Here is a 40384-nt window from a genome sequence, read left to right as displayed (position 1 = left end):
TTTTTATTAAAAAGTCTCATACAGTTTTGTATGAGACTTTTTTGTTATATACCTATACCAGATATCCAAACCATACCAATATAAATGATCAATGATAAGTTATGAATCACCAATTATCAAGAATAATAGATCAGTAATTAGTAATTGGTAATGAGTAATGAATAATGAGTAATGCGGGAGCAGAACCTTGTAACTACTACTACTACTACTACTACTACTACCCAGCATCACAGATCACTTATCAATCATCATTGATCACTTATCTTTAAATTTGCCATAAGCCATAAGCCATAAGCCATAAGCCATAAGCTGATAAGCTCCGTAGGTGCGCCCTGTTAATAGGATAGATATGAAAATTATGATATTATGTTTTTAGATTTATCAGCCCTGTAAGGGCGGCCTGTAGCTATATTTAATATTCATTATTCATATCTAATTAATCAAAATATAAGAATACAAAAATCCTGTACAATACGTAAAGGATTTTTTTTGTTTTAAACTTTTAGATACATTTAATTGATAGCCAATATATTCAATAGGAGCGGGCTTTAGCCCGCTTACAAAAGAATCAGAATAGGAAAGGCTTCAGCCAAAACCTAGATTCCAATATTTTCCTATATCATTTTCAAGCCATCATAAAAAGAATTTGCTCAATCCGCCAGATCAGCGAGAGGTATTAAAACATAAAGCTCGGTGTCATCCGAGGAATCTGTGGGAAAATCATTCTTCCACCTAGTAACGCTGCCTTACCATAAATTGATTATTAATAGAAATTAGTTCACTTATTTCTATTAATTGATCAGCTTCCAAATATTCAGAAAGATGGAACTTCTACCTTCGTATTTCCTTGCTAAAGTTTACGCCTTTGTTTATCTTAACTTCCCATCCTGGAAATATTCTTTGTCCGCCTTTGCGGTTATACTATCTGTCAATAAATATCCAGTGGCAATTCCTAAAGATGATTTTGCTTGTTTTCCTTATTCACCAGGAGCGGGCTTTAGCCCGCTTAGAACAGAATCAGAACAGGAGGCTTTAGCCAAAAACCTAGACTACATATTTTTCCCATATCATTTTCAAGCCATCATAAAAAAAATTTGCTCAATCCGCCAGATCAGCGAGATGTATTAAAACATAAAGCTCGGTGTCATCCGAGGAATCTGTGGGAAAATCATTCTTCCACCTAGTAACGCTGCTTCATCATAAGTTGATTATTAATAGAAATTAGTTCACTTATTCTATTAATTGATCAGCTTCCAAATATCCTGAAAGACACAACTGCTACCTCGTATTTCCTTGCTAAAGTTTACACCTTTGTTTACCTTAACTTCCCATCCTGGAAATATTCTTTGTCTGCCTTTGCGTTTATACTATCCATCAATAAATATCCAGTGGCAATTCCTAAAGATGATTTTGCCTGTTTTCCTTATTCACCAGGATCGGGCTTTAGCCCGCTTACAACAGAATCAGAATAGAAAAGGCTTTAGCCGAAACCTAGCAATATTTTTCCTATATCATTTTCAAGTATCATAAAAAGAATTTGCTCAATCCGCCAGATCAGCGAGAGATATTAAGACATAAAGTTCGGTGCTATCTACGAGATCTGTGGGAAAATCATTCTTCTCTTTAATAATGTTGTCTATATCCTGTTTAATTTATTATTGCTAGAAATAATAGCACATTATAATTCGCCAACTATTTCTTATCCCACCAAATACGTCCCAGGATATCACTTTCACTCGTTCCGAAATCAGGATCCTGTTTCATCTGATCGAGGGCTGCTTTTTGGTTTTGATAGTTCAGATTATCAGCTGAAGGAGTAGGAAGAACAATTCTTCTGGGCATTGTCAATGGAATCCCTCCATCGCGTGAAGGTGCTTCCAGTTTAAGACCTGTTGATGTATTAGGCATACCCGTTCTTTTGATGAGTGCCCAGACTTCATTTGGCTGTTTAAAATAATTCAGATATTCCTGTATAATAATTTGTTCAAGGGCTTTTGAAGCATCAAACTTTACCGGTGTGGAATTAAGATAATCTGTAATCTGGGTTGCTGGTGTAGGAACATATCCAATCACCATAGCTTCTTTGGCAAAATAATTATAAGTTTCGATCGAAGCTCTTACTCCTTCTTTATATAATGTTTCAACATTACCTGAAATGATACCTCTTGCTGCAAGCTCAGCTTTTAAGAGAGAATAATCGGCATAGGTAAGTATCGGGAAAACAGCGTTTCCTGTTCCTGTACCGTATTCAGGCTGCCATATCCTGTACTGGATTTTGGATATCGTGTCGTAATTTACACCATTCAATAATCTTCTTGCTGATGTATAATAACGGCTTTTATTCACACTGACCATATCCGGGCTTGTCGGCCCTCCCACATACCGCTGACTTTCAGATGCGGAACTCATCATACCTGCAGCAACAAGTTTATTAATATTATCCTGTGAGTAATCATTTTTTTGATAGAAAATCGGTAGTCTCGGATCATTGCTGGCATTCATAAAGTCGATCATGGGCTTTGAGGCAGACATCCCTTCCGGATTAAAGTTCCCATGTTCAGTGAATCTTTTTGAGAGCAGAGAAAAATCCTCAGCTGTTTTACTGATCTCTTGTCTTGACAGTACCTCAGTAGCAATCGCTGTAAGCTTGGCCGGATTTCTCTTCATTAATCTTGAAGCCATTTTTAATCTTAATGAATTGGCTGTCCTTTTCCATTTGTCAATATCTCCGTTAAAAAATAAATCTTTGTTGCCCGGCTTTACCTGTATGGACTGATCAGCAGCTTCAATAGCTGTATAAACCTGATCCAATTGCTGGTCGAAAATATCATAAAGCTGTTCCTGAGTTTCGTACTTGGGAGTCAGTGTACCGCCATATCGTGCCTGAAACGCTTCTGTATAGGCAATACTTCCATTAACATCCGTTACATACCATGCATAATACACTTTGAGAATGGTCGCAATAGATTTTATATTCACATATTTTGCCTGCTGGTCCGCGGGCATTTGATTGATCTTATAAATAATATCAGACAAGAGAGAACCATGATCCCCATAGAACACTTCTTTTCTTTGATTCATATTGACACCGTTATCCATAAAATCCGAAGTGTTACCGGTACTGGGAACCAAAGTCTGCGTCCAGGGCATAATTCTTCGGTAAAAATCATAATAATATTCGTAGCTGGCATCATAACCTTTTTTGATGGCCTGTGGGAGAAGTTCTTCAGGGGTTGCCGTTATTTTATCCAGCGGATTGGTATTGATTTCAGCAAAATCATCAGTACAGGAACTGAAGACAGAAAGTGCTATAATAAGTGTAAGTATGTTTTTTTTCATTGTAATCATTTTTAAATTAATAAGCTTAAAAAGAAAAATCCAGATTGAATCCTAAATATCTCGACATAGGTGAACCTCCATATTCTGCAAAGCTTCCCGCTCTGTTTGTATACTTGCCTTCGGGATTAATACCATCCGGTAATTTATTGTAGATATAGAATAAATTTCGCCCTATTACAGACATATTAAGAGAATTTAATCCGAGCGGCTTGATCATATCAGGCTTAAAAGCATAAGTTAATCTCAGTTCACGTAAAGCGACCCAGGTATTTTCAAAAATAGCATGCTCTCTGATACCCGTACCCCATGATCCCAGATTTCTATAGTAAAGATCTGTTCTCACAGGATCTATCCAGCCTTTTTCATAGACTTCCTGATAAGTCATTCCACCTACATCCCTTGTCATTCCCTGCTTATCATTAATTTTTGTGTTTTGGGCAAATATCCCTTCCGGAATTACTCCATACTGAATCATACCATTTGCATCCGTATATTTAATTCCTCCTCTGGCTTCATCCCTGTATTGTAAAGTGGAAGGAAGATTACCAAACTGTACACCATAATTATAAGTAGCGGAAAGAATATCCCCGCCAACCCTGGCATCAATCAATACGCTTAAAGAGAGATTTTTATATCTGAAACTGTTTCTGAAGCTGGTCAGGAAATCAGGCGTTAACTTTCCGACTGTCCTGTATCCCTGGTTCTGATAAGAATCTGAGCGCATATAGAAGCCGTTGGGTTTTAAGACTCTCATTCCGTTTCTGGGATCATCAATCTTATTTCCGTTCGCATCTAGTGCCTGATATCTGGCGTAAGCATAATTGGTTTGAATCAGGCCGTACTGCTGTCCCGGTATGGCCACACTTTTCACATCGCTTCCCATCGCCCAATCCAGAACATATTCGTTCACACCGGGAGCCAGCTCAATCAGTTTATCCTGGTTTTTAGCGAATGTAAGGGTAGTATCCCATCTGAAATTACTTGATTTAACAGGAACCGCATTGACTATTACTTCAATCCCTTTGTTTTGTAAATTTCCGGCATTAATCTGCTGCGAACTGACACCGGATTCCTGAGGCAGGGAAAGCGTTAATAATTGGTTCGTCGTATTCGTTTTATAAACAGACACATCAAAATCCAACCTGTTATGAAAGAAAGCCATATTCAATCCAAATTCTATGGATTTGCTTAATTCATTCTTGAGGTTATTATTGGAAAGCGCATTGCTGTTGAACCCGGTTAACGGAATACGTGTTCCGCCGGGCGAATTATAGGCTGACGGATCCGGTCTGTAATAGAATCCTGAGCTTGTATTATATGGGAAAGTATCCCGTCCTACCCAGGCTAGGCTTCCTCTTAAGCTTCCGAAACTGATCCATTCCGGAAGTTTAAATGAATTGGAGAACGTCCAGTTTCCAACGAATGAAGGATAAAAGTAGCTTATATTTCCATGACCATCAGGATAAATTAGAGTCGAAGACCAGTCATTACGGGCTGTAACATCTATAAACAATTGATCCTTCCATGCGAAGTTGGCAAATGCATAAAGCGACTGTATTCTTTTCGGTGACTGTTCAGCATCTGTGTAGGAGAGTTCATTTCCGGCAGGGTCTACAGAATTTTGGATTTGGAACAAGCCCGGCGTGTTCAATCCTCCGTTGGTCCATTGTTTGGTAGATTTATATCTCGAGCGGAAATCTTCTCCCCCCAAAGAAGCATTTAACGTTAAATTTTCCATTAATTTAAAATTAGCATTCAATAGAAATTTAACATTATACTGTTCTTTCGTACCTTCTAAAATGGTGTAGCTTCCACCGGTAAATCCAGGATTATCGCCCAGTATTTTGGATTCATTGATGAAATTATAATTATTGAAATTACCGCTAACCGTTAGATTTAGCCAATCAGCCAGCTGGGATTTCAGTTCCAGACGGCCGATATAATTATTCTCTTTCTGCGTTCTTGTATTCTGAAACAGATTAAAATATTTGGACGCCATATCATAAGGATCAGCGCCATCCCTTTTTCTTCCTCCGTTTACAGGATCCAGATAATTATTACGCCAGTAAGCCGCATCAAAACTTCGGGGAACTCCATAAATATAGCTGAATAGCGGACTTTCATTCCCCCCTTGCGGTACAGGATTCTGTCCGAAAGATCTGTTGTAGTTGAAACTGGCATCTATTTGCAGATACTTATTGAATTCATGAGTAGCACGAAGATAATAAGCATTCCGGGTAAATTTATTTCTGGGCAGAATTCCATCGGCTTCCTGATTGGTAAAGCTTAGTAAAAATGTAGATTTTTCACTACCTCCGGATAGCTCAATTGAATTTTTCCGGTCAAATCCCACCTGATAAATCTCCTTGTAATTATCTGGCTGCGGGTTCCACATCACGGTTCTGCCATCAGCATCCCGGACAGGCAACCCGTCAAACTTCGGCCCGAAACTGAAGTAAAAAAGGTTAGGATCCACGAAGCGCTGTCCGTTGCTGTCCGTTGGAAAAGCTGAACCAACCCCTGCTCCGAATTCGTTTTGAAATTTTGGTCCGGCATAAACATGCTGTGTCGTAAGTGAGGAATTAATTTTGACTCCTACACCGTTTTTGCTTTTCCCTTTTTTGGTGGTAATCACAATCACTCCGTTGGCAGCACGGGAACCATAAAGAGCAGAGGCTGCAGCACCCCTGAGCACAGATACCGATTCAAAAACATCAGAGTTTAGATTTTTCATTTCATTACCGAAATCATATCCTGATCCCCACTGATCTGCGCCGGTAACGCTGTTGTCTATGATCACGCCGTCTACAACAACAAGCGGTTGGTTATTTTTTCCTAATGACGTATTACCACGGATCTGAATTCTTGCGCTGGACTGAGGACCGCCTGAACCGGCAATAATTTCCACACCGGGAAGTTTTCCCTGAAGTGCTTCCATTGGATTCACAACTCCCGCCTGTGTAATGTCTTTACTATCGACCTTTGTGATGGCATAACCGAGTTTTCTCTGATCTCTTTTGATTCCCAGTGCGGTGACAACGACCTCCTGAATTTCCTTACTTTTTGCCGTGTCCTTTTTTACTTTTTGGGCATAGACCTGATTGGCGGTGCCTAATAAAAAGCAAAAAACTCCTACAGCAAAGGGATAGCCAGTGCTTAATTGTTTCATTATTATATTTTGATGATTTGGGTTAACTGTGCAATAATAAAAAAAAATAGGTCAGAATCTTATGACTCAAGTTTTCCCGGTGAAATTCTGGATTTTTTCTTTATGAATATTTTAAACCAATTTTATTATTTTTAGTTCTATTAAAAGTTAAATATTAAAAACAAACGAAATATTTTCTTTTTAATATTTTTTTTAAGAATATAAATTTTTTTTGATTTTTTTTAATAAAAGGTGAGCTCCATTTCTATTGATGGTTTTTAATAATAAAAAAATTAATAAATCAATATCATTAGTTTTGTGAATATTGTAAACTAAAAAATCATCCTGTAAAGATGATTTTTCATGTGTTTATGATCCTGATGCGCTTATTTTACAAAATCCTGTTCCTGTCCTGTCTGGATTTTAGCCGGAATATAAACTTTATAAGTACACTTTTTGCTAATAACGGGGCTGAAATATATTTCAGTTCCGTGATCAGAGTACGATCCTGAGATTGATGTTTTAGTTAAAGTAAAGGATACATTTTGGCTTCCGTCCACACTTACACCTTTGAATGTATTGATGTTTTGAACAGGCTGTTCGGAAATGCTGCTTTCTGCCACATTAAAAATCAGTTCTTTTCCATTAGGGGCGAATATCTTTAGCTGTAGAGGCTGTTTCTTATTTTTGATAAATTCTTTTCTGAACTTTTTAGCATCAAATTTAAACTGGTATTCTGTGCTTTGAGAATATAAACCAGTAAAAATAAATAAGAGAATCAGGAGTATTGTTTTCTTCATGACGGATGGCTTTTTAAATTAAACACATTTTCTAAATAAAAAGAGATGGCTGTTACACCATCTCCATTCTATTTTTCAGTTCATATTATTTTTTGATAACGGTTTCCTGATGGATCAGGCCTTGTTTATCAAATAACCTTAACAGGTAGGAACCTGTAGCATATTCACGGAAACTGATGCTTCCTGAATATTTCTGTCTGCCGGTAAGATTTCTTCCTGACATGTCATAGATTTCGTATTGGCTGATTTCTTTATCAGTCATTACAGAAAGCACATCTTTTACAGGGTTAGGAACAATTTTTATACCAGTGCGGGTCTGGGAATTATCTGTTACATTCAGACTTGCGGTTAAGGTAAGAGTTCTTGAGTTCTTACTTTCACTTAAACAGATATTCAAAGCTATAAGCTCACTGATGCTTTTGCCCACAAAGTTTGAAACATTCGCTGTGCTGATATAAGAGATACCTTCTACAGTATAAGTACCGGCCGGAAGAGAAGTAAAGTTGGCGGTAGGACTTACAGCCTGAATTTTACCCGTCGCCGTATTGATCGCTGCAAATGTGTAGCTGTAGCCAGCCGGAGCCGCAGACGTTTCATACAAGCTTCCAGGACCGGCAGCTGTTATCGTATAGCTGTTGGCATTGGCCGGACTCGAAAAGTTAGAAAGCACAAAGTAATAATCAACGCCTTCGTTTAATACGACTGCTTTTGTGGATCCGGTAGATGTATAGTTGGAGCCGTTGTAATAGGCATTTGAAGTTAAAAAGTTGGCCATTGAAGCAGGACTTCCTGAATGTATGGAAGTAATCAGGAATCCGGAGGATTTGGAGAAAACGTATGAACCGCTTTCCGTCACCCTGAACTTGAATGTATTGGTCACTGAGCTGCTGCTTACAGAATAAGGAGCCGTCATTGCAGAGTTACTATATACAATAATGCCATTGTTACTGGTTCCCACATTATATACGATCGTTTTGGATGTGTATGAAGGACCTGCGGCATCGGGAGCCGTCATATTTAGATTGCTTGACGGGCTTCCGGCAATCGCTGTAACAGCAGTTTTTGGTGTAATGTATGATGTATAAGCATTACAGTCAGATGTTATCGTGAAATTATTGTCAGACACATCAAAGAATTCTGCGTATGGATTAATGACTCCCACTACTTTAATTCTCGCCTTATCTGTAGCAGGAATGTAAGGGACGGTAATATTGGAGCTGCCGTTATTTAAAACATTGGAAGCTAAAGTATAAGGGAATGTTATACCACCATCAATAGATAATAGGATATCAACATTGCTTTTAACGGTATTTGTATTATTCACAGCCCATGTAACGGTAATATTGGCATTTGATGCCACTGAAACACCGGTTGCATTTGGATAAGTCACAGCCAGTGGTCCTGTGTTATTAACCGTTACAATAATTTCATCTGAATCCAGACCACCGTTGGTAATATGATTATCTCTTACCGTAAAGCGGAATTTCATGGATCTTGCCACTAAAGGAAGAGCTTCAGCATCATTGGTAGGAGGGTTGTTTTGATTGTTAAGGACAAACTGCATTTTTGGAAAATACCTTTCCGTAGTCGAAGCACTTTGTTCAGACCGGAATAAGGGTGCCGTGGTACTGTTCACCGCAGTATAGCCGCCTGCTCCGTTAATGGTGGAACCAAAGGCTCCTTTATCGTTAGCCGTTGCTATATCAGCCTGCTCCCAGGTATAAGAAATATTGGTATCATTAGGGTCAGAGCCGATTCCTTTTAACTTGAACGGTGTGTTTTTCGGAATGGTAACATCCACTCCGGCATTGGCAGAAGGAGCAAGGTTGGTACTGGCCACCAAAGTATAACAGTTAGCAGGGGACTGCAGGTAATTCAGGATTTGATCCAAACTTCTTGCATTAAAGTAATTCAGATTATTATTTCCGGAATTTGTCTGATTATCTGGTGTTGTACAGTTGTTGGTATAACTCATAATTGTCGATCCGGCTCCGGGTTCAATAGCTGCTCCCGAACTCCACCCGCTTGTACAGAAGGTAGGGCTGCTTGCACTGCCTCCAACAGCATTATAGGTATGCCCGGCAGAAAACTGATGACCCATTTCGTGGGCAATTAAGCCTGCAACCGTTCCCTTAGGCATAGTTAAAGCCCACTGGCTCCATGCTCTTGCTTTCGAAGTATTGTTACAAGGCTGCGGCCCGGCCTGACCCTGTGCCCCGCCACTGCTCATGATATTGAAAGTATGCCCGATATCATATTTATTGTAGATCAGGGTGGCATTGGTATTAAGTGTATTAAAACCCGTCTGTGAATTCGCTGCACTGGCAAAAGAAGGATTTACTGTGAACGGATCTGTAGCTGGATCTGTGAAAATCAATGATTTGTTAGTAGTTTCTGCAATAAGACTGAATGTTATGGAAACCTCAGATTCATAAATTTTATTGATCAGATTCACCATATTGACAAGTTCTGCCAGAGCATCATCTGTATTTCCGCTAAAAGCCTGGGCAAATTCACCCGTCGTAGCAACTGCCAGCCTGAATTTCCGGATCTGGTTTCCAAAAGGAAAATTAATTACGGATTTAGAAGCTAAAGACTGTTTAACCTCTGCCAGTTCTTTAATGACATCATTCTCTTCCACACCGCAGACAAACCTTTCCTCAAAGTTTGAAAATGCGCTGTAGATTCTGTATTCCCCGGGAGCTGTTTTGTAAGGTTCTACAAAAAAGTACCCTGTATTGTTTTTAATAATAGCATTAAAGTGATCTTTGAAAACAGATAGTTTTAAAGAAGATGTTTTATCATCACTCACCCCGTCAAAGGTAAGGATGCTTCCAAGTCTTTGGTCTGTAAGGCTGTTTTCATTTAAAGTAAACCTTGTACTTCTTCCGTTTTCCGTAGGAAGCGTAATAGACATTTTTGTAATTTTTTCTTTTTTTAAACGATTTTCTTTGAATTGATTTTCAAATCTCTGAAAGTCAAAGCGGAAAACGCTGCCCGGCAGTGATTCATCTTTTGTAAGATTCTGCCCCCAGAAACAGTTAAAAACCATTAATAGGACTAAAGTCAATTTGTGATTCATATGTAAGTGATTTTGTCTTATAAATTTAGTAAAAATAAACAACGGCAATATGAATAATTTATCATATTGCCGTTGTTTTAATATTTTATTTAAAAAATAAACTAATAATTCTAGAATGTTTTTCAGACCTGAATAACTCCCAGGTTGAATTTTTCCGTAATAGGAGCGTGGTTAGCTGCTTCTATCCCCATAGAAATCCATTTTCTGGTATCTGTAGGATTAATAATAGCATCCGTCCATAATCTTGCAGCGGCATAAGTGGCCTCTGTCTGTTTTTGATATCTTTTGGTGATGGTATTCAAAATTTCGTTGTGCTCTTCTTCTGAGATTTCTTTCCCTTGCTTTTTCAGCGTTGATTCCTGGATCTGTACCAATACTTTTGCTGCCTGTGCACCGCCCATTACCGCAAGATCTGCCCATGGCCACGCCACAATTAATCTCGGATCATACGCTTTTCCACACATGGCATAGTTTCCAGCTCCGTAAGAATTTCCTGTAATAATAGTGAATTTCGGAACTACAGAATTGGAAACGGCATTAACCATTTTGGCACCATCTTTAATGATACCTCCGTGCTCTGATTTTGAACCCACCATAAATCCTGTAACATCCTGAAGGAAAACCAATGGAATCTTTCTCTGGTTACAGTTAGCTATAAATCTTGTCGATTTATCCGCAGAATCAGAATAAATTACACCGCCGAACTGCATTTCTCCTTTCCCGCTTTTTACCAGTTTTCTTTGGTTAGCGACAATTCCTACAGACCAGCCGTCAATTCTTGCCGTTGCACAGATGATGCTTTTTCCGTAGTCAGGTTTATATTCTTCAAATTCTGAATGATCCACCAGGCATTTAATGATGTCATAAGTATCATACTGTTCCGCTCTGGAAACCGGAACAATTCCGAAGATATTATCAGGGTTTTCCTTTGGCGGAAAGCTTTCGATTCTGTCAAAGCCTGCCTTTTCAGTGCTGCCAATAGATTTCATGATGGTTCTGATTCTGTTCAAAGCATCTTTGTCATCTTTAGCCTTATAATCTGTAACTCCTGAAATAGAGCAGTGTGTAGTAGCTCCTCCCAAAGTTTCATTATCAATAGTTTCTCCAATCGCAGCTTTTACCAGGTAACTTCCGGCAAGGAAGATAGAGCCTGTTTTGTCAACGATCATCGCTTCATCGCTCATAATAGGAAGATAAGCACCTCCGGCAACGCAGCTGCCCATAACTGCCGAGATCTGGATAATTCCCATAGAGCTCATTTTAGCATTATTTCTGAAAATTCTTCCGAAATGCTCTTTATCAGGGAAAATCTCATCCTGCATCGGAAGATAAACCCCCGCAGAATCTACCAGATAGATGATCGGAAGCCTGTTTTCCATGGCAATTTCCTGTGCTCTCAGGTTCTTTTTTCCGGTAATCGGGAACCAGGCACCGGCCTTCACAGAAGCATCATTGGCCACCACAAGACATTGTCTGCCGGAAACATAGCCCATTACGACTACAACTCCTCCGCTGGGACATCCGCCATGCTCTTCATACATCTCATAGCCAGCAAATGCACCGATCTCTATGGAATCTGAACCTTTATCGAGAAGATATTCAATTCTTTCTCTTGCCGTCATTTTTCCTTCATCACGAAGCTTTTGAAGCCTTTTTTCTCCGCCACCTTTTTTTATTTCAGCGAGCAATTGATTGAGATCAGATAATTTTAATCTGTTTTGATCTTCCCTTTTGTTGAATTCAAGGTCCATAAATTTTCAATTTTTTCCGGCTAAAGATACTATTTTTATAATGAATAGCAACTGAAGTAAAACACGTGTTTAATATATTGGTTCTCAGAAAATTGTGAAATTTTTAACAAAAAAATATTTTTAAATTACTGATATTTTTTCTAACTTTACTTCAGAGTAAAAGGGATCATATTCCCTGCTAAATACTCTAAGTTCCTAGTTTATTTTTTTAATAGTTTATTATTTGAAGGCCCTGAACGTTGAACAAATTTTCAGGGTTTTTTGTGTCTTATGATCGCAAAATGAACAGGATTTTACATTTTCTGATTTTTCTCAGACTAAATCTATCTTTTTATCAATATTTCTAAATGCTATTTGTAAATTTGCCTGTTAAAGATTTATAGAAGTTAGGATATGCAAAAATTAGCGCTTTTCAGGCTGCATCTGATCGTTTTTTTATGGGGTTTTACGGCAATTTTAGGAAAACTGATTCATGCCAATGCGCAGATTCTTGTTTTTTACAGAATGCTTTTTGCGGCGGTATTCCTGTTTTTATTCATCAGAGTTTACAAGAAGGAAAGCATTAAAGTATCGAAGAAGATATTTTTTCAGCTGGCCGGGATCGGCTGTGCCATGGCCCTTCACTGGTACTGCTTTTTCTATTCCATTAAAGTATCCAATGTTTCCATAGCGTTAAGCTGCCTTTCGCTTTCCACTTTATTTGCCTCCATATTGGAACCCATTATCTTTAAACGGAAGATTGATATTTCAGAAGTGGTAATGGGAGTGGTGATTGTTGCCTGTATACTGCTGATCTTTAAAACAGAGTTTCATTTTAAGGAAGGTATTATTTATGGGATTCTCTGCGCCATATTCGGGACTATTTTCTCTGTTTTTAACGGTAAAATGTTCGGAAAAACCAGTTCCGGAAACATTATATTCTATGAAATATTCTGCGGATGGTTTGTTCTGGCCGTATTTTATACACTCACAGGGCAGATTTTTCAGATGGATGAAATAAACTACAGAGATCTGGCGTTAATATGCTTGTTGGCAAGTGTTTTCACAGCTTTCCCAATGCTGGAATCGGTGAAGCTCATGAAATATATTTCGCCTTTTACTCTAATTTTAACAGTTAATTTAGAACCTGTCTACGGAATTATACTAGCTTTTTTTATCTTTGGAGAATCTGAAGAAATGAGTCCTGTATTTTATGCAGCTTCAGGCGTTATGATATTGGCTATCATAGTAAATGGATTAATGAAGGCTCGGAAAACTAAAAAACAAATAAACCTTAACTAAGCATCAAATTTATATGATGAAGAAATATTTTTTACTTGCATTTTCACTGCTGTTTGGGCTGTCTCAATCTCAGATCATAAGAAAGTACTCCAATGAATTTTTGAATATTGGAGCCGGAGCAAGAGGTCTTGCCATGGGAGGAGCTGTAATTTCCAATCAGGACGATGTATATTCTCCTATGTGGAACCCGGCCGGGCTCATGGCCATTGAAAGAGACTGGCAGGGCGCAGCAATGCACGCAGAATATTTTGAATCTATTGCGAAATACGACTATCTGGCGTACGCTAAAGTACTTGAAGAAGGCGTATTCGGAGTTTCAGTGGTAAGATTGGGGGTAGATAATATCCTGAATACTACCCAAATGATTGATGCAGAGGGGAATATCGATTACGATAAAATCACCAAATTTTCCCAGTCCGATTATGCAGCCATTCTTTCCTATGCTTTTAATCCCGGAGGAAATCCTAAGCTGGACGTAGGGGTGAATGCTAAAATTGTTTACAGAAATGTAGGGAAATTTGCCAATGGATATGGTTTCGGTTTTGATATCGGAGCGATTTATAAAGCAGATAACGGATGGAAATTCGGAGGTATGCTTCGTGATGCTACCACAACGGTGAATTTCTGGAGCATTAATCAAAAGGAACTTTCAACGGTCGTGAATGGAGAGGAATTTAACCCTGCTCCTAAAGATAAAATGGAACTTACGATGCCTAAACTGAATGTTGGGGCCAGTAAAATATTCAATATCAACAGCAGTCTGTATGTTTTGCCGGAAGCCGGAATCAATGTAGATTTTGCAAAAACAGCCGCTTTGGTATCTACAGATTTTGCCAGTCTTACGCCGTATGCGGGAGCTGAGCTTGGGTATCAGAAAATGATCTTTGTGCGACTTGGGGTGAACAGATTCCAATCGATCACCGATATTGAAGACCTAAAAAGAAAAGTTTCTTTCCAGCCGAGTGCTGGTATCGGAATCAGATACAGAGGCCTTACACTGGATTATGCGATTACGAATTCCGGAATCGGAGGCTCTAATTTCTATTCCAATTTCTTTTCTCTTAAACTGGATATGGGAGCATTCAGAAATGATTAACTTTATAGTATAATTAAATGTAATGAAAAAGATCATATTACTTTTTCTAATTTTTTTTAAAACGAGTTTTTTTTGCCAAACAGGCTTTGTAAGTAATATTAATACTAAACTGAAGCGTATTCATGCTGAAGTTGGAGATAATGTAGAAGTAAAATTTACGGAAGTGTTAAAATATGATGCTTCGGATTTTATAAAAAAGCTCACTGCACAAACTATCACTTTAAATGATTTTGATTTTAAGATTTTAGAAAATAATGGCTTTTCATCAGATAAGAAACAAAAAGAATATTTAAAGAATTTTTGCGAAAAAAATAACATTGAAAAGATAATTATCCTTTATAGAAACCCCTTTTTTTCTCAATACTCACCATATAAAAATTTCTATAGATTAAAATTTGATTTTGGAATTCTTACTCAAGAAAGAAAAAAGAAAACTATTTATTATACGAATAGAATGACTTTAGCTTATTATACTGTTAAAGAAGATAAATTACTACCTGTCTTCTTATCAGGAGAAGATTCATTAAATAAAGAATATTACAAAAGAAATGTAGAGAGAAACGCTGTAGATGGAGAATCAAAGAAACTTCTAGATAGTAATGATGTTGAAAATGATTTTATAATAAAATTTGAAAGCAGGCTTAAAAAGAATTTTGATGATGCTATGAAAAAATAATGGTTCCATAATAATATAGACATTAATAAAAATGAAAAAAATATCGGTATTTACATTGATGCTTGCTGGAGCAGCTATTTTTGGGCAGAAAGTTTCAGATTATAAATATATTTCCGTTCCGGAAAAATTCAAAGCCTTTGATAAAGATTCATATGGTCTTGAAACTGCATTGGTAAAGGGGCTGACCGATAAAAAATATACCGTTGTTCAGGTCATAAAAGATTGGCCTGCTGAAGCTAAAGATAATCCTTGCAGTGTAGGCTATGCTAATGTTTTGGATAACAGTAATTTTTTAAGGAACAGGGTAATTATTGAGATTAAGGATTGTAAAGACAAAGTCGTTTTTACGTCCAAAGGATTTTCCACGATCAAAGATTTTAGACAAGGATTTCAGGATGCATTGAAACAAGCTATCATTGCCGTTCCGGTTTCATATCCTGCTGAAATTGCACCAGCTGTAAAACCGGAAGAATCTGTACCTGCACAATCTGAGAATAAAAATGAGGCAGTTTCCTCTTCACCTGCTTCGGAAAATAAATCTGAAAAGTATACCAATGGGAAGCTCAGTCTTCAAAAAATACAGGTTGATAACAATCAGTTTATCCTGGCAGAAAATGGCAGTTCTGTACCATTTGCTGTATTTAAAGCTTCATCAAAGAAAGATGTATTCAGAGTAAAACTTACAGACGGAAATTATACGATCGGTTATTTTGAAAATGGAAATATCATCATCGATATGCCGCAATCTAACGGTGAATATTCTAAAGAAGTATTTTTATCAAAATAATATTTCGTTAAATGAACAATATATAATCCTTAATTCAAACTGAGTTAAGGATTTTTTACGCCCTCCATCCATAAGTTTAGAACAGGCAGATGTTTATTCAGCATTAAAAAACTCCCAAATCACCTTCGCCTTACTTTTTCCAAGGATCTCTTCCAGAGTTTCCAGACTTGATTCTTTGATTCTTTTCACCGATTTCAGTTTAGAAAGCAGAAGCTCAATCGTTTTTTCTCCAACGCCCGGAATTTCTTCCAGCTCAGATTTTATGGTGGAATTTTTCCTTCTCGTTCTGTGATGCTTTACCCCGAAACGGTGCGCTTCATCCCTTACTCTCTGAAGGATTTTTAAGGTTTCTGATTTCTTGTCCAGATACAGTGGAATGGAATCTTCGGGGAAGAAAATTTCCTCAAGTCTTTTGGCGATTCCTACAATCGTTATCTTCCCGTAAAGTCCCAATAGTCTCAAACTTTTTACAGCAGAGGACAGCTGGCCCTTTCCTCCGTCGATCAGGATCAGCTGCGGAAGGCTTTCCCCTTCGTCCAGCATCCTTTTATAACGGCGGTAGATCACTTCTTCCATTGTGGCGAAGTCATTGGCTCCTTCTACAGTTTTAGGGTGAAAAATCCTGTAATCTGCTTTACTTGGCTTACCATCTTTAAAAACTACACATGCCGAAACAGGATTGGTTCCCTGAATGTTTGAGTTGTCGAAACCTTCAATATGTCTCGGTTCCACAGGCATTCTAAGAAGTTTCTGCATTTCGGCCATGATTCTGTTCGTATGCCTTTCCGGATCTACGATCTGTACCTGTTTTAATTTTTCCAGACGGTATTCTTTTGCATTCTTTTCCGAAAGTTCCACGATCCTTTTTTTGTCTCCAACTTTCGGAACGATCAGTTTTACATTCGGGATTTCTACCGAAAGATGGAACGGAAGCAGTACTTCTTTAGAATCGGAGCTGAACTTTTGCCGGATCTCGATCAGTGCTTCTTCCAGAATATCTTCATCTGTTTCCTCCAGGATCTTTTTAATTTCTGTCGTAAAACTCTGGATAATATTTCCGTTTCTGATCTTAAAGAAATTCACATAAGCCGCAGCTTCATCACTGGTCATTCCAAAAACATCCACATCATCGATATTGGGGTTCACGACTGTATTTTTAGCCTGATAATCTTCAAGGATATCCAGTCTTTCCTTAATCGTCTGTGCCTCCTCAAATTTCAGATTTTCCGCCAGTTTCATCATCTGACTGACCAGATATTCCTTCGCTTTCCGGAAATCCCCTTTGATAATTCCCCGGATGGCATCAATCTTTTCATCATAATCCTCTTTACTTTCCAGGTCTTCACAAGGTCCTTCACAGTTTTTGATGTGGTATTCCAGACAGACTTTATATTTTCCTTCGGCTATTTTGGAAGGTGAAAGATTAAGGTTGCAGGTTCTGAGCTTATAAATATGTTTGATGGTATCCAGCAAAATCTTGGCAGGACGCACTTTCGCGTAAGGTCCGTAATATTCCGAGCCGTCTTTGATGACATTTCTGGTCAGGAATATTCTGGGAAAGCTTTCGTTTTTAATGCAGATCCACGGATATGTTTTATCATCCTTCAGCAATACATTGTAAAAAGGACGGTGTTCCTTGATCAGGTTGTTTTCCAGTAAAAGAGCATCATACTCACTGTTCACGATGGTGGTTTCCAGACGGACGATCTTTCCTACCATTATTTTGATACGGTAGCCCGGAAGATTTTTGTTGAAATAGGAGAGAACCCTTTTCTTTAAATGTTTGGCCTTTCCTACGTACAGCAGCTGATCGTTCTTATCATAGTAACGATAAACGCCCGGTTCTGATGGTAAAGTTTTGAGCTGTAATTCTAAAGAAGGATTCATATAACAAAATTACGGAATTTTGCTTTGATCTATTATGACTTATTATTTTAAATCTGTTTTTAAATTTCAGAGAGTAATTTCTTGCGGTATTCAATATAAGATAAATGGTCATCAAAGCTTATTTCCACGAACAGAATTTTCTTTCCTTTATTTAAGATTTTTAAAGAGCCGTAAATTTTTTCACCCTCAGAGAATACGGAGTGATTGATGAGGTCTTTCTCACTTTCAAACAGCTGCAGCCGGTTGCGGTTTTGCCCTTTGAATACTTTCCATTCCTCCAATGATTTTTCCTGATTTTTTTCAAAAGTATACACGGTAATCATAGATTTGTCATTGATCCAGATTTTATCAATAAGCGGATGCTGCAGAGAAGTTATTTCATGAAAACCTGGCGGTATGAGAAGATCAAAACCGTTTTTTGAATAGATATAATTGTCACCTACCTTTTTATTATCATCTTTAATATTGCCGTCAAGATGATAGAATTTCTTCATTTTGGAGGCGATTTTTAAAACCTTGAATAACTTCTTATAACTCATAAAATCAATATCCCTGAGGCGGCTTTCAATAATTTTCTGATACTCAGCCACCCTTTCAGAAGGAAGATATTTGAGGTCTATCTGATCAACCTGTTCTTTTAACTTTGGATCTTTAAGTTTCAGATCATTAATAATCTTTGTATCAACGAGCTCTGCCGTTTCGATATGCCGCTGCAGCGTAAGTGGATCTTTGATCACAGACTCGGAAGTGAGATAGCGCCCCATCGTTTTATAATTGGTCTGATAGGGAATATGATCAAGGTTTTTCACATAAGTTCCGGCATGTACGGCATCATCAGCCTTTGAACAGCCTTTAAATACTCTTCCCAAAGCACCCCAGAACAGGAAGCTTACCATCAGAACGGTATTGATAGAAAATTTCATGGGGACTATTTAAATTAAGAGGTAAAAGATAAAAAAAAGCTGCGGAAAATCCTGCAGCTTTATAAATATTTTCAAATGATTATCCGTTGCTCATTGCAGTATATTCACTGATCAGGAAGCTCAGATAATCCCATTCCGCAGAATCTTTCGGGTATTTTTTTATGAATTCTGCATTGTCACCAAAGAGAAAATCATAATTGTCCTCAAAATCATCCTTGTGCAGCCACATCACCTTATCACCTTTCTTTACATAATAAGATTTAATCACGCCGCCACCAAGCTGAGGTGAACCCATCATAGAAAAACCGCCTGTTTCTTTAGCTCTCGGATCATGGTATACAGAAATAATATCACTGAATTCAGGATTGATCAGCTGCATCAGGAACTCCTTGTCATCTTTTTTATTTTTCAGGGAAACAGTCTGATTCACGAAATGGATCCTTCCTCCGTCTGTATTTTTAGTCAGTTTTTTTGTGCTGAAGTTTCGGATATTTCCCATGTATTTGGCAACTTTTGCAATTTTTTCAGCATTACTCGGATACACATACATTTCACTGATTTGATCGGCAGTAAAGATTTCACCTTTTTTCGAGATGCTGTCTTTCAGTGAAACCTCATAGATCTGTCCTTTTTTAGTTTCAATTTTGCCGCAAAACCCTTTGTGCTCCGTTCCATCCTTTAAAATAACCGTTGATGTTTTTTTAGGAGACGGGGCATTGAAGCCTTCATTAAAGAGATAGGTTTCCATTTTCTTTTTCTCCTCTTTGGAATATTTTACTTTCTGGGCGAAAGATGCGGTACCTGCCACACAAAAGGCAAGCAGTAAAGTTTTAAGTTTCATAAGTTATTGGTAATTGTTTTTTAAATTTCGGAGGTAAAAATAGCAAATTAACCTGAGTTTGGGATAAGGCATTTTCGTTTTTATAAGAGGTAAGGAAGTTTGAAGCCGGAAGAGGGAAGTTATTGAAGTCCAAAGGTAGAAATGTACAGCGGTTTTATTAATTTTTTGAATCCGCTTCAACAAATTTAAAGGCAGTTATTTAATATTATTGTCCAATAATAACTTCCAGCCTCTAGCTTCTCGCTTCCCGCCTTTTAATCTTAACTTCTTATCCCGAACTCAAGTTAAATTAATTGACGTATCGTCAGAAAAATATAGTACCATAAAATTTACCTTTTCCAATTATTGTTAAATGCGTATTTTTAAGGAAATTTTTAGAAATGATATACGGTGTAGATGTTTTCACTTTCCATGATGTTCTGGAAATCTGTAAAAAACCAGGTAAAGCTAAACTTAATAAAGCTGCCAAAGAACAGATCCTGAAATCCCAGAAAAATGTTCAGAAAATTGTAGAGTCTGACAGATGTGTTTATGGGATCAATACGGGCTTCGGACCGCTTTGTGATACTAAGATATCAGCTGATGAAACGGCACAGCTGCAGTATAACCTTATTATTTCCCACGCAGTAGGGGTTGGGAAGCCTATCAATAAAGAGTTTTCCAAGATCATGATCATTGCAAAAGTTCATGCTTTGTCTAAAGGATTTTCAGGTGTTTCCCTGGAAGTGATTGAAAGACTGATCCTGATGCTTGAAAAAGATATTATTCCGGTAGTACCTGAGCAGGGGTCTGTAGGAGCTTCCGGAGATCTTGCCCCTCTTGCTCACCTTGTGCTTCCATTGCTTGGATTGGGACAGGTTTGGGAAGGAGATCAGATCTTTGAAACCATGGAGGTTTTGGAGAAACACGGTCTGGAACCATTAGCTTTAGGCCCGAAAGAAGGTCTGGGACTGATCAACGGGACGCAGTTTATTTTAGCCCACGCCATTAAAGGGCTGGAAAAATTTGAATATTTATTAAACCTTGCGGATATGACTGCCGCAATGAGTATCGAAGCATACAGAGGTTCCGAAAGTCCGTTCAAAAAGGAACTTCATGAGATCAGACCTTTTGAAGGAAGCAAAAAAGTGGCAGCCAGAATGGTTAAATTCTTAAAAGGTTCTGAAAATATGAAAGCGCACGAAGACTGCGAAAGAGTTCAGGATCCTTATTCCATGAGATGTGTGCCGCAGGTGCATGGTGCCAGCAGAAATGCTTTCGAACACCTTAAATTGATGGCAGAAACGGAACTTAATTCAGTGACGGATAACCCGATTGTTTTAAGTGCTGAGGAATCTATTTCCGGTGGAAACTTCCACGGACAGCTGATGGCGCTTCCACTGGATTACGCTACACTGGCTGTAGCTGAATTAGGAAATATTTCAGACAGAAGAAGCTATTTATTACTGGAAGGAAAATACGGATTGCCGAGATTACTGACAGAAAGCTCAGGACTGAATTCAGGATTCATGATCCCGCAATATACTTCCGCTGCTTTGGTGACGGAAAATAAAACACTGTGCTTCCCGGCGTCGGCAGATTCTATTCCTACAAGTTTAGGACAGGAAGACCACGTTTCTATGGGAAGTATTTCCGGTAGAAAATTTAATCAGGTTTTAGGAAATCTGGTGAATATATTATCTGTTGAACTGATGTTTGCAGCGCAGGGATTAGAGTTCAGAAGACCTTCCAAATGTTCTAAAATTATTGAGGAGAACTTTGCCGTGATCCGTTCCAAGGTAAAAAAGCTTGAAGACGACAGGCTGATCGGGAAGGATATGCTGGCCATTGCAGAGTTGATTAACGAAAGAAAATTCAACGTTGACGCCTGATTAATTCAAATGAATTAAAAATAAATAAATCCTAAGCTTCCTCTCACCGGGAAGCTTTTGTATTTTTGGGTTAGTCTTTATATGCTTAAATCATATTAAATTTTAAATCAATAAACAATGATCACCAAAAGAACAGATTCCTCAGACGTAGATTTCCAGAATTTAGTAAAGCTTCTCGATGCCGATCTGGCTGTACGGGATGGGGAAGATCATGCATTTTATCATCAGTTTAATTCCATTGATATGCTCAAAAACTGTGTCGTAGCGTATTCGGGAGATCATGCGGCCGGATGTGGTGCTTTCAAGCCTTTTTCCGCGGATACGGTTGAAATCAAAAGAATGTATACGGATACTGAAAACAGAGGAAAAGGAGTCGCTTCAAAAATCTTGAATGAGCTTGAAATCTGGGCTAAAGAAGAAGGCTACAGCAAGTGTGTTCTGGAAACAGGAATCGCGCAGCCCGAGGCCATCGCTTTGTACGAAAAAAGAGGGTATTGCCGAATTCCTAATTATGGTCAATATATAGGTGTTGATAATAGCGTCTGTTATGAGAAACAAGTGTGAATTTTTTAAAGGGTGTAACCGGATATTAATATTCTTGTAATACTAAATTCATTTTTTCTGCGCTTTTAAATCCCATCAAAGTGTTATATTGTGTTTCCAAATTATACAATTAAAACTATGAAAAAAAGCGTATTTTATCTTGTGGCATTATTTTTTGCCCTGAATTCGTGTACCCGTGACGGACTTCCCACAGAAAATCCATCCACTGAAATGGTTCAGAAAGATCCTTTGACGGGAAAACAGATCAATGCTGAAATCAACAGTACGATCAAGAACACGGGATCTTTTAACTGGAAAAACAGCTCTGATCATCTGCTTTGGAGTGCTGTTTTCAGAGGAAACAGAATGGTGTCCATCGGATTCGGATCTTCGAAGGATGATTTTGACAGAAGTCTTTCCGCAGACAGCAAAACCATGGAAGCGGATATCCTGAATCTCATTAAGCAGTATGAAGGCGTTGACCAGGCCAGGTTTTTAATCACTTCTGACACGTATCTTAACCAGATTGACGTTCTTATTGAAAAGGAAGAAACTATTTCTGCCTTGAGAAAGATGAAAACCATCCGATATGTAGAACCGGGAGATTATCATTATTTTGAAGTAGAAAACGGGCTTAATGCCAATGCCAAATCCAGCGGATCATCATCAGGCTGCGGATTTGAATCTACTGCTTTAAATGCAGCAGATTATACTTCAACAACGCCTAATGCAAAAGTTCCATGGGCTTTTACACAACACAATATCCCGAACGCATGGGGCTACAGTACAGGAGCCGGAGTTACCATCGGACTTATCGATACCGGAGTTTCGCCGGAACAGACTTTACTGGGAAGCAGCTTTAACAGCGGGGCTTCATCAGGAAGAACAATCAGCAAGTTTGGATCGTATGTTAACGGTTCCACTACAGATGGTCCGGCAGACCAGTGCGGACACGGAACAAAGATGGCTTCCGTAATGGCAGCCCCGAAAAACAATGCAGGACTTCCCGTAGGAGTAGCTTATAATGCGAATTTAATTACTTACCGTGCGGCTTCCAATGTAGTTCTGGAAACTTCCAGCGAACAGAACGGTGTAAAAACAGCCTTTACAGATCTTGCCAATAATACCAGCGTAAAGATTATTTCTATGTCTATGGGACATATTTTCTCGGTTGGAAAAATTGAAGACGGTGTGAAGTATGCGTATTCAAAAGGAAAACTGATCTTCTGCGCAGGAGGAACTTCCACAAGCTTCACCACTTTTGTTGGGGTTATTTTCCCGGCAAGCATGTCTGAAACGCAGGCGGTAACGGGAGTTAAAGAAGGAACTTCCAACCAGAAGTGTGATGTGTGCCACTCCGGAAGCCAGATCGATTTTACATTCCAGATGGAAAGATCAAACGGAAATACAGTTCCGGTTTTAAGTTATTATAACAACCAGGCTGATTACGTGGGAGGATCATCAGTAGCTACGGCTGCCACAGCAGGAATTGCTGCTCTTGTCTGGGCAAAAAATCCTTCATGGACGAGAGAGCAGGTGCTGAATAAAATGAGACAGTCTGCTACCTATTATCCTTCGGTAAATTCAAGCTACGGTTATGGAAATATCAATGCTTTAAAAGCAGTACAATAGAATAAATATTGTTAAAGATGGAAGTTGGAATCGGGAAGTTATTGTACATCAAAAAACTTCTTTCGGCCAGCTTCCATCTTCTTTTTTAATAAAGGGGAATATCTTAGTCTCCCAGCTGGTAATCCAGCGGAAGCATGTTTTCAATTTTATTTTTGGAAAAATCGCCTTCGTTGATGAGCAGGTCCGGATTCGAGATATTTCCTTCTTTTGAAACCTCGAATGTTTCACCTTCAGGATGCAGAAAGGAAGATAATTGTACAGGAAACTGACTTTTTACCAGTTCCTTTCCTTTCATATCATAGAAATACTTCTGATAATTCACCTGAAGCATATCTTTAAAACTGAAAAGAACCTTTCCATCTTTTCTTTCCACGTAATCAGAATCGGGAATGAGAGTTTTCACAATGGCCAGCGAGTAGGGTGTCTGACTGTTTTTTCTCTGGGAAATATCACTGATATTCTCCGGAATTTTTGTCATTCCGGAACTTTTTACCATCTGTCTGAAATTTTCCAGGGTTTTCAGTTCCTCTTCCGTTGGATATTTGGGATTGGGAACTTTTACTACATGATTGACCACAAATTTATCTGCCGGAATCGTATTGTTATAAATACTTCTGAAAAAATGAAGCATGCTTCCGTCATACGCATTCATCCGGTTAAGTTTGATCTTCTCCGTACCTTTTGTTTCTTTAAAAAAACTGGTCCCGGTATAATTCACCATGTTCGTCTTAAAGTCAGAGGAGTAGCTGATAAGATTATACTGGATTTCGTAGCCCAGGTTTTTATTTTCTATGATTAAAGTATTCGGGGCTTTTACTTTCAGGAATCTATTTTTTTTGTCGTAAGAGAATTTCAGAGATTTTTGGTTTTTGATCCTTACATTTTCCCTGTCGCTACCGATGAAAGTATCCAGAAAATAATTGATGTAATTCGTATAGGCTTCCGGAGTGTAAGGAACCAGCCTGATTTCCTCAATGGCATTGGTTTTCGTTAAAACTACTTTCAGGTTTTTATTCATAAGCTCTGAAACTGCAGCAGAAAAAGTTTCATAATCATCTTTCTGAAACACTACATTTCCGAAGGTTCCCGAAGAAATGCTCAGGCTGAAACTTCCATCTTCCTTAGAAACCGTTGCAGTTCTGGTTCCGTCTATATAGATATTAACATTGGGGATAAGGCTTCCGGTATCGTTCACCACACGGCCTTTAATGATTTGTGCTTTTAGCAGACACAACGGAAGGATCAAAAAAAATAGTAATATCGTTCTTTTCATGGTAAAACAATATTACTAAATTTCTAGTGATAAAAAAAGGAAGAAAAGTGAGATTTATCCGATCCTTACACTCGTCATGCTTAAAGATCCGCCGATCAGCTCATCATTGAATAGAGAAAGACTTTCAGAGCGATCTTTTAAACCTAAAGTATACATCAGGGGAAGGTAATGATCCGGTGTAGGCACTGCATACTGCAAAAATGTTCCCTGTTTCCGGTAGTCTATAATATTCTGGAAATTTCCGTCCAGCAGCCAGTTATTGGTCTTCTCTCTTGCTTCTATAGCCCAATCCCATCCGGCACCTACCGTATCTATATTTTTCCAGTCGATGAGACGGAGATTGTGAACAATATTTCCACTTCCGATAATCAGAATGCCTTTTTCACGAAGCTTATTCAGTTTTGCCGCCAGATCAAAATGATACTGAGGAGGTTTTGTATAGTCTATGCTTAGCTGAATCACAGGAATATCAGCCTCGGGATACATATGTTTGATGACCGACCATGCACCGTGATCAAGCCCCCAGTTATGATCTTCCTCCACCAAAACAGGGGTAAGGAGCTCAACTGTTTCTCTGGCCAGTTCCGGGCTTCCGGGAGCAGGATACTGAACATCAAACAATGCTTTTGGAAAACCTCCGAAATCATGGATTGTTCTGGGCATATCCATAGCCGTTACGTAAGTTCCCTGTGTGTACCAGTGTGCAGAAATACACAGAATGGCATTAGGTTTTGGAATTTCCTGCGCTGCTTTTCTGAATCCCCGGACAAACTGGTTTTCTTCTATAGCATTCATAGGAGAGCCGTGCCCGAGAAATAAAACGGGCATTCTTTGGGTATTCCCAAAATTCTGACTGATGTTTTGGAGATCGTTGAGGTTCATAGATTGATCAATATTGAAAAAGGTTCAAGGTTTTTAGAAAATCCCTGAACCTTTTATGTTATACCTTTTATGGATATTTTTTTATTACACCGTTTTACGAATTGTAATTCTTCGGATATTTTTAATAGGATTGCATCCTATTCTTTGTTAAGTCGCCACTTTGTGGCTCCCTCTGTGAAAATATTCGTTTTTTATTACGCCGTTTTATGGATTGTAATTCTTCGGATATTTTTAATAGGATTGCATCCTATTTTTTGTTAAGTCGCCACTTTGTGGCTCCCTCTGTGAAAATATTCGTTTTTTATTACGCTTGTTTTACGAATTGTGATTCTTCGGATATTTTTAATAGGATTGCATCCTATTCTTTGTTAAGTCGCCACTTTGTGGCTCCCTCCGTCAAAAAATCCGATTTTTTATTACGCTTGTTTTACAAACTGTAATTCTCCGGCTATTTTTACTTCTTCGCTTACCATTACACCGCCTGCTTCAAGGGCTGCATTCCAGTTCAGTCCGAAATCTTTTCTGTTGATTTTTCCTTCAAAAGAGAAACCTGCTTTTGTGTTTCCCCATGGATCTACATTGATTCCCCCGAAATCTACATCTAAAGTAATTGGTTTTGTCACACCATTTACAGTAAGGTTTCCGGTGATCTTGTCATTAAGAGCCTGAGATTCAAATGTGATGGAAGGATAAGTCTCTGCATTGAAAAATTCAGCAGACTTTAAGTGATTATCTCGGTCTGTATTATTTGTAAATACAGAATCCGTCTGAATTGTAGCGGTTGTTTTGGCGTTGCTGAAAGAATCGTCTTCAGCTTCAATTTCAGCATTGAAAGTTCTGAAGTTTCCTTTGATATTAGAAATCATCATGTGTTTTACTTTAAAAGTAATTTCACTATGCGTTGGGTCTAGGTTCCATTTTGTTGCCATTGTATTGTATTTTTTATTTGTTATTGATACTGCAAATGTAGGGCAGGAAGCATATACAAGTCATTGATATAGGTTAAGAAATGAAATAACGCCTGTTTTTTTATGTGAATGGTCAATTTGCTTTGCAAGTGAAAGGTGAATTATGGCGGCTATAAAAAATTCACCATTGACGATTGACAATTCACCATTATTATCTGTGAATGGTCAATTTTGCTTCGCAAGTGAAAGGTGAATTATGGCGGCTATAAAAATTCACCATTGACGATTCACAATTCACTGTCATTATCTGTGAATGGTCAATTTTGCTTCGCAAGAGAATAGTGAATTATGGCTGCTAAAAAAATTCACAATTGACGATTGATAATTCACCCTGATTCTCTGTGAATGGTCAATTTTGCTTTGCAAGCGAATAGTGAATTATGGCGGGCATTAAAAATTCACAATTGACGATTCACCATTGACGATTGACAATTCACCGTCATTATCTGTGAATGGTCAATTTTGCTTCGCAAGAGAATAGTGAATTATGACGGGCATTAAAATTCACAATTGACGATTGACGATTGACAATTCACCGTCATTATCTGTGAATGGCCAATTTTGCTTCGCAAGTGAAAGGTGAATTATGGCGGCTATAAAAATTCACCATTGACGATTGACAATTCACCATCATTGTCTATTAAAGTTAAGAATTTATTTTTATCAATACATAAATCCTATTTTATGAATGTTTTATTTTAACATTAATTAACGGATGATTTTTATTTCTTACTTTTGAAGGATTCAATTTTATACAATGAAATTATATAGATTTTCTTTATTGATGCTGGTTTTGGGCAGTACTGCAATGGCGCAGACCCAAAAATTTACAATGGCGGAGGCAGTAAATGGACTGAGATCGAATCTTGCCGTGAAAAATATCTCCCAATTTTCATGGTCTGCAGACGGTAAATCATATATCCAGGCTGTAAAAGGCGGTTACCTGATCACTGATCTGAAGACGAATAAGCAGGATACTCTGGTATCTTTGACGCAGCTCAACAAATCATTTTCTGATGCAAAACTGAAGGCTGTTCCTCAAATCAAATTTATCAGCAGTTCAAATGGTTATTTCAATGCCAAAGATAAAATGGTCTGGATTGAAAAATCAGGAAGTGACTGGAAAGTAAAAACTTCGGCTGCAGTAGACGAAAATGCGTCTAATGTAAAAGTATTCGGAGATAACCAGACTTTTGCCTTTACGGTAAAGAACAATTTATTTATCAGCAAAAACGGAAAAACAACTGCCGTAACCAATGATTCTGATGAAAATATCATCAACGGAGGCGCAGCAGTTCACAGGAATGAATTCGGAATTGATACCGGAATTTTCCCGGCTCCCAACTCTGAAGCCGTAGCTTTCTACAGAATGGATCAGACGATGGTGGCAGATTATCCGATCATTGACTGGTCTGTAACACCTGCCGCAAACCACAATATCAAGTATCCGATGGCTGGCGAGAAATCTCATGAGGTGACGCTGGGTGTTTACAATATTAAAAACCAATCAACTACTTTTCTTAAAATTGAAGGAGAAAAAGACCAGTACTTAACAGCCGTTACCTGGAGCCCGGATTCAAAATATATTTTTGTAGGCGTTCTGAACCGTGGCCAGAATCATGTTAAAATGAATCAGTACGATGCTGTTACAGGAAATTTTATCAAAACGTTGTTTGAAGAAACCAGTGACAAATATGTAGAGCCTCAGCATCCGCTTACTTTCTTCCCGAATTCCAATACCGATTTTATCTGGCAGAGTCAGAGAACGGGATATAACCATCTTTTTCACTACAGTCTGGAAAAAGGGCTGGTTGCTCAGATTACAAAAGGAGACTGGCTGGTAACCGATATCTTAGGCTTTAATGAAAAGAAAAAGGAGATCTATTTCACATCTACGAAAGAGACTCCTATGGAAAAACATTTATACAAGATCAACTGGACCAGCTTTAAAATGCAGCGTTTAGATGATGCATCCGGTGTACACACGGGAATCCTGAGCAGTGACGGAAATTATCTTTATGATATTTACAGCAATGCAGGGACGCCAAGATCTGCGAATATCATCAATACCGCGACAGCTAAGTCTACCAACATTCTTACCGCTGATAATCCGTTAAAAAATTACCAGAGACCGGAAATTAAGAATGTAGAGCTGAAAGCTGATGACGGAACACCGCTTTACGGGAAAATCATTCTTCCAACAGATTTTGATGCCAGTAAAAAATATCCTGTTATCGTTTATCTGTACAACGGGCCGCATCTGCAGCTGGTGACCAATACATTCCCGGCATCCGGAAACCTTTGGTATGAATATATGGCGCAAAACGGCTACATTATTTTCACTATGGACGGAAGAGGTTCTGCAAACCGTGGAATGAAATTCGAACAGGCTGTTTTCAGAAACCTGGGAACAACGGAAATGAACGACCAGATGAAAGGGGTAGACTATTTAAAATCTCTTCCTTATGTAGATGCAGAAAGAATGGGAATTCACGGATGGAGCTTTGGTGGATTTATGACAACGAGCTTTATGCTTCGTAAACCTGATGTATTCAAGGTAGGCGTTGCCGGAGGACCGGTAATCGACTGGAAAATGTACGAAATCATGTATGGCGAAAGATATATGGACACACCGCAGGAAAATCCTCAGGGATACGCGGCAGCCAATCTTTTGGATAAAGTTCAGAACCTAAAAGGGAAATTACTGATGATCCACGGAGCTCAGGATGATGTGGTGGTATGGCAGCATTCCATTAAATTTATCAAATCTGCGGTAGACAATGGTGTTCAGCTGGATTACTTTGCCTATCCGGGACATCCGCACAATGTAATCGGGAAAGACAGGGTTCACCTGATGCAGAAAGTGACAGACTATTTTGACCAGTATTTGAAGAAATAATAACAGAATCCAGCCGCAAGGCTGGATTTCTTTTTTTAATGTTGAAGTATTTTTTTATCTCATGCAGATTAAAATGATTAAGCTGATCGGGATATTATAGTTTAATCGTAAAATTCTTTAATGATATAGGTGCCGTTATTGATTCTTTTCAGTTCTTTTAAGATATAATACCGGTGAAGAAAACCGGTCAGCACAACGATCTTTTTGCCGGGATACGTTTCAGCAATTTTATAAATATTTTTAGCCATGGTCTGGTTTCGGAGATCCCAGAATCCGGACATCAGCTTAAATCCGTCTCTGTAGCTGATCTTTTTTCCATTGGGTTTCACCACAAATCTTGCCGTAAATTCAGGCCTTCCTTCTATGATTTTCAGTAAATCGGAATATTGTGCACTCTGTCTTTTTTCAGAAATCTGATCTGTGGCTGCATTATTAAAATTCTTCGGGGATAGTTGCGCGATTTTCATCAAATCTTTGGTGGTATTTGTGAAATTTTCATATAGTTTCATTTCAGAAGGAGCCAGTTTCTTGGCTTTATACAGGCTGTCAATTAATTTAACTGATAAATTATCCGTCGGAACCATTCCTCTGTCTTTTCTGTATTGGTTTCTGCCTTCAAAATCAAACGGAAATCTTAATGTTTTTGGATATTTCTGCAGGTAAGAATTACTTGCTTTGATTTCATTCTCTGTAATGCCAATGCCGTTTTCATATTCTTTCATGCCGCGGCTGTCTACTTCATGAAGGATAATGTCTGGTTGTACTTTATCCAAAATGCTGAACAAAATTTTAGGATGATAATTGGGTACGCTGTCATGGATGTTACCGATAACATAGATCTCGGTTTTGTTCTGTGAAAAGCAGAATCCGGTTGATAAAATCAAAAGAAAAGCAAAAATAGATTTCATAGGTAAAGAATTGTGATAAGCTCTAAATATAGCGAAATCCATTCTTAACAAAGGTCAATGCTTTTCACACCTGTCATTTGTAATTTTGTTAATCTAAAAATGTAAAACATAAAAATCGAAAATATGGAATTAGGAATAGGAATGTTTGGCGACCTGGCTTTTGATCAGGCAACCGGAAAATATAGAGATGCAGGCGTGAAGATCCGTGAAATACTGGATCAGGTAAAATTGATGGATGAGGTGGGAATTGATGTTTTCGCGATGGGAGAGCATCACCGTCCCGACTATGCTGTTTCTTCACCGGAAATGGTGCTGGCCGCTGCTGCAAGTATCACCAAAAATATAAAACTGGCAAGTGGAGTTACTGTTTTAAGTTCTTCTGAGCCTGTAAAAGTATATGAAGATTTTTCAACTTTGGATCTGATCTCAGACGGGAGAGCTGAAATATTTGTCGGAAGAGGAAGCTTTATTGAATCATTTCCATTATACGGCTATTCATTAAATGACTATGAAGAGCTTTTTGATGAAAAATTAGAATTGCTGTTAAAAATCAATTCAGAAGAAAATGTAACCTGGTCCGGAAAGCTTCGTGCTCCAATGCAGAACCAGACGGTTTATCCAAGAGCAAAAAATGACGGAAAGCTTTCAATCTGGAGAGCAGTAGGAGGAACACCGCAGTCTGTTTTAAGTGCTGCGAAACTAGGAATGCCTTTGGTGGTAGCCATTATCGGGGGAATGCCGGTACAGTTTAAAAACTTAGTGGAATTCTACAAGCAGGAATACCAGAAAGCGGGACATGATGTATCTCAAATGCAGATTGCCATTCATTCGCATACTTTTGTAAGCGATGATAAAGCTGTGGTGGACGGATATTTCAATAACTATAAATCCCAGATGGACAGAATCGGGGCAACAAGAGGCTGGGCTCCGTATACCAAAATGCAGTATGACGGCGGAAGAGGAAGAGATGGCGCACTGTTCATTGGGAATCCTGCAGAAGTTGCTGATAAAATTGCTTATATGAAAGAGATTTTTGGCATCACAAGATTCATCGGGCATATGGATATTGGTGATCCGGCGCATGATATTATGATGAAATCTATTGAATTGTTCGGCGAAAAAGTGAAACCGGTTATTCAGAATTTATAAAATGAACCCTCCGCATTGATTCTGCGGAGGTTTTTATTTTTAGTGCATATGTTTATAAAAATTGGAATTCTGTTAATTAATGGTATTTTTGGTTAAAACTATTTAAAATGAAAAAAATTCTGACGGTTTTTGCCACTTTTATTTGCTTGATGATGTATGCTCAGAACGTAGAGAAAATTGCAAAAGAAGTGAAAGAAGAAGGTGTAGAGCTGTATCGCAGTGAAATGGCCAGTTGGTATGGTACAGATGTTTTCAGGGAAAATTATAAAAACATGGATGATGTTGGGGGATATTTTTCTTATATAGATGATAAAGTTCCAAAATGTGTTTTCTTTTCCAAGAATCATAAAGTCATCGGAACAATATCCTTTCCTGCCAATTACAACCCGAAAGATGCTAAAACGGATTTTGAAGAAAGAGAATTTACGCCAAAGGAGCAGGATTATTTTACCATAAGGCAGAAGGCTCTTGAAAGAGTACAGAATGACACTATTTTTAAGGTTTACAAAAACACTAATCTTAATTTAGTTCCCGTTATTAGAAATAATTTAAAAAAAGTATATATTTTGACGGGAACATCTGCATCGAATACTGTAATTTTCGGGAACGACTACCTGATTCATTTTAATGAAAGAAATGAAATTAAAAATGTTGAGAAACTTCATCAGGGAATGGTTGTACAAAAACTTCATGAAGAAAATGAATCAACAGTTGGAGGTGCGCACACTCATATATTGGATAACTGGCAGACAATTACCCCTACGGATGTATGCACTTTAATGCTTTATCAGAGATTTACAAATTGGAAAAATTATACAGTTGTTTCAAAAAAATATATAAGTATCTGGGATACCGGATCTGAAAATTTGATGGTGATGAAATCTAAAGATTTTGAAAAAATGTCAGAAACTATAAAAGAGAGGAATCAAGTAAAGAATAATAAATAATTAATGTCACAGTCCCAAGACCCTTTACACGGAAAAAGACTCGATGCAATTCTTGAAGAGCTGGTAGAATACTATGAAGGCTTTGAGAAACTGGGCGAGCAGATCAATATAAAATGTTTTACAGATAACCCCAGCATAAGCTCTTCCCTGAAGTTTCTCCGGAAAACACCATGGGCAAGAACCAAAGTGGAAAGCCTGTATCTGTACGTATTGAGACAGAAAAAACGAAACGGAGAAAAGAACGGAAACTGATAGGTATAGTGTTTTGAGATTTTTGTTTTACAATGTATCAGGAACCAATCATTTCAAAAAATAGTATATTTGTGCAGTTAACTGTGAAAAAATATCACGAAAAAAAAGAAAGAATATGACAATTGAAAATAATCATGTTGTAGCAGTAAGTTATGTACTTCACACAATCGAACCGGATGGAAGCAAGATTCTTGTAGAAGAAACGACAGCAGAAAACCCTCTTACATTTTTATACGGTGTAGGAAGAATGATCCCTAAGTTTGAACAGAATATCCTTGGTCTGAAAGCCGGAGATAAAGCTGCTTTTGTTATTGAAGCAGAAGAAGCTTACGGAGAAAAAGATCCGAATTCAATCGTGCAGCTGCCTATCGATATGTTCCAGGAATCAGGAACTCCGCCTATTGGTGCTATTTTGCCTTTATCAGATGGTCAGGGAAATAATTTCCAGGCATTTGTAGTAGAGGTAACTCCTGAAGGAGTAGTGGCAGACCTTAACCACCCAATGGCTGGGAAGGTTTTAGATTTCCAGGTGGAAATTTTAAATACACGTCCTGCAACAGAAGAAGAACTGTCTCACGGTCATTCTCATGGAATAGACGGAACAGAAGCTCACTAAACCATACTTAATGTCCGGATTTTTTCCGGACATTTTTTTCTTTATTCTAAAAATTCTCCACTTACATAAAACCAGCGGTTTTGAATCATTTTGAATTTTGATAATTCGTGATGAACCTGCTGATGCCCTTCCTCATCTGTATAATAGGCCTTAAATTCAACTTTGCTGACAGAAGGCTTGTCTATAATTTCCAGTTTTGTCCATTCATTGATTTCTCCCCACTCCTGAAGATCTTCCCTGTTGTGAAGTTTTCTTTTCGATGGAAATGTGGTCTCCATTAAATAAGCTCCGTTCGGAACAGCAAATGCTGAAAAACGGGAACGCATCAGAGCTTCTGCGGTTGGTGCATGCTTTTCTCCCTTGTGATAAGGCTTGCAGCATTCTTCGTATAATTTTCCTGAGCAGCAGGGACAGTTCATTATGTAATAATTTAAATCAGATATTTCTCTTACGGAAAGACAAAATTAATATTTAAATATTAAACAACAGAAGCAGGCAAATAGGTTTTAGAAGTTTTGTATAAGTATTCATAAATAAATTTTAACACGTCGAGTTCTGGCGTCGTAGGGTTATACTTTTGGATAAGATCACAACTGAGTGATGAACCAAGAAAAGTGCGCACCCAATCATTTTTATTAACCTTTAAAAAATTTATTTTATGGACACATCATCATGTAACCCTAAATCCCCCTTTGTAAAACTGGAGGATAACGGAAAAGCTTCAATCCTTAATTATAACCTGCCTCAGCAAACCACTTACAATTCTGTAAGTTATGTGGGACTTAATATTTCTAAGGAATTGTTTAAGAAAGAGCAGTATACCCAAACGCAATCCACTTACTGGACTGCCATAGATGAGGTAAAGCAACTCAATACACAAGGTATTAAGGAAGCCATTAAAACTGACAATAATCTTATTCAGAATTTTGCCATTCTTGATAAGAATATTAAACTGCAGGCTACAGAACTGTCTGCCATTACAAAGACAACATTATTGAATAAATTACAGCAAACTAAAGCTTTTGCTCCTGAGTTTATTCAGCTGCAGGCTGTAAGAAATGACGGGGCAAAAATAGCCGAAGTAAAAAGTGTACTTCCTACCATTAACATTAAAGATGTAGTGAAGGCAGAATTTATTGACGATGATTTAATTGCTCAAAAACTGTCCAAAGGTCTGATGCCTGTAGCAGTTGAGCGTTTTTCAAAAAAACCGGAAGTTTTATATATTCCCAGACCGAAGGAAGCCAATCCTACCTTAAGTATGGTGCTTCACCTGAAAATGGCTTCTTACCTTGGAGATTACGGAGCGGGACAAACTGTTAAAACATTCTCTTTACTTCCCGGAGAAAAAACTACAATCACAGTTCGTTCATATCAGCACGATGAAACTAAAAAAGAACAGTCACAAAATGTATTGGACAGTTACAGTGAATCAAGTGCAGATGATCTGCAAAATACCGTAGAAAAAGAAACGCAGTTTACAACCGGATCATCTAAGGAAGAAACGACTTCTAAAACCGGAGGGTGGAATGCCGGTGGAAGTATCGGCCTGAATCTTGGGTTCTTATCCATCGGCGGAGGCGGAGGTGGGCAAGGAAGCAATACAGAGGGTTCTACTTTCAATTCCAGTGTACAAACCCAGGTAAGCAATCTTGTTGGTTCTGTGAGTCACCATGTTTCAAAGGCAGACAGTATGCGTCAGATTGATGTTAATTCAGAGAGCAGCAGTCTTCGTATTAATGAAAATGAAGAAACGATCGTTCGTGAATTGGAAAATATCAATAAAAGCAGAGTGCTGAATTTTGTTTTCCGCCAATTATTACAGGAATATTTCAGTGTTACCTACCTGCACGATGTTTCATTTGTTTATTACAATGGATTTCCTGAGAGCAAACGCACCGTAAAGCTGGCACAGCTTCCTGAATTGCTTAGAGAAATATTGGTTGACGAAAATGCGGTTAATCAGATCAAAAACCAGGTATATAGTTATTTATGCAGTATTTATAACTACCAGGGTGTTCCGTCCAGCTTTATAGAAAAAGTGGAAGAAAAACTTGGAAATTGTATCAATCCTGAAATTCCTGCACAAACGACATACTATGTTCGTAAACGTAAAGGCCTTTCACAAATGTATAATGATAAATCTGTAGACGGAATTATTCTGGATGTAACCCACAGAGTAATGCGTACTCCTTCTCTTATAGTAGATGCATTATTAGGACAGGGTGAAGCGCTGGATTGCTACAATCAAAATTTACAAAGTGCTGCTGTATTGGGAGCTCAATTAAATAATGAGACTTTAGAACTTCAAAATAGCATTGCAGGAAACGAAATCAAGCGCGCAGCCGGACGTTTTGAAATGGAAACACAACAGTGGGAGCAGGAGAAACAGCGTATAGATCAGGCCATGGGTATCATCGACAAAATAGATGATGCAATGGAAAAAGCCAAACTCTATAAGAAAATTTTCACAGACTGTTGTGATGTACCACAAAGTGGAGGTTGCGGTTGCAATGGCACGTCGGAAGAGAAAATATAATGATTTAATAACCAATCCTCCGTACTGCAAAGCTACGGAGGATAAAAAAATAACGTTATGCCAGAGAAAAAAGTATTAACAACTATAGATAACGAAGATGGTACAGTAACCCTTGTATATACCGATGGTACAGTAGCAAAAATAAAAAACTGGGGAGAATTGGAGGAAGTCGTCGTTACAGCGGATAAAATTAAACCTAAATGGTGGCAGCAGTACGATTCTGAAAAATCAGAACAGGCACGTTTAAGCTGGAACCAATGGATGCCACAAAATTATACAGATTATAGCCAAAATAAAAACACTCCCAAAGCACTACAGACAAAAGCTGTAGAGCCGAAAGAGCCCTGGCAGCAGATGATGTCCTATCAGAGACCTGTAATGCCATATGACGGACCTGATTACAATAGAAATGCAAGACTGGAGCAGCAACGGTGGGATTTTATTAATGAAGAAGCAGGAAAAGACTACACATTCCAGGATAATGGAAAAGAGTATTTAACAGTAATTAAAAAAGAAAAAAATAACCTTCCTCCTGATGCTGAAAGTGAGTCAGTATATGTAACTTATAAAGGGAAACGCTATTCTACAAACTCTATGATGACCATATATGGGAGAAATGAAAAAGGGTATAAAAGTAAAACACCTGCATTTTCAGGAATATATGAGCTTGAAAGGCAGGATCTGATAAATCTCTTAGGATACGGGCGGTTTGTATTTACTACAGCAGGTATGCGAAACTGGAATAAAGAAGATGTAGTGGCAAGAGAATCCAATGCAGGACCTTTAAAAAATAATCGGAAATTATTGGATTTCAAAAATCAGTTGTATAATTTGTTTGAATTAAATACTGGTAAAAAAGAAGGAGTAAGATCAAAGCTGGATTATCTTTTTGCTATTGATGGAACATTATATAATGCTAATGAAGCGGGAAACTATGTATGGTCTATGATTCTGACTTATGAAGGACTTCTTTTTACACCTAAACAATTTGCCAGTTTTTCAGGACTTAGAACCGATGAATTTTGGGACAGTAGGGCTATTAATAAAGGCGTCAAAAAAATGAATATAATGTCGATCAGTAATAATGATGAAAAATTCATACATGACGTGTTTTTACGTTACAGAGATGATTATAATTTGTTTTATAGGGAGCATGATGAATTTACAAATTATAAACCTTCGGGGTTATTAAACGGATTAAAAGATTATCGTGATACCGAAGGCGAACAACCCATCATTTATACAGATTAACATTAAAAATGAATTTCTTAATAATCATTTTCAAAAAATATTTGAAAAACCGCCTTCAAAAAAGCATCTTGGTTTTAGGAATGCAAATTTTTGATGTCAAATCAGGTTACGAATCAAATTAACAGTAAAAAAAGAAGCACCCCAAAAAGGGTGCTTCCTGATATATTATTTTATAAAACCTCTGTTTCTCAATAAAGGCTTAATATCCGGATCATGTCCTGTGAAATCTCTGAATGCCTGATTAAGATCTACAGAGTTTCCTACAGAAAGAATATATTTTCTGAAACGGTCACCATTTTCTCTGGTCAGTCCGCCATTATTTTTAATCCATTCCCATGCATCGTTATCAAGGGTCTCAGACCATAAATAAGCATAATATCCAGCTGAGTATCCTCCGCCCCAGATATGCGCGAAATAAGGAGTATGGTATCTCGGCGGTACCGTTGCCAATGTAAATCCGTGGCTGGCTAATGACTGTTTTTCAAAATCCAGTACAGGAATCAGCTGACTTTCATTGGTCACCGTATGCCAATCCATATCAAGCGCTGCTGCAGACACAAGTTCCGTAGTCATATATCCCTGATTGAAAGTCGCTGCTTTTTTTATTTTTTCAACCAATGCCTGAGGAATCGGCTGTTTTGTTTCGTAGTGAATCGCGTAATTTTTAAGAACTACAGGATCTAAAGCCCAGTGCTCATTGATCTGCGAAGGAAATTCCACGAAATCTCTCGGTACGCTTGTTCCCGAAAGTGAAGGATATTTCTGGCTTGCAAACATTCCGTGGATAGAGTGGCCAAATTCATGGAACATCGTAGAAACATCATCATAGCTGATCAGGGATGGTTTTCCCGGAGCAGGTTTCTGATAGTTGTAGCAGTTTACAATCACAGGCTTTGTTCCCAGAAGATAAGACTGCTCCACAAAATTGCTCATCCACGCGCCGCCGTTTTTAGAATCTCTGGTATAAAAATCAAGATAATAAATCGCGATAGATTTTCCGTCATGATCAAAAACTTCGTAGGTTACTACATCAGGATGATAAACCGGAAGATCAGTTCTCTTTTTGAAAGTAAGTCCAAAGAACTTTTCAGCCGCATAGAAAACCCCTTTTTCCAGAACAGTAGTGACTTCGAAATAAGGTTTGATCTGGTTTTCATCAAGATCATATTTGGCTTTTCTTACCTGCTCTGCATAGAAATTCCAGTCCCATGGTTCTACCTTGAAACCGCCTTTTTGCTGGTCGATGAGGTCCTGGATATCTTTTGCTTCACGTTTTGCAGTTTCCACGGCAGGAGTGGCAATCTGGTTCATCAGCTTAGTCGCTGCTTCCGGTGTTTTAGCCATCTGGTCCTGAAGCTTCCATTCTGCAAAGCTTTTTTTACCTAAGGTCTGAGCTTTTTTAAGTCTGAGTTTAGCCAGTTTTTCAATGGTTTCACGGGTATCATTTCCGTCACCTTTTTCAGCTCTCAGCCATGAAGCTTTGAACAATTTTTCTCTTGTCGATCTGTTTTTCAGATTCTGAAGAAGAGGCTGTTGTGTGGTATTCTGAAGAGCCAGAAGATATTTTCCAGGTTGTCCTGCGGTTTTAGCATCAGTGGCTGTGGCTTCGATCTCATCGGCAGAAAGTCCGTCCAGTTCTTTGGCATCAGAGAAAAAGACGCCGCCCTGTTTTCTTGCTTCCAGTAATTTATTGGCATACTGCGTAGAAAGAGAAGCCAGCTCCTGATTGATCTGCTTTAATTTTTCCTTATCTGATGCAGAAAGATTAGCGCCTGCAATTTCAAAATTCTGTTGGTAATATTGGACAAGTCTTTTTCCTTCGGCATCTAAACCGTCTTCTTTAATGGACTTGATTCTTTTATATAAATTTTCATTCAGGTACATTTTATCTGAATGGGCTGCAAAAATAGGAGCATATTCTTCATCTAAAGCCTGAAGGGTAGGGTTTGTATTCGCGCTTGTAAGATTGGAGAAAACAATTAAAGCTCTTTTCAGAACCTCACCGCTTTTTTCCAAAGCAACAATAGTATTTTCAAAAGTAGGGGCTTCCGGATTGTTGGCGATCTTAAGGATCTCAGCATCATGCTGTTTAAGACCGAATTCGAAAGCGGGTTTGAAATGTTCGTTTTTAATTTTATCGAATTCCGGAGCTTCATATTGAAGCTTGCTTTTCTTCATAAATGGGTTGGAAGACAAAGATGGATCGGTAACAGGAACCTCCTGTTGAGTATCGGTTTTCTTCATTGTAGTACATGATTGGTTAAGTGCCAGGGCAGAAATTAACAATACCGATGAAATATTTTTCATAAATTAGTTGTTATTAAAGTATAAAGATATTAAAAACTTAATTTATAAAAGCAGTAAACATGAAATCAACAACTCTTTTTGTATTTTCAGCAGTCGCGCTGATGGCCTGTAATGAAAGACATGACAGAAGAAATAACGGTAATAATAATGATAATAATGACAATAACAACAACGGCTGGGTAGACAAAGTAATCGATAAAGAAAGCGGCCCGGTGAAAGAGAAAACATTTAACGGAGATTTTGACGAGATAGAAGTTTCCCAAGCTATTGATGCTGAGATCATTAAATCCGATGTTGAAAAAGTGGTTATTTCTGCTCCGGAAAATATCATCAATGAAATTCTTGTGGACAACACTAACGGAAGCATTCATATCCATTACAAAAGAGGAATCAGAGTAATGAACAGCCACAATGTGAAAGCAAAAATCTATACCAAAGATTTCTCTAAGCTTACAGCCAATTCAGCGGCGAGTATTGTGATAAAAGATAAATTTACCCAGGATAAAATGGATTTGAATATATCCAGTGCGGCCAGCGTTTCCGGAGATCTTGAAGCTAATGATTTTGATATTTCGGCAGACAGCAGCAGCAGTTTCAGCGGAAAAGTATGGGCGGTAGATCTTGATATCGATGCCTCTTCAGCTGCAAGTATTGATATTTCAGGGAAAACGAAGAATGCAGATATCAGCTCTTCATCTGCAAGCAGTGTAAATGCCAAAGGGGTGATTGCCGACAA

Annotated in this window: 30 protein-coding genes (1 of these 30 only partly in view); 16 read left to right on the top strand and 14 right to left on the bottom strand. The window is 38.2% G+C overall.

Annotated features, from left to right (window positions below; genetic code table 11):
* Positions 1–822: 822 nt before the first annotated feature.
* Entirely contained in the window at positions 823–1128 is a 306-nt protein-coding gene (locus JET18_RS21290) for a hypothetical protein (RefSeq protein WP_202094603.1), read from the top strand.
* Between the two features lie 564 nt (positions 1129–1692).
* Here JET18_RS21290 and JET18_RS21285 read toward each other — a convergent pair.
* The 5 genes from JET18_RS21285 to JET18_RS21265 form a co-directional block, all read right to left on the bottom strand.
* Positions 1693–3339, bottom strand: a complete 1647-nt coding sequence (locus JET18_RS21285) for a SusD/RagB family nutrient-binding outer membrane lipoprotein (protein WP_202094602.1) — start codon at positions 3337–3339, stop codon at positions 1693–1695.
* Positions 3340–3364: 25 nt separating this feature from the next.
* Positions 3365–6508, bottom strand: a complete 3144-nt coding sequence (locus JET18_RS21280; RefSeq protein ID WP_202094598.1) for a SusC/RagA family TonB-linked outer membrane protein — start codon at positions 6506–6508, stop codon at positions 3365–3367.
* 365 nt (positions 6509–6873) lie between these two features.
* Positions 6874–7287, bottom strand: coding sequence for a hypothetical protein (locus JET18_RS21275; RefSeq protein ID WP_202094591.1), 414 nt, complete (start codon positions 7285–7287; stop codon positions 6874–6876).
* An 85-nt stretch (positions 7288–7372) separates the two neighbouring features.
* On the bottom strand, positions 7373–10369 hold the full coding sequence (locus tag JET18_RS21270; RefSeq protein WP_202094589.1) for a zinc-dependent metalloprotease: 2997 nt from the start codon (positions 10367–10369) through the stop codon (positions 7373–7375).
* A 122-nt stretch (positions 10370–10491) separates the two neighbouring features.
* Complete coding sequence (locus JET18_RS21265) at positions 10492–12120, bottom strand: acyl-CoA carboxylase subunit beta (protein ID WP_202094587.1); 1629 nt, start codon at positions 12118–12120, stop codon at positions 10492–10494.
* Positions 12121–12513: 393 nt separating this feature from the next.
* Here JET18_RS21265 and JET18_RS21260 point away from each other — a divergent pair, with 393 nt between their 5' ends.
* From JET18_RS21260 to JET18_RS21245, 4 genes are read left to right on the top strand one after another with little or no spacing between them, the layout of a single operon-like run.
* Entirely contained in the window at positions 12514–13401 is an 888-nt protein-coding gene (locus tag JET18_RS21260) for a DMT family transporter (RefSeq protein ID WP_202094585.1), read from the top strand.
* A gap of 13 nt (positions 13402–13414) precedes the next feature.
* Positions 13415–14497: a putative type IX sorting system protein PorV2 gene (locus JET18_RS21255; RefSeq protein ID WP_202094583.1), complete on the top strand. Its 1083-nt coding sequence runs from the start codon at positions 13415–13417 to the stop codon at positions 14495–14497.
* A gap of 22 nt (positions 14498–14519) precedes the next feature.
* Positions 14520–15173 (top strand): hypothetical protein, encoded by a 654-nt coding sequence (locus tag JET18_RS21250; protein WP_202094575.1) that lies wholly within the window; start codon positions 14520–14522, stop codon positions 15171–15173.
* A 31-nt stretch (positions 15174–15204) separates the two neighbouring features.
* On the top strand, positions 15205–15960 hold the full coding sequence (locus JET18_RS21245) for a hypothetical protein (protein WP_202094573.1): 756 nt from the start codon (positions 15205–15207) through the stop codon (positions 15958–15960).
* Positions 15961–16053: 93 nt separating this feature from the next.
* Here the strand turns inward: JET18_RS21245 and uvrC are convergent, their stop codons facing one another.
* The 3 genes from uvrC to JET18_RS21230 all read right to left on the bottom strand — a co-directional run bounded on the left by uvrC (position 16054) and on the right by JET18_RS21230 (position 19611).
* Positions 16054–17847, bottom strand: coding sequence for an excinuclease ABC subunit UvrC (gene uvrC / locus JET18_RS21240; RefSeq protein WP_202094572.1), 1794 nt, complete (start codon positions 17845–17847; stop codon positions 16054–16056).
* 59 nt (positions 17848–17906) lie between these two features.
* On the bottom strand, positions 17907–18770 hold the full coding sequence (locus tag JET18_RS21235) for a hypothetical protein (protein WP_202094571.1): 864 nt from the start codon (positions 18768–18770) through the stop codon (positions 17907–17909).
* Positions 18771–18849: 79 nt separating this feature from the next.
* Positions 18850–19611 (bottom strand): hypothetical protein, encoded by a 762-nt coding sequence (locus tag JET18_RS21230; protein ID WP_202094570.1) that lies wholly within the window; start codon positions 19609–19611, stop codon positions 18850–18852.
* A 380-nt stretch (positions 19612–19991) separates the two neighbouring features.
* Between JET18_RS21230 and hutH the strand changes: the two genes are divergently transcribed.
* The 3 genes from hutH to JET18_RS21215 all read left to right on the top strand — a co-directional run bounded on the left by hutH (position 19992) and on the right by JET18_RS21215 (position 23657).
* A complete protein-coding gene (hutH, locus tag JET18_RS21225; RefSeq protein WP_202094569.1) occupies positions 19992–21482 on the top strand; it encodes a histidine ammonia-lyase in 1491 nt (496 codons plus the stop codon).
* 117 nt (positions 21483–21599) lie between these two features.
* The gene (locus JET18_RS21220) at positions 21600–22046 is read left to right on the top strand and encodes a GNAT family N-acetyltransferase (RefSeq protein WP_202094567.1); all 447 of its coding nucleotides are present in this window, start codon (positions 21600–21602) and stop codon (positions 22044–22046) included.
* 117 nt (positions 22047–22163) lie between these two features.
* Positions 22164–23657 carry a S8 family peptidase gene (locus JET18_RS21215; protein ID WP_202094565.1) on the top strand — a complete coding sequence of 498 codons (1494 nt, stop codon included), beginning with the start codon at positions 22164–22166 and terminating at the stop codon, positions 23655–23657.
* Positions 23658–23760: 103 nt separating this feature from the next.
* On the opposite strand, the gene JET18_RS21210 is transcribed toward JET18_RS21215, so the two are convergent.
* From JET18_RS21210 to JET18_RS21200, 3 genes are all read right to left on the bottom strand, one after another.
* Positions 23761–24930, bottom strand: coding sequence for a carboxypeptidase-like regulatory domain-containing protein (locus JET18_RS21210; protein ID WP_202094564.1), 1170 nt, complete (start codon positions 24928–24930; stop codon positions 23761–23763).
* Positions 24931–24984: 54 nt separating this feature from the next.
* Positions 24985–25812, bottom strand: coding sequence for a 4,5-DOPA-extradiol-dioxygenase (ygiD, locus tag JET18_RS21205; RefSeq protein WP_202094563.1), 828 nt, complete (start codon positions 25810–25812; stop codon positions 24985–24987).
* A 416-nt stretch (positions 25813–26228) separates the two neighbouring features.
* Positions 26229–26741, bottom strand: coding sequence for a YceI family protein (locus tag JET18_RS21200; RefSeq protein ID WP_202094562.1), 513 nt, complete (start codon positions 26739–26741; stop codon positions 26229–26231).
* A gap of 796 nt (positions 26742–27537) precedes the next feature.
* Here JET18_RS21200 and JET18_RS21195 point away from each other — a divergent pair.
* On the top strand, positions 27538–29679 hold the full coding sequence (locus JET18_RS21195) for a S9 family peptidase (RefSeq protein ID WP_228728615.1): 2142 nt from the start codon (positions 27538–27540) through the stop codon (positions 29677–29679).
* Between the two features lie 101 nt (positions 29680–29780).
* On the opposite strand, the gene JET18_RS21190 is transcribed toward JET18_RS21195, so the two are convergent.
* Entirely contained in the window at positions 29781–30587 is an 807-nt protein-coding gene (locus JET18_RS21190) for a hypothetical protein (protein ID WP_202094561.1), read from the bottom strand.
* 123 nt (positions 30588–30710) lie between these two features.
* Here JET18_RS21190 and JET18_RS21185 point away from each other — a divergent pair, with 123 nt between their 5' ends.
* From JET18_RS21185 to JET18_RS21170, 4 genes are all read left to right on the top strand, one after another.
* A complete protein-coding gene (locus tag JET18_RS21185) occupies positions 30711–31736 on the top strand; it encodes an LLM class flavin-dependent oxidoreductase (protein WP_202094559.1) in 1026 nt (341 codons plus the stop codon).
* Positions 31737–31843: 107 nt separating this feature from the next.
* Complete coding sequence (locus tag JET18_RS21180) at positions 31844–32683, top strand: hypothetical protein (RefSeq protein WP_228728614.1); 840 nt, start codon at positions 31844–31846, stop codon at positions 32681–32683.
* Between the two features lie 3 nt (positions 32684–32686).
* Positions 32687–32935, top strand: a complete 249-nt coding sequence (locus JET18_RS21175; RefSeq protein ID WP_202094558.1) for a VF530 family protein — start codon at positions 32687–32689, stop codon at positions 32933–32935.
* Between the two features lie 115 nt (positions 32936–33050).
* Positions 33051–33551, top strand: a complete 501-nt coding sequence (locus JET18_RS21170; protein ID WP_202094557.1) for an FKBP-type peptidyl-prolyl cis-trans isomerase — start codon at positions 33051–33053, stop codon at positions 33549–33551.
* 41 nt (positions 33552–33592) lie between these two features.
* Here the strand turns inward: JET18_RS21170 and JET18_RS21165 are convergent, their stop codons facing one another.
* Positions 33593–33970, bottom strand: a complete 378-nt coding sequence (locus tag JET18_RS21165) for a YchJ family protein (RefSeq protein ID WP_202094556.1) — start codon at positions 33968–33970, stop codon at positions 33593–33595.
* A 239-nt stretch (positions 33971–34209) separates the two neighbouring features.
* On the opposite strand from JET18_RS21165, the gene JET18_RS21160 reads away from it, so the two are divergent.
* Complete coding sequence (locus JET18_RS21160; protein WP_202094555.1) at positions 34210–36090, top strand: hypothetical protein; 1881 nt, start codon at positions 34210–34212, stop codon at positions 36088–36090.
* A gap of 57 nt (positions 36091–36147) precedes the next feature.
* A complete protein-coding gene (locus tag JET18_RS21155) occupies positions 36148–37341 on the top strand; it encodes a hypothetical protein (RefSeq protein WP_202094554.1) in 1194 nt (397 codons plus the stop codon).
* Between the two features lie 165 nt (positions 37342–37506).
* Here JET18_RS21155 and JET18_RS21150 read toward each other — a convergent pair whose 3' ends face one another.
* Complete coding sequence (locus tag JET18_RS21150) at positions 37507–39648, bottom strand: M3 family metallopeptidase (protein ID WP_202094553.1); 2142 nt, start codon at positions 39646–39648, stop codon at positions 37507–37509.
* Between the two features lie 59 nt (positions 39649–39707).
* Between JET18_RS21150 and JET18_RS21145 the strand changes: the two genes are divergently transcribed.
* Positions 39708–40384: the 5' portion of a head GIN domain-containing protein gene (locus JET18_RS21145; protein ID WP_202094552.1), read on the top strand. It continues 163 nt past the right edge of the window; only the first 677 of its 840 coding nucleotides appear in the window; it begins with the start codon at positions 39708–39710; the stop codon falls past the right edge of the window.

Origin of the sequence: Chryseobacterium endalhagicum, from assembly GCF_016745235.1 — a bacterium.
Classification (GTDB): domain Bacteria; phylum Bacteroidota; class Bacteroidia; order Flavobacteriales; family Weeksellaceae; genus Chryseobacterium; species Chryseobacterium endalhagicum.
This window is presented reverse-complemented; position numbering and strand designations above follow the sequence as displayed.

Excerpts from the sequence above, each read along its gene's own strand:
- JET18_RS21290 (WP_202094603.1), top strand. The coding sequence starts at position 823 with ATGGAACTTCTACCTTCGTATTTCCTTGCTAAAGTTTACGCCTTTGTT.
- JET18_RS21285 (WP_202094602.1), bottom strand. The coding sequence starts at position 3,339 with ATGAAAAAAAACATACTTACACTTATTATAGCACTTTCTGTCTTCAGT.
- JET18_RS21280 (WP_202094598.1), bottom strand. The coding sequence starts at position 6,508 with ATGAAACAATTAAGCACTGGCTATCCCTTTGCTGTAGGAGTTTTTTGC.
- JET18_RS21275 (WP_202094591.1), bottom strand. The coding sequence starts at position 7,287 with ATGAAGAAAACAATACTCCTGATTCTCTTATTTATTTTTACTGGTTTA.
- JET18_RS21270 (WP_202094589.1), bottom strand. The coding sequence starts at position 10,369 with ATGAATCACAAATTGACTTTAGTCCTATTAATGGTTTTTAACTGTTTC.
- JET18_RS21265 (WP_202094587.1), bottom strand. The coding sequence starts at position 12,120 with ATGGACCTTGAATTCAACAAAAGGGAAGATCAAAACAGATTAAAATTA.
- JET18_RS21260 (WP_202094585.1), top strand. The coding sequence starts at position 12,514 with ATGCAAAAATTAGCGCTTTTCAGGCTGCATCTGATCGTTTTTTTATGG.
- JET18_RS21255 (WP_202094583.1), top strand. The coding sequence starts at position 13,415 with ATGATGAAGAAATATTTTTTACTTGCATTTTCACTGCTGTTTGGGCTG.
- JET18_RS21250 (WP_202094575.1), top strand. The coding sequence starts at position 14,520 with ATGAAAAAGATCATATTACTTTTTCTAATTTTTTTTAAAACGAGTTTT.
- JET18_RS21245 (WP_202094573.1), top strand. The coding sequence starts at position 15,205 with ATGAAAAAAATATCGGTATTTACATTGATGCTTGCTGGAGCAGCTATT.
- uvrC (WP_202094572.1), bottom strand. The coding sequence starts at position 17,847 with ATGAATCCTTCTTTAGAATTACAGCTCAAAACTTTACCATCAGAACCG.
- JET18_RS21235 (WP_202094571.1), bottom strand. The coding sequence starts at position 18,770 with ATGAAATTTTCTATCAATACCGTTCTGATGGTAAGCTTCCTGTTCTGG.
- JET18_RS21230 (WP_202094570.1), bottom strand. The coding sequence starts at position 19,611 with ATGAAACTTAAAACTTTACTGCTTGCCTTTTGTGTGGCAGGTACCGCA.
- hutH (WP_202094569.1), top strand. The coding sequence starts at position 19,992 with ATGATATACGGTGTAGATGTTTTCACTTTCCATGATGTTCTGGAAATC.
- JET18_RS21220 (WP_202094567.1), top strand. The coding sequence starts at position 21,600 with ATGATCACCAAAAGAACAGATTCCTCAGACGTAGATTTCCAGAATTTA.
- JET18_RS21215 (WP_202094565.1), top strand. The coding sequence starts at position 22,164 with ATGAAAAAAAGCGTATTTTATCTTGTGGCATTATTTTTTGCCCTGAAT.
- JET18_RS21210 (WP_202094564.1), bottom strand. The coding sequence starts at position 24,930 with ATGAAAAGAACGATATTACTATTTTTTTTGATCCTTCCGTTGTGTCTG.
- ygiD (WP_202094563.1), bottom strand. The coding sequence starts at position 25,812 with ATGAACCTCAACGATCTCCAAAACATCAGTCAGAATTTTGGGAATACC.
- JET18_RS21200 (WP_202094562.1), bottom strand. The coding sequence starts at position 26,741 with ATGGCAACAAAATGGAACCTAGACCCAACGCATAGTGAAATTACTTTT.
- JET18_RS21195 (WP_228728615.1), top strand. The coding sequence starts at position 27,538 with ATGAAATTATATAGATTTTCTTTATTGATGCTGGTTTTGGGCAGTACT.
- JET18_RS21190 (WP_202094561.1), bottom strand. The coding sequence starts at position 30,587 with ATGAAATCTATTTTTGCTTTTCTTTTGATTTTATCAACCGGATTCTGC.
- JET18_RS21185 (WP_202094559.1), top strand. The coding sequence starts at position 30,711 with ATGGAATTAGGAATAGGAATGTTTGGCGACCTGGCTTTTGATCAGGCA.
- JET18_RS21180 (WP_228728614.1), top strand. The coding sequence starts at position 31,844 with ATGAAAAAAATTCTGACGGTTTTTGCCACTTTTATTTGCTTGATGATG.
- JET18_RS21175 (WP_202094558.1), top strand. The coding sequence starts at position 32,687 with ATGTCACAGTCCCAAGACCCTTTACACGGAAAAAGACTCGATGCAATT.
- JET18_RS21170 (WP_202094557.1), top strand. The coding sequence starts at position 33,051 with ATGACAATTGAAAATAATCATGTTGTAGCAGTAAGTTATGTACTTCAC.
- JET18_RS21165 (WP_202094556.1), bottom strand. The coding sequence starts at position 33,970 with ATGAACTGTCCCTGCTGCTCAGGAAAATTATACGAAGAATGCTGCAAG.
- JET18_RS21160 (WP_202094555.1), top strand. The coding sequence starts at position 34,210 with ATGGACACATCATCATGTAACCCTAAATCCCCCTTTGTAAAACTGGAG.
- JET18_RS21155 (WP_202094554.1), top strand. The coding sequence starts at position 36,148 with ATGCCAGAGAAAAAAGTATTAACAACTATAGATAACGAAGATGGTACA.
- JET18_RS21150 (WP_202094553.1), bottom strand. The coding sequence starts at position 39,648 with ATGAAAAATATTTCATCGGTATTGTTAATTTCTGCCCTGGCACTTAAC.